This window comes from Amycolatopsis sp. NPDC101161 (genome assembly GCF_044768185.1).
GTDB lineage: Bacteria > Actinomycetota > Actinomycetes > Mycobacteriales > Pseudonocardiaceae > Amycolatopsis.
Window position 1 is genome coordinate 1 of record NZ_JBIWPI010000003.1, and the last position, 56,770, is coordinate 56,770.

The 56,770-nt window shown below is 71.9% G+C and carries 49 protein-coding genes, 1 rRNA gene and 1 pseudogene (1 of these 51 cut by a window edge); 33 read left to right on the forward strand and 18 right to left on the reverse strand.

The genetic code is table 11. From position 1 onward, the window contains the following. The 7 genes from rrf to recN all read left to right on the forward strand — a co-directional run. A 5S ribosomal RNA gene (rrf, locus tag ACIRSS_RS21795) occupies positions 1–91 on the forward strand; the annotation flags it as partial. 96 nt (positions 92–187) lie between these two features. Next, positions 188–2,161, forward strand: coding sequence for a hypothetical protein (locus ACIRSS_RS21800; protein ID WP_400897641.1), 1,974 nt, complete (start codon positions 188–190; stop codon positions 2,159–2,161). Then, on the forward strand, positions 2,154–3,119 hold the full coding sequence (locus ACIRSS_RS21805) for an HAD-IIA family hydrolase (RefSeq protein ID WP_400897643.1): 966 nt from the start codon (positions 2,154–2,156) through the stop codon (positions 3,117–3,119). The genes ACIRSS_RS21800 and ACIRSS_RS21805 overlap by 8 nt, the downstream gene beginning before the upstream one ends. Positions 3,120–3,135: 16 nt before the next feature. Continuing rightward, entirely contained in the window at positions 3,136–3,333 is a 198-nt protein-coding gene (locus tag ACIRSS_RS21810) for a hypothetical protein (RefSeq protein ID WP_043774930.1), read from the forward strand. A 5-nt stretch (positions 3,334–3,338) separates the two neighbouring features. After that, complete coding sequence (locus tag ACIRSS_RS21815; RefSeq protein WP_400897645.1) at positions 3,339–4,166, forward strand: TlyA family RNA methyltransferase; 828 nt, start codon at positions 3,339–3,341, stop codon at positions 4,164–4,166. Beyond that, positions 4,163–5,089: an NAD kinase gene (locus ACIRSS_RS21820; RefSeq protein WP_086683107.1), complete on the forward strand. Its 927-nt coding sequence runs from the start codon at positions 4,163–4,165 to the stop codon at positions 5,087–5,089. The genes ACIRSS_RS21815 and ACIRSS_RS21820 overlap by 4 nt, the downstream gene beginning before the upstream one ends. Before the next feature lie 137 nt (positions 5,090–5,226). Further along, positions 5,227–7,008 (forward strand): DNA repair protein RecN, encoded by a 1,782-nt coding sequence (recN, locus tag ACIRSS_RS21825; protein WP_400897648.1) that lies wholly within the window; start codon positions 5,227–5,229, stop codon positions 7,006–7,008. A gap of 228 nt (positions 7,009–7,236) precedes the next feature. On the opposite strand, the gene ACIRSS_RS21830 is transcribed toward recN, so the two are convergent. Further along, positions 7,237–7,683 (reverse strand): MarR family winged helix-turn-helix transcriptional regulator, encoded by a 447-nt coding sequence (locus ACIRSS_RS21830; RefSeq protein WP_400897650.1) that lies wholly within the window; start codon positions 7,681–7,683, stop codon positions 7,237–7,239. A gap of 66 nt (positions 7,684–7,749) precedes the next feature. Here ACIRSS_RS21830 and ACIRSS_RS21835 point away from each other — a divergent pair, with 66 nt between their 5' ends. The 4 genes from ACIRSS_RS21835 to ACIRSS_RS21850 all read left to right on the forward strand — a co-directional run bounded on the left by ACIRSS_RS21835 (position 7,750) and on the right by ACIRSS_RS21850 (position 12,128). Further along, a complete protein-coding gene (locus tag ACIRSS_RS21835) occupies positions 7,750–8,736 on the forward strand; it encodes a zinc-binding alcohol dehydrogenase family protein (RefSeq protein WP_400897652.1) in 987 nt (328 codons plus the stop codon). Further along, a complete protein-coding gene (locus tag ACIRSS_RS21840; protein WP_400897654.1) occupies positions 8,733–9,908 on the forward strand; it encodes a DUF1266 domain-containing protein in 1,176 nt (391 codons plus the stop codon). The genes ACIRSS_RS21835 and ACIRSS_RS21840 overlap by 4 nt, the downstream gene beginning before the upstream one ends. Positions 9,909–9,996: 88 nt before the next feature. Then, complete coding sequence (gene steA, locus ACIRSS_RS21845) at positions 9,997–11,181, forward strand: putative cytokinetic ring protein SteA (RefSeq protein WP_400897656.1); 1,185 nt, start codon at positions 9,997–9,999, stop codon at positions 11,179–11,181. Then, on the forward strand, positions 11,178–12,128 hold the full coding sequence (locus ACIRSS_RS21850) for a copper transporter (protein WP_400897658.1): 951 nt from the start codon (positions 11,178–11,180) through the stop codon (positions 12,126–12,128). Before steA ends, ACIRSS_RS21850 begins: the two co-directional genes overlap by 4 nt. A 3-nt stretch (positions 12,129–12,131) precedes the next feature. On the opposite strand, the gene ACIRSS_RS21855 is transcribed toward ACIRSS_RS21850, so the two are convergent. The 4 genes from ACIRSS_RS21855 to ACIRSS_RS21870 all read right to left on the reverse strand — a co-directional run bounded on the left by ACIRSS_RS21855 (position 12,132) and on the right by ACIRSS_RS21870 (position 17,502). Continuing rightward, positions 12,132–13,826 carry a glycosyl hydrolase family 18 protein gene (locus tag ACIRSS_RS21855; RefSeq protein ID WP_400897660.1) on the reverse strand — a complete coding sequence of 565 codons (1,695 nt, stop codon included), beginning with the start codon at positions 13,824–13,826 and terminating at the stop codon, positions 12,132–12,134. Positions 13,827–14,019: 193 nt separating this feature from the next. Further along, entirely contained in the window at positions 14,020–15,285 is a 1,266-nt protein-coding gene (locus ACIRSS_RS21860) for an alginate lyase family protein (RefSeq protein WP_400897661.1), read from the reverse strand. A 91-nt stretch (positions 15,286–15,376) separates the two neighbouring features. Continuing rightward, positions 15,377–16,084 carry an aspartate/glutamate racemase family protein gene (locus ACIRSS_RS21865; RefSeq protein WP_400897663.1) on the reverse strand — a complete coding sequence of 236 codons (708 nt, stop codon included), beginning with the start codon at positions 16,082–16,084 and terminating at the stop codon, positions 15,377–15,379. Then, a complete protein-coding gene (locus ACIRSS_RS21870; RefSeq protein WP_400897665.1) occupies positions 16,081–17,502 on the reverse strand; it encodes an NCS1 family nucleobase:cation symporter-1 in 1,422 nt (473 codons plus the stop codon). The genes ACIRSS_RS21865 and ACIRSS_RS21870 overlap by 4 nt, the downstream gene beginning before the upstream one ends. Before the next feature lie 149 nt (positions 17,503–17,651). Between ACIRSS_RS21870 and ACIRSS_RS21875 the strand changes: the two genes are divergently transcribed. After that, the gene (locus tag ACIRSS_RS21875) at positions 17,652–18,335 is read left to right on the forward strand and encodes a GntR family transcriptional regulator (protein ID WP_400897667.1); all 684 of its coding nucleotides are present in this window, start codon (positions 17,652–17,654) and stop codon (positions 18,333–18,335) included. Here the strand turns inward: ACIRSS_RS21875 and ACIRSS_RS21880 are convergent. After that, a complete protein-coding gene (locus ACIRSS_RS21880) occupies positions 18,305–18,925 on the reverse strand; it encodes a DJ-1/PfpI family protein (RefSeq protein WP_400897669.1) in 621 nt (206 codons plus the stop codon). The genes ACIRSS_RS21875 and ACIRSS_RS21880 overlap by 31 nt on opposite strands. Before the next feature lie 62 nt (positions 18,926–18,987). Here ACIRSS_RS21880 and ACIRSS_RS21885 point away from each other — a divergent pair, with 62 nt between their 5' ends. The 4 genes from ACIRSS_RS21885 to ACIRSS_RS21900 all read left to right on the forward strand — a co-directional run bounded on the left by ACIRSS_RS21885 (position 18,988) and on the right by ACIRSS_RS21900 (position 24,112). Further along, positions 18,988–20,319: a PLP-dependent aminotransferase family protein gene (locus tag ACIRSS_RS21885; protein WP_400897671.1), complete on the forward strand. Its 1,332-nt coding sequence runs from the start codon at positions 18,988–18,990 to the stop codon at positions 20,317–20,319. Between the two features lie 216 nt (positions 20,320–20,535). Continuing rightward, the gene (locus tag ACIRSS_RS21890; RefSeq protein WP_400897673.1) at positions 20,536–21,696 is read left to right on the forward strand and encodes an acyltransferase; all 1,161 of its coding nucleotides are present in this window, start codon (positions 20,536–20,538) and stop codon (positions 21,694–21,696) included. 89 nt (positions 21,697–21,785) lie between these two features. Next, positions 21,786–23,486 (forward strand): CTP synthase, encoded by a 1,701-nt coding sequence (locus ACIRSS_RS21895; RefSeq protein ID WP_400897675.1) that lies wholly within the window; start codon positions 21,786–21,788, stop codon positions 23,484–23,486. Continuing rightward, the gene (locus ACIRSS_RS21900; protein ID WP_400897677.1) at positions 23,483–24,112 is read left to right on the forward strand and encodes an NUDIX domain-containing protein; all 630 of its coding nucleotides are present in this window, start codon (positions 23,483–23,485) and stop codon (positions 24,110–24,112) included. Before ACIRSS_RS21895 ends, ACIRSS_RS21900 begins: the two co-directional genes overlap by 4 nt. 21 nt (positions 24,113–24,133) lie before the next feature. On the opposite strand, the gene ACIRSS_RS21905 is transcribed toward ACIRSS_RS21900, so the two are convergent. Then, on the reverse strand, positions 24,134–24,643 hold the full coding sequence (locus tag ACIRSS_RS21905) for a DUF1707 domain-containing protein (protein ID WP_400897679.1): 510 nt from the start codon (positions 24,641–24,643) through the stop codon (positions 24,134–24,136). 109 nt (positions 24,644–24,752) lie between these two features. Here ACIRSS_RS21905 and xerD point away from each other — a divergent pair, with 109 nt between their 5' ends. The 6 genes from xerD to ACIRSS_RS21935 all read left to right on the forward strand — a co-directional run bounded on the left by xerD (position 24,753) and on the right by ACIRSS_RS21935 (position 29,717). Further along, positions 24,753–25,655 carry a site-specific tyrosine recombinase XerD gene (gene xerD / locus ACIRSS_RS21910; protein ID WP_400899749.1) on the forward strand — a complete coding sequence of 301 codons (903 nt, stop codon included), beginning with the start codon at positions 24,753–24,755 and terminating at the stop codon, positions 25,653–25,655. 146 nt (positions 25,656–25,801) lie between these two features. Then, positions 25,802–26,773 carry a ParA family protein gene (locus ACIRSS_RS21915; protein WP_400897681.1) on the forward strand — a complete coding sequence of 324 codons (972 nt, stop codon included), beginning with the start codon at positions 25,802–25,804 and terminating at the stop codon, positions 26,771–26,773. Then, positions 26,770–27,177, forward strand: coding sequence for a cobyrinic acid a,c-diamide synthase (locus ACIRSS_RS21920; RefSeq protein ID WP_400897683.1), 408 nt, complete (start codon positions 26,770–26,772; stop codon positions 27,175–27,177). Before ACIRSS_RS21915 ends, ACIRSS_RS21920 begins: the two co-directional genes overlap by 4 nt. Continuing rightward, positions 27,177–28,091 carry a segregation and condensation protein A gene (locus ACIRSS_RS21925; protein ID WP_400897685.1) on the forward strand — a complete coding sequence of 305 codons (915 nt, stop codon included), beginning with the start codon at positions 27,177–27,179 and terminating at the stop codon, positions 28,089–28,091. Before ACIRSS_RS21920 ends, ACIRSS_RS21925 begins: the two co-directional genes overlap by 1 nt. Continuing rightward, positions 28,088–28,978, forward strand: a complete 891-nt coding sequence (gene scpB / locus ACIRSS_RS21930; RefSeq protein WP_400897687.1) for an SMC-Scp complex subunit ScpB — start codon at positions 28,088–28,090, stop codon at positions 28,976–28,978. The genes ACIRSS_RS21925 and scpB overlap by 4 nt, the downstream gene beginning before the upstream one ends. Continuing rightward, positions 28,965–29,717, forward strand: a complete 753-nt coding sequence (locus ACIRSS_RS21935) for a pseudouridine synthase (RefSeq protein ID WP_400897689.1) — start codon at positions 28,965–28,967, stop codon at positions 29,715–29,717. The genes scpB and ACIRSS_RS21935 overlap by 14 nt, the downstream gene beginning before the upstream one ends. Here the strand turns inward: ACIRSS_RS21935 and ACIRSS_RS21940 are convergent. Then, on the reverse strand, positions 29,696–30,517 hold the full coding sequence (locus tag ACIRSS_RS21940; protein ID WP_400897691.1) for an SAM-dependent methyltransferase: 822 nt from the start codon (positions 30,515–30,517) through the stop codon (positions 29,696–29,698). The two genes, ACIRSS_RS21935 and ACIRSS_RS21940, sit on opposite strands and share 22 nt — an antisense overlap. Positions 30,518–30,583: 66 nt before the next feature. Here ACIRSS_RS21940 and ACIRSS_RS21945 point away from each other — a divergent pair, with 66 nt between their 5' ends. Next, positions 30,584–32,425: a Xaa-Pro dipeptidyl-peptidase gene (locus tag ACIRSS_RS21945; RefSeq protein WP_400897692.1), complete on the forward strand. Its 1,842-nt coding sequence runs from the start codon at positions 30,584–30,586 to the stop codon at positions 32,423–32,425. On the opposite strand, the gene ACIRSS_RS21950 is transcribed toward ACIRSS_RS21945, so the two are convergent. From ACIRSS_RS21950 to ACIRSS_RS21965, 4 genes are read right to left on the reverse strand one after another with little or no spacing between them, the layout of a single operon-like run. Continuing rightward, on the reverse strand, positions 32,422–32,778 hold the full coding sequence (locus tag ACIRSS_RS21950; RefSeq protein ID WP_400897694.1) for a DUF4440 domain-containing protein: 357 nt from the start codon (positions 32,776–32,778) through the stop codon (positions 32,422–32,424). The two genes, ACIRSS_RS21945 and ACIRSS_RS21950, sit on opposite strands and share 4 nt — an antisense overlap. Positions 32,779–32,827: 49 nt before the next feature. After that, complete coding sequence (locus ACIRSS_RS21955; RefSeq protein ID WP_400897696.1) at positions 32,828–34,021, reverse strand: cation:proton antiporter; 1,194 nt, start codon at positions 34,019–34,021, stop codon at positions 32,828–32,830. Between the two features lie 7 nt (positions 34,022–34,028). After that, positions 34,029–34,511 carry a cation:proton antiporter regulatory subunit gene (locus ACIRSS_RS21960; RefSeq protein ID WP_400897698.1) on the reverse strand — a complete coding sequence of 161 codons (483 nt, stop codon included), beginning with the start codon at positions 34,509–34,511 and terminating at the stop codon, positions 34,029–34,031. A 36-nt stretch (positions 34,512–34,547) separates the two neighbouring features. Further along, positions 34,548–34,916: a DUF4267 domain-containing protein gene (locus ACIRSS_RS21965; protein WP_400899751.1), complete on the reverse strand. Its 369-nt coding sequence runs from the start codon at positions 34,914–34,916 to the stop codon at positions 34,548–34,550. A 90-nt stretch (positions 34,917–35,006) separates the two neighbouring features. On the opposite strand from ACIRSS_RS21965, the gene ACIRSS_RS21970 reads away from it, so the two are divergent. The 6 genes from ACIRSS_RS21970 (at position 35,007) to ACIRSS_RS21995 (ending at position 44,199) form a co-directional block, all read left to right on the forward strand. Continuing rightward, on the forward strand, positions 35,007–35,573 hold the full coding sequence (locus ACIRSS_RS21970; protein WP_400897700.1) for a TetR/AcrR family transcriptional regulator: 567 nt from the start codon (positions 35,007–35,009) through the stop codon (positions 35,571–35,573). 92 nt (positions 35,574–35,665) lie between these two features. Continuing rightward, positions 35,666–36,370: a (d)CMP kinase gene (gene cmk / locus ACIRSS_RS21975; protein WP_400899753.1), complete on the forward strand. Its 705-nt coding sequence runs from the start codon at positions 35,666–35,668 to the stop codon at positions 36,368–36,370. Further along, positions 36,367–37,026, forward strand: a complete 660-nt coding sequence (locus tag ACIRSS_RS21980; protein WP_400897702.1) for a lysophospholipid acyltransferase family protein — start codon at positions 36,367–36,369, stop codon at positions 37,024–37,026. Before cmk ends, ACIRSS_RS21980 begins: the two co-directional genes overlap by 4 nt. A 16-nt stretch (positions 37,027–37,042) precedes the next feature. Beyond that, positions 37,043–38,542 carry a ribosome biogenesis GTPase Der gene (der, locus tag ACIRSS_RS21985; protein WP_400897704.1) on the forward strand — a complete coding sequence of 500 codons (1,500 nt, stop codon included), beginning with the start codon at positions 37,043–37,045 and terminating at the stop codon, positions 38,540–38,542. A gap of 254 nt (positions 38,543–38,796) precedes the next feature. Continuing rightward, a complete protein-coding gene (locus ACIRSS_RS21990) occupies positions 38,797–42,693 on the forward strand; it encodes a Pls/PosA family non-ribosomal peptide synthetase (protein WP_400897706.1) in 3,897 nt (1,298 codons plus the stop codon). Between the two features lie 90 nt (positions 42,694–42,783). Next, on the forward strand, positions 42,784–44,199 hold the full coding sequence (locus ACIRSS_RS21995) for a M1 family metallopeptidase (RefSeq protein ID WP_400897708.1): 1,416 nt from the start codon (positions 42,784–42,786) through the stop codon (positions 44,197–44,199). Between the two features lie 72 nt (positions 44,200–44,271). Here ACIRSS_RS21995 and ACIRSS_RS22000 read toward each other — a convergent pair. Next, positions 44,272–44,625 (reverse strand): annotated as a pseudogene (locus tag ACIRSS_RS22000) (class I SAM-dependent methyltransferase); the annotation flags it as partial. Here ACIRSS_RS22000 and ACIRSS_RS22005 point away from each other — a divergent pair. The 4 genes from ACIRSS_RS22005 to ACIRSS_RS22020 all read left to right on the forward strand — a co-directional run bounded on the left by ACIRSS_RS22005 (position 44,597) and on the right by ACIRSS_RS22020 (position 50,821). Then, entirely contained in the window at positions 44,597–45,085 is a 489-nt protein-coding gene (locus tag ACIRSS_RS22005) for a helix-turn-helix domain-containing protein (protein ID WP_400897710.1), read from the forward strand. The pseudogene ACIRSS_RS22000 and the gene ACIRSS_RS22005 overlap by 29 nt on opposite strands. A 143-nt stretch (positions 45,086–45,228) precedes the next feature. Continuing rightward, positions 45,229–47,523, forward strand: coding sequence for a glycosyl hydrolase family 95 catalytic domain-containing protein (locus ACIRSS_RS22010; RefSeq protein ID WP_400897712.1), 2,295 nt, complete (start codon positions 45,229–45,231; stop codon positions 47,521–47,523). 25 nt (positions 47,524–47,548) lie between these two features. Continuing rightward, positions 47,549–49,825 carry a glycosyl hydrolase family 95 catalytic domain-containing protein gene (locus ACIRSS_RS22015; protein ID WP_400897714.1) on the forward strand — a complete coding sequence of 759 codons (2,277 nt, stop codon included), beginning with the start codon at positions 47,549–47,551 and terminating at the stop codon, positions 49,823–49,825. A gap of 84 nt (positions 49,826–49,909) precedes the next feature. Further along, entirely contained in the window at positions 49,910–50,821 is a 912-nt protein-coding gene (locus ACIRSS_RS22020) for a peptidylprolyl isomerase (RefSeq protein WP_400897716.1), read from the forward strand. On the opposite strand, the gene ACIRSS_RS22025 is transcribed toward ACIRSS_RS22020, so the two are convergent. From ACIRSS_RS22025 to ACIRSS_RS22045, 5 genes are all read right to left on the reverse strand, one after another. Then, positions 50,822–52,564 (reverse strand): FAD-dependent monooxygenase, encoded by a 1,743-nt coding sequence (locus ACIRSS_RS22025; protein WP_400897718.1) that lies wholly within the window; start codon positions 52,562–52,564, stop codon positions 50,822–50,824. Beyond that, positions 52,561–54,336 carry a maleylacetate reductase and hydroxyquinol 1,2-dioxygenase domain-containing protein gene (locus tag ACIRSS_RS22030; RefSeq protein WP_400897720.1) on the reverse strand — a complete coding sequence of 592 codons (1,776 nt, stop codon included), beginning with the start codon at positions 54,334–54,336 and terminating at the stop codon, positions 52,561–52,563. Before ACIRSS_RS22030 ends, ACIRSS_RS22025 begins: the two co-directional genes overlap by 4 nt. A gap of 98 nt (positions 54,337–54,434) precedes the next feature. After that, the gene (locus ACIRSS_RS22035; RefSeq protein WP_400897722.1) at positions 54,435–55,310 is read right to left on the reverse strand and encodes a helix-turn-helix domain-containing protein; all 876 of its coding nucleotides are present in this window, start codon (positions 55,308–55,310) and stop codon (positions 54,435–54,437) included. A 110-nt stretch (positions 55,311–55,420) separates the two neighbouring features. Then, positions 55,421–56,302 (reverse strand): PDR/VanB family oxidoreductase, encoded by an 882-nt coding sequence (locus ACIRSS_RS22040; RefSeq protein ID WP_400897724.1) that lies wholly within the window; start codon positions 56,300–56,302, stop codon positions 55,421–55,423. A 1-nt stretch (position 56,303) separates the two neighbouring features. After that, positions 56,304–56,770: the 3' portion of an MSMEG_1061 family FMN-dependent PPOX-type flavoprotein gene (locus ACIRSS_RS22045; protein WP_400897726.1), read on the reverse strand. It continues 172 nt past the right edge of the window; the window shows 467 of its 639 coding nt (coding positions 173–639); its start codon lies off the right edge, out of view — the gene reads right to left on this strand; the stop codon is at positions 56,304–56,306.

Below are 56,770 nucleotides of genomic sequence, written 5' to 3' on the forward strand. Positions count from 1 at the left end.
GCCCGGTCCCATTCCGAACCCGGAAGCTAAGCCTGACAGCGCCGATGGTACTGCAACCGAAGGGTTGTGGGAGAGTAGGACACCGCCGAACTTACCTTACGTACGGCCCGTTAGGATAGCCAGTTGGCTGCCCTAGCGGGCCGTACGCGTATGTCCGGAACAAGATTTTTTCATGGCAGGAGGCCAGGTGTCCGAGTTCGGTCGACGAGACTCAGCGGATGATGGGTCCGGCCGGTCGGCACGCCGGGACGAAGGCTCCCGGGGCCGATCGGACGAACCCCGGGGAAACCAGCGCGGTGGCGCGAAGCAGGACCGCGGCGGCCGCGACAGCGGTCACCAGGGCCGGCCGCGCCGCGACGACCGCGGGGTCCGCGGCGGCGGCAAGCCGTTCCGCGGCAGCGACGGTCCCCGCGACCAGCGCGGAGGATACGCAGGTCAGGGGCGTGGTACGAGCGACCGCGACGACCGTCGCGGCAGCTTCCGCGACGGTGGCCGCGACTCCGGCGGCCGGCCGGGCGGCAGCAGCCGGTATTCGGGCGGCCCGAGCCGTTCCGGCGGTGGCCGGTACGAGGACCGCGACAGCAACCGCTCCGGCGGGCGCTACGAGAACCCGAGCCGAGGTCAGGACGACCGCGGCGGCCGCCCCCAGGGCAAGTCCTCGTACGGCGACCGCAAGCCGCGCTGGGAGGACCGCAGCAGCCGCCCCGGCTCGGACTCCCGCGGCGGCGGCTACCAGCGCCGCGACGACGACCGGAGCCGTGGCAGTTCGGACTCCCGCGGCAGCTACCAGCGCCGCGACGACGACCGCGGCCGCAGTAGCTCGGACTCGCGCGGCAGTTACCAGCGCCGCGATGATGACCGCGGGCGTAGTAGCTCGGACTCCCGTGGCAGTTACCAGCGGCGCGACGACGACCGTGGCCGTAGTAGCTCGGACTCGCGCGGTAGCTACCAGCGGCGCGACGACGATCGCGGCCGTAGTAGCTCGGACTCGCGCGGTGGTTACCAGCGCCGGGACGACGACCGGAGCCGTGGCAGTTCGGACTCCCGCGGCAGCTACCAGCGCCGCGACGATGACCGTGGCAGCCGGACCGGTGGCTTCAAGCGCGAGGACCGCGGCGGCTACCAGCGGCGCGATGACGACCGCGGTGCCCGCACCGGCGGTTTCAAGCGGGATGACCGCGGTGGTTCCGACCGTCGCGACGATCGCGGTGGCCAGACCAGCGGCTTCAAGCGTGAAGACCGTGGCAGCTACCAGCGCCGCGATGACCGCGGCGCCCAGACCGGCGGCTTCAAGCGTGAAGACCGCGGCGGCTACCAGCGCCGCGACGACGACCGCGGCCCCCGCGCCGGCGGCTTCAAGCGCGACGACAGCCGGCGCGACGACACCCGGCGTGACCGGCCCCGTCGCGACCCGCAGCCGCGCGTCGGCGGTCCTCTCGACGACGAGGCCCTCGCCAGGGAACTCCTCGAAGCCCCGGAACTCCCCGAGGACATCGAGTTCTCCGACCTCGACGAGGAGGCCCGCCGCGAGCTGCGGACCCTGCCCAAGGGCCTGGCCGAGACCGTCGGGAAGCACCTCGTCGCCGCGGGCGGCCTGATCGACTCCGATCCGGAAGCCGCGCTCGAGCACGCCAAGTACGCCAAGGCCAAGGCCTCGCGCGTGCCGATCGTGCGGGAAGCGCTCGGCCTCGTCGCCTACCACGCCGGCAACTGGTCGGAAGCCCTCTCCGAGCTGCGGGCCGTCCGGCGGATGACGCGCAGCGACGACCACATCGCCATCATCGCCGATGCCGAGCGCGCACTCGGCCGGCCCGAACGCGCCCTCGACCTCGCGAAGGAAGCCGACACCACGAAGCTGGCGAAGGCCGTCCAGGTCGAGCTCGCCATCGTCGCGGCCGGGGCTCGGCGGGACCTCGGGCAGCTCGACGCCGCCGTCGTCTCGCTGCAGGGTGACGACCTCAAGGCCGAGAAGCGCGACCCGTGGAGCGCTCGCCTCTTCTACGCCTACGCCGACAACCTCGTCGCCGCCGGGCGCAAGGACGAGGCCGTCCAGTGGTTCCTCAACTCCGCCGAGGCCGACGCCGAGGACGAGACCGACGCCGCCGAACGCGCGGCGGAACTGGCGAACGAGAAGAAGGACACCGAAGACTCGGATGAGTGACGCCCTGCTCGCGGCCTACGACGCGGTCCTGTTCGACCTCGACGGCACCGTCTACCACGGCACCCGGGTGATCCCGGGCGCCCCGGAGACGGTGCGGGCCGCGCGTGAACACGGCACACCGGTCCGGTTCGTCACGAACAACGCGTCCAAGGCCCCGGCCGAGGTCGTCGACCACCTCACCGGCCTCGGCATGCCCGCCGACGCCGGTGAGGTGCACACCAGCGCCCAAGCCGGTGTGCAGCTGCTGAAGGAACGGCTCGAGGCCGGCGCCGAGGTCCTCGTCGTTGGCACCGAGTCCCTCGCCGCCGAAGTCACCGGAGCCGGCCTCGAAGCCGTCCGCGAGAACGCCCCGAGCGTCCAAGCCGTCGTCCAGGGCCACTCGCCCGACAACACCTGGGCCGCGCTGGCCGAAGCCTGCCTGGCCATCCGCGCCGGCGCGCTCTGGGTGGCCTGCAACGTCGACGCCACCCTGCCCAGCGAGCGCGGGCTGCTGCCCGGCAACGGCTCGATGGTCGCCGCGCTGCGCACCGCCACCGACGTCGAGCCGCTCGTCGCCGGGAAGCCGGAGCCGCTGCTGTTCGAGACCGCCGCGCGGTCGGCGGGCGCGGAGCGACCCCTCGTTGTCGGCGACCGGCTGGACACCGACATCGCCGGCGCGGTCGCCGCGGGCATGGACTCGCTGGTCGTCCTCTCCGGCGTCGCGACGCCGGAACAGCTGATCGAGGCCGTCCCGGCCGAGCGCGCCACCTACCTCGCGAAGGACCTCACCGCGCTCACCGAGTCGGCCGACGACCTGAAGATCGGCCCTCGTCCGGGCTGGACCGTGACCGTCGAGCACGGCACCCTGACGGCGAAGGGCGACGGCGACGACCTGGACCTGCTCCGCGCGCTGTGCCACGTGGCCTGGGAGACCGGCGTCACCGAACTCGGCGAGGACACGAAGGCCCGGCTGCGCTGACTGCTACCGTCGTAACGTGCAGGATCATCCCTACCCCGTCCCGGGCCCGCCGCCCGGTTCGTTCTCGCAGCAGACCGACCCGCGGGCCGGCATCGACGAAGCCGTCGCCGGGCTGGACGACCTCGACGCGCTGCCGCTCGCGGAGCACGTCGAGCGGTTCGACGCCGTGCACACCGAGCTGACGGTCGCCCTCTCCAGCATCGACAAGGTCTGACCGCGGTGCCCAAGCGGGCGCGCCTCGACGCGGAGCTGGTCCGGCGCGGCCTCGCACGGTCGCGCGAGCAGGCCTCGGCCCTGATCACCGGCGGCAAGGTCACCGTGCGCGGCATGGTGGCCAGCAAACCCGCCACCGGCGTGGAATCCGACGCGCCCATCGTCGTCAAGGACGAGGACGACCCCGGCTGGGCCTCCCGCGGCGCGCACAAGCTGCTCGGCGCCCTGGAAGCGTTCACGGACTTGAGTGTCGAGGGCAAGCGCTGCCTCGACGCCGGCGCGTCCACCGGCGGCTTCACCGACGTCCTGCTCCGCAACGGCGCCGCGACCGTGATCGCCGCCGACGTGGGTCGCGGCCTGCTCGACTGGCGGATCCGCACCGACGAACGTGTAGTGGTCATGGACCGCACCAATGTTCGCAACCTCTCTCCCGAGGACCTCGGCGGCCAGGTCGACGTCGTCGTCGGGGACCTCTCGTTCATCTCGCTGAAGCTCGTGCTGCCCGCGCTCGCCGCCTGCGCGCGCGAAGGCGGCGACCTCGTGCCGATGGTGAAACCGCAGTTCGAAGTGGGCAAGGACCGGCTCGGCAGCGGTGGCGTCGTCCGCGACCCCGAACTGCGCGCCGAATCGGTGCTCACGGTCATCGACGAGGCCGCGAAGCTCGGGCTCGCGCTGCGCGGCGTCACCGCGAGCCCGCTGCCCGGGCCGTCCGGGAACGTCGAGTACTTCGTGTGGCTGAAGAAAGAACACGTGGCCGAGTCCACTGTGGACGCGGTAGACAGGTCTGAGGCCGAGCGGCTCGTCCGAACCGCCGTCGAGGAAGGGCCCGCATGACCACCGAACGTGAAGTGCTCCTCATGGTGCACCCCGATCGCGAAGCGACGGGCGAGGCCGCGCGCGAGGTTTCGGCGCGCTTCGCCAAGGCCGGTATCCGGATCCGGGTGATCGAGCACGACGTCTGCGCGCTGATCAACCCCGACGAGCACGGCGTCGGGGCGACCTGCACCGTCGTGGACCCGGACGACAACCCCGCCGAAGGGGTCGAGCTCGTCTTCGTCCTCGGCGGCGACGGCACGCTGCTGCGCGCGGCCGAGCTGGCCCGCCCGGCCGGCGTGCCGGTGCTCGGCGTCAACCTCGGCCGCGTCGGCTTCCTCGCCGAGGCCGACTCGGACGCGCTGGCCGACACCGTGCAGCGCGTGGTCGACGGCGACTACCAGGTCGAACCGCGGATGACCATCGACGTCACGGTCACCCACGACGGCGAAGAGCTCGCCCGCGAGTGGGCGCTCAACGAGGCCAGCGTCGAGAAGAGCACCCGCGAGCGGGTCCTGGACGCGCTGATCGAGGTCGACGGCCGCCCGGTGTCCGCGTTCGGCTGCGACGGTGTGCTGTGCGCCACACCGACCGGTTCGACGGCGTACGCGTTCTCGGCGGGCGGCCCGATCATCTGGCCGGACGTCCAGGCGCTGCTGGTGGTGCCGAGCAACGCTCACGCGATGTTTGCGCGGCCCCTCGTCGTCTCGCGGAACTCGGTGATCACCGTCGGGATCGACCCCGACGGCTCGCCCGCCGTCCTGACCTGCGACGGCGGCCGGCTCATCGAGCTGCCGCCGGGCGCCCGCGTGCGGGTGACGTGCGGCAAGACCCCGGTGCGGCTGGTCCGCCTGTGGGACGGCCCGTTCACCGATCGGCTCGTGCAGAAGTTCTCGCTGCCGGTGAAGAGCTGGCGGGAGCGGCACGCGCGCCCCTGCGAGTGACCCTCCGCCTTCCTCCCCACCACCACCCTCAACCGAGGCGCTCCGCGCCGCTGATTTGACTCGAATTCGAACATATCGGCGACTCGCCGGGTGCCCGCGCGCGCAGAGTGTCGGTGGGGGCCGCTACCGTAGGCGGCGTGCTGGCCGAGATGCGCATCCAGGGCCTCGGAGTCATCGAGGACGCCCTGCTGGAACTGCACGCGGGCTTCACCGTCGTCACCGGTGAGACGGGTGCGGGAAAGACCATGGTCGTCACCGGGCTGCATCTGCTGTCCGGGGGCCGAGCCGAGGTGTCCAAAGTCCGGACGGGGATGCTCAAGGCGTTCGTGGAAGGGCGGTTCACCTATTCCGGGGTCGAAGGCGCCGAGCGGATCGTCACCGAGTCGGGTGCCGACGTCGACGAGGACGGCAGCGTCATCGCGCTGCGGGCCGTCGCGGTGGATGGGCGCTCGCGCGCGCACCTCGGGGGCCGGTCGGTGCCGGTCGGCGTGCTCGCGGAGCTGTCCGAACAGCTGATCGCGGTGCACGGGCAGAACGACCAGCTGCGGCTGCTGCGCCCGAGCGAACAGCGCGATGTGATCGACCGGTTCGCCGGCGACGCGGTGGCGAAGCCGCTGACCGCGTACCGCGAGGTCCGGTCCGAGTGGCTGGCGGTGATCGCGGAGCTGACCGAGCGGTCGACGCGCTCGCGGGAGATGGCCCAGCAGGCCGACCTGCTCAAGCACGGGCTGACCGAGATCGACGCCGTCGCGCCGGAGCCGGGCGAGGACGTCGAGCTCACCGCGCAGATCAAGCGGCTCGCGGCGGCCGACGAGCTGCGCGCGGCCGCGACCGAGGCGCACCTGGCGCTGTCGGGCTCGCCGGACGGCGACCCGGACGCCCCGAGCGCGATGGGCATGGTTTCCGAGGCGCTGCGGCGGCTCGCGACGTCCGAAGACGCGGTGCTGCGCGAGCTGGCGCCGCGGCTGGAGGAGGCGTCGACGCTGCTGACCGACGTCGGGTCGGAGCTGGGCAGCTACGTCGAGACGCTGGACGCCGACCCGGCGCTGCTGGAGAAGGTCCTCGCCCGCCAGGCCGACCTCAAGCGGCTGACCCGCAAGTACGCGGCGGACGTCGACGGCGTGCTCGCCTGGGCCGACGACGCCCGGCGCCGGCTCGAGTCGATGGACACGTCGGAGGAGGCGCTCGCCGAACTCGCACTGCGGCGCGACCAGCTCGCGGTGCAGCTGGCCGGGCACGCGGTCGAGGTGTCGGCCGCGCGCGTCGAGGCCGCGGCCGCGCTGGCGGAGGAGATCACGCGGGAACTGTCCGGGCTGGCGATGGGCCAGGCGGCGATCGAGGTGACGGTCGAGCAGCGCCCGGCCGAGCACGGCGACACGCACGCGCTGCCCCTCGACGGCCGCGCGGTGCACGCGGGCCCGGACGGCGTCGACGACGTCGAGCTGCTGCTGCGCGCCCACGACGGCGCGCCGCCGCTGCCGGTGCACAAGGCCGCGTCGGGCGGTGAGCTGTCGCGGGTGATGCTGGCGATCGAGGTGGTGCTGGCGCACGCGGACACGGTCCAGACGCTGGTGTTCGACGAGGTCGACGCCGGGGTCGGTGGCCGCGCGGCGGTCGAGATCGGCCGGAGGCTGGCCCGGTTGGCCCGGACGCACCAGGTCCTGGTGGTGACGCACCTGCCGCAGGTGGCGGCGTTCGCGGACCAGCACCTGGTGGTGGACAAGGGCCACAGCGGCGGCGTGACGCGCAGCGGCGTGAAGAACCTCAGCCAGACCGAGCGGGTCAACGAGCTGGCCCGGATGCTCGCCGGCATGGACGACACCGAGACGGGCCGCGCGCACGCGGAGGAGCTCCTGGCGACGGCGGAGAAGGCCAAAGCCGAGCCGGCTCCGAAGCCCAAGCGGGGCAAGAAGAAGTAGGCGGCTCTCCGGGCGGAGACCCGGGCCGGGGCCGGCGGAATGGGCTGGACTGGGCCGCCGAGGGTTGGGGCGCCGCCCGGGTTGTGACTGGGCCATGGCTGGACTGGGCCGCCGGAGCTGGGGTGCCGCCGCGGGTTGGGGCCGCGCCGAGGGCCGAACTGGGCCGCTGGGGTTGGGGCGCCACCGGCGGATGGGGCCGCGCCGGGGCCGGACTGGGCTGCCCGGCTCTTAGCGGCTCTCGAGGTCAGCGTTGATGGCGCCGAACACCTGCGCCAGCGTTCGCGCCTGCTCACGGCTCACGTGGTCCGCGAAGTGCCGCTGTACCCCGCGCACGTGGGTTGGCCAGGCCCGTTCCAGCGCCGCCAAACCCTTGTCGGTCAGCACCACCAGCGTTGACCTGCGGTTCGCTGGGTCCACCTCGCGCCGCGCGTAGCCGTCGCGCTCCAAGCCGTCCACTACGCGCGTCAAGCCGCTGGGGCTGTGCACCAGCGCCTCCGCCAGCTCCTTCATGTGCAGCCGGCGGTCCGGGGCCTCCGACAGCTGGACCAGTGCGTCGTACGTCCGGTGCGGCATCCCGTGTTCGGCTCGCAGCTCGGCGTCCAGTACCCGCAGCAACAGCGCCGATGAGCGCAGGAACCCCCGCCAGGCCGCGTCGTGTTCGTGGGACAAGCTCACTCCGGGAATACTACTCGCGCGGACTGTTGTTGTGCGGACTGTTCGCTTGCGAAGAAAGGACCCAGGATGCGCGCGGTGGTACTCCGAGAACCCGGTCCCGTCGAGAACCTCGAACTGAAGGAACTTCCGCTGCCCGAGGTGAAACCCGGCTGGGTGCGGATCGCCGTCAAGGCGTTCGGGCTCAACCGGTCCGAGCTGCACACCCGCCTCGGCCTGGCCGACGGCGTCACGTTCCCGCGCGTTCCCGGGATCGAGGCCGTCGGGGTCGTCGACGCCGGTGGTCGTTTCGCACCCGGGCAGCAGGTCGCCACCATGATGGGCGGGATGGGCCGCACCTTCGACGGCGGCTACGCCGAATACACCCTCGTGCCGGAGAGCCAGGTCATCCCGTTCCGGAGCGACCTGCCGTGGGAAGTTCTCGGCCAGGTCCCCGAAACGCTGCAGACCGCGTACGGCTCGCTCACCACCGGGCTCGACCTCAAGGACGGCCAGACGCTGCTGATCCGCGGCGGCACGTCCGCGCTCGGGTTCGCCACCGCGGCCCTGGCGAAGGACCTCGGCGCCACCGTCTTCGCGACCACCCGCCAAGAAGAGCGGCTTCAGACCCTGCGCGACCATGGCGTCGACCACCCGCTCCTCGACGACGGCGACATCGCCACCCAGGTCCGGAAGATCGCGCCCGAGGGGGTCGACGCCGCCCTCGAACTCGTCGGGACGCCGACCCTGCCGGACACCCTGAACGCCACCCGCGTGCACGGCACCGTCTGCTTCACCGGCATGTTGTCCAACCAGTGGACGATCTCGAACTTCTATCCGATCGGATACCTTCCCGCCGGGGTGCGGTTGACCGCTTATGGTGGTGAGGCGGACGACCTGCCCGCCTCCGTCCTCCAGCGCCACCTCGACCGGATCGCCGCCGGCGAAACGAGCCTCGGCCCGGCCAAGGTGTACGCGATGACGGAGATCCAGCAGGCGCACGACGACTTGGAGCACAACCGGACGGCGGGCAAGCTCGTCGTGCTGACCGGCCGAGCGGAGGGAGCCGCCCCGTGATCCTGCCGCCGCCCGCCGACGTCGAAGCCCAGCTGGCCGCCGCCCGCCGCGACGGCGACCTGGACGGCTACCTCGGCCTGCTCGCCGGGGAAGAGCTCTTCGTCCCGATCCGGCGGGTGGACGCCCACAGCATCCTCGACGAGCGGGCGGAGACGTTCCCGAACGTCTACTTCGAGACCGGCGGCGACGAGTTCCTGCAGGTCTTCACCCGCGGCGCGCTGCCCGACCTCGGTCCGGACGTCGTCGCCATGAGCGGGGCGCTGGACTGGGCGGTCGACGGCGTCGGGCGGCACGAGCGGGTCGTGTTCAACCGCGGCACCCGCGGCGAGTGGCGGCTGGCCGGCGCGACCCTGCAGCCGTGGCTCGACGCGCACCACGACGACGTCGTCCCGCTGGAGGAGCAGGTCGAACGGCTGATCACCGCGCCGTACGGGCACCTCGAAGGACCGATCGCGCACGCGCTGGCGTGCGGCGCGCACCTGGCCGTGCTCAACGCGGCGCCGTGGAACGTCCTCGACGCGCGCCGCCACGACTACGTCGCCGAGGTGCGGGGCCTGCGGGACTGGTGGGGCGTGCCGGACCCGCCGGCCTGGCGCGCGACGATGGCCGACCTGATCGGCGACGGCTACGCGCTGACGCCGGGCAACCTCGTGCTCATGCTGCGCCTGCGGTTCGCCGCCGAGTACGGGCTGACCAGCGGCGAGTTCGACCCGCTCACCTGGGCGGACCTGGTCGACCGGTGGTGCGCGGAGAACGACGCGGCCGACCAGGCCGAGGAGCTGCGGCACACCGTCCGCCGGGTCTCGCGCTGCGAACAGCGCTTCCGGGCCGACGGCCTGGTCGACGCGGACGGCTTCGTCACGACGGCGCTTTCGTGGGACGTCGGCCGCGCGGTCAACATCGCGCGCTGGGGGCTCGCGGTCGGGTATTGCGACGCGCTGACCGCCGAGCTGATGGTGCTCGAAGCGGGGTCGCTGGCGCGCCGCTACCACCAGTCATGGGCCGACCTGTCGGCCGGGTACCTGATGGGCCGCGTCCTGCACGCCGAGGAGGACGAGTTCGGCGAGTGGTACCCGGCGGCTGTGCGGGTCCACCACCAGCTCCTTCAGGACCCGGGCAGCCCCTGGGTGAACCTCGATTTCGGGTCGCTCTCGGAGGAGTCCGACGCCTGACCCGTGCGGGGGAGGTCACCACAACGAGTTACCTGGGCTACGGCGTGGCGAGCATCGTCCCACGAGCAAATTTGTCACCATCGGCCACATGAAGCTCACCGGCTTGCTCACGCGGAACCAAGAACCCCTCCCGGGGATCACCGGCGTCGCCCGCGTGGACCGCCGGACCCGGGAGCTGCTGCGCCGGATCAGTCCCGGCGACATCGTCGTGCTCGACCAGCTGGACCTCGACCGCCAGACGGCCGACGCCCTGGTCGAGGCGGAGGTGGCCGGCGTGGTCAACGCGTCGCCGTCGATCTCCGGCCGGTTCCCGAACCTGGGGCCGGAAATCCTCATCGCCGCCGGCGTCCCGCTGGTCGACTCGGTCGGCGGCGAGCTGCTGCGCACGATCAAGGACGGCACCAAGCTGCGGCTGCACGAAGGCCTCGTGTACGTCGGCGAGCGCCAGGTCGCCTCCGGGATCGAGCAGACCGCCGACAGCGTCGCGGACCAGATGATCGAGGCCAAGGCCGGGATGTCGACGCAGCTGGAGGCGTTCTCGGCCAACACCATCGAGTTCCTGCGCCGCGAGCGCACGCTGATCCTCGACGGCGTCGGCGTGCCGGAGCTGAAGGTCGCCCTCCGCGACCGGCACGTGCTGGTCGTCGCGGGCGGCAACGGGCACGCCGAAGACCTCAAGAAGCTCAAGAAGTACGTCGCCGAGCACCGCCCGGTGCTGATCGGTGTGGACGCCGGCGCCGACACCCTGCGCGTGCAGGGGTACCGCCCGGACGTCATCGTCGGCGACCCCACCGGCATCGGCACCGCCACCCTGCGCGGGGGCGCCGAGGTCGTGGTGCCCGCCCAGCCGGACGGGCACGCCCCCGGTGTCGAGCGGATCCAGGACCTCGGCATCGGCGCGGTGACGTTCCCCGCGTCGGGCAACGCCGAAGACCTCGCGCTGCTGCTGGCCGACGCGCACGGCGCGAGCCTGGTCGTCACGGTCGGCTTCCAGGCGACGCTGCGCGAGTTCCTCGACCACGGCCGGTCCGGCTCGAACCCGTCGACGTTCCTGACCCGGCTGAAGCTCGGCACGAAGCTCGTCGACGGGAAGGCGGTGGCGACGCTGCACCGCAGCCGGGTGTCGATCGGCGCGGTCGTGCTGCTCGTGCTCGCCGCGGTCGTGGTGGTCGCCGCGGCCCTGCTGGTGTCCGACGTGGGCGCGGTCTACCTGGACTGGCTGAAGGACACCTGGAATTCGTTCGCCGCCTGGGTCAAGGGACTGTTCACGTGATTTCGCTGCGCTACCACGTCGTTTCCATCGCCGCCTGCTTCCTCGCGCTGGCGGTCGGGGTCGTGCTCGGCTCGACGGCACTGAACGGCACGCTGCTGTCGGGGCTCGCGGGGGAGAAGAAGGACCTCGGCAGTCAGGTCTCCGACCTCGAGGCGCAGCGCAACGCGCTCAACGCCCGGCTGGCCGACGCCGACGCGTTCGCCGGCTCGATGGGGCCGAAGGTCGTCGCGGGCGCGCTGGACAAGCGGTCGGTGGTGCTCGTGACCACCGAGGACGCGCGCCCGGCCGACCGGGACGCGCTCAAGCAGCTGGTCGGCCAGGCCGGCGCGTCGGTGACCGGCGAAGTGCAGCTGACGTCGGCGTTCGCCGACCCGGGGAAGGCCGACCAGCTGCGCGACGTCGTCACGCGGCTGCAGCCCGCCGGCTCGAAGTTCCCGACCGCGGGCGACTCCGGCACGCTCGCCGGCGCGCTGCTCGGTTCGGTGCTGCTGCTGGACAAGACCACGGCGAAGCCGCAGTCCTCGGGTGAGGAGCTGGCGGCCGCGATCGGCGGTCTCACCGACGGCGGGTTCGTCAAGGCGGGCGGGGACGTCAAGCCGGCGCAGCTGGCGATCGTGCTGACCGGGGCGCAGGCGACGGGCGACGGCGCGGGTGACCGCGCGGCGACGATCGCCCGGTTCGCCACGCAGCTCGACCGCTCCGGCGCCGGCACGGTCCTCGCCGGGGACGCCGGTTCCGCGGACGGCACCGGCGCGCTGGGCGTGGTCCGCGCCGACACCTCGGCGACGTCGATCCTGTCCACTGTGGACAACGTGGACAGCTCGGCCGGGCGGGTGAGCACGATCCTGGCGTTGAAGGAACAGCTCGACGGGGGCGCTGGACGCTACGGCATCGCCGGTAACGCCCAGGCCCCCGCGCCCGGGGTCAGCCACCCCGACGGGAACTGAGGCTCAGCTCGCGAGCCACAACGCCGGGACGTTCGGCGGTTCCCAGCCCGGCTGCGACGTGTGCGCTTGGCGGCACGTGTACGTGACGCCGTTGTAGGTCACCTTGGCGCCGACCGCATACGCGGTCCACGGTGCCCACGCGGCGATCGACGGCGGTGTGGTGGTCGTCGTCGGCGGCGTGGTGGGCGTGGTCGGGGTCGTGGGCGTGGTGGGTGTGGTCGGAGTAGTAGGGGTGGTGGGTGTCGTGGTCGGCGGGGCCGAGCAGTTCGGCGTCGAGGCCGCGAGACCGTCGACCACCGCGTGGAACAACGTCGACCCCGGGTCCAGGTCGTAGAGCGAGAACATCATCGCGCCACCGAGACCCGTGCAGTGGATGTAGTCCGTGCGCGCCCGGACCGACTGCGCCGACGAGCCGCCGTAGAAGTTCGTCCCGTCGTAGAACCACGCCGACTGCGTGACCGGGTCCCAGTACGTGTCCGCCGGGTTGTCGACGACGCCGGACAGTTCCTTGTACATCGCGACGCCGGGGACGTTGCCGCTCAACGCGTGCCCGGGTGACGGACCCGAGGCCGACTGGTACAGGCCGTGGTTCGACCCGGCGGGCACGCCGGTCCAGCCGCGGTAGTAGAACGGGATGCCGAGCGTCAGCTTGGCCGCCGGGAAGCCGCCCGCGATGCCGTACGCGCTGTTGCCGTGCAGGTAGTCCTTCACCACCGAATCGATCGTGTACTTCTCGGTGCCCGGCGGGATCGTGCCGGACGGGTCGTTCGGCGACGAGTACAGCGGGTCCTGGAAGTTCGTCGGCCCGGTCGCGTCCCACGCGCCGTGCATGTCGTAGGTCATCGCGTCGCCGAAGTCCAGGTACTGGCCGATCCGGTCGGTCTGGATCTTCGCGATCTTGTCCTGGCCGCCGGGCAGGGCGGCCGAGAGCGCGTAGTGCTTGCCGCCCAACGCGTCCAGCTCGCTGCGGAACTCCGCCATCAGCGCGGTGTAGTTCGCGGTGTCGGCGGCGGTGTAGTGGTTGCCGACGTGCCCGGTCGGCGAACCCGGGTACTCCCAGTCGATGTCGATGCCGTCGAAGATGCCGGCCGCGGTGCCCGGGCCGCCGTAGCCGCCCGACGCCGGGATGTTGCCCTTGATGAACATGTCCAGGCACGAGCCGACGAACTTCTTGCGGGACGCGTCGGTCGCGGCGGCGTCGGAGAAGTACTTCGAGTACGTCCAGCCGCCGATCGACAGCAGCACCTTGAGGTTCGGGTGCTTGGCCTTGAGCTCCTGCAGCTGGTGGAAGTTGCCGGCGACGGGCTGGTTCCAGGTGTCGGCGGTGCCGTCGACGCTGATGTCGGAGCCGAACGTCTTCTGGTAGTCGGCGAACTGGTCCTCGGCGCCGTCCCCGGCGTTGGGGTCGCTTTCCCCGCCGGGATCCGGCGTCGTCGCCTTGGTCGCTTCGAAGCACGTCAGGTTCGTGGGATCGATGTTCTCGAAGTCGTAGAGCAGGTAGTCGAGGTTGCCGGCGATGGCGTCGACGTTCTTCAGGTAGTAGGCGTTCTGGTAGATGCTCCACTGGTCGTAGTAGGCGATCCGGACCCCGCCGGAGGTCGCGGCGGCCGCGCCCGGCGCGGCCGGGCCGGCGACGGTCAGCCCGCCGATCACGACGGCGGCGGCCGCGGCGGCGACCAGGGCGAATCTTCGCTGCATGGGCGTCTCCTCGCGCAGGCGGACGGCCCTCTCCCGGCCGCGACGGCGCGGGAGAGGGCGTACGCGACGGTTCTTCACGAAGCGGGTCCGGCCCCGGTCATGAATGTGCGCGCGGAGACGACGAGGTGTCAATACTTTGGACTAGACCAATCTGCCGGACCGCGAGCTATGCGACGCGGTGTCCGGATTCTCCCTACTTCAGTGGTGGGTCGAGCGGGAAGCACGACACGCGCGCCGGCCACGTGTCGCCGCCGGCCGGCAGCGGCATCTGCTTCAGCGCGGCCGCCGCGTCGGAGTCGTGGGCCTCTTCGGCGGCGGCGTGGAAGATGTCGGCCGCGATCGACTGGTCGAACACGCCGATCTGCTGGTGCGGCCAGGCTTCCGCGCCGTGCAGCGCGCCCGGGATCAGCTGGTCGACGACCTTCCGCAGCGTCACGCCGTTCGGCGCCTGGTACTTCCAGACGTCGACGCCGAGGTTCTTCCCGACCTCCGCCATCCGGCCCCACGCGGTGAGGTTGAAGTTGGCGTAGTGCCACGACATCGTCCGCGACAGCTCGAGGGGCTGGCTGCCGTCGGCGGCGAACTGCACCGGGAACCGCTTCTGCTCCGCGTCGAGGACGATCTTCCGGGCGGCGTCGCGGTGACCCAGGTACGCCGAGATCGTCGCGTTCTGCATGTCGAGGAAGGTGCCGTGGTTGTTGGTGGCGGCCAGTTCCAGCTTCGCCTGCGGGCTGGTCTGCATCCAGGTCAGGTACTGGCCCAGCCACGCCTTGATGCCGGAGCGGTCCTTGCCCGTCCAGCCCGGCGCGCCGCCGTCGAGCAGCGCGAACGCGTCCATCAGCTGGCTGAACGACTGGGTCGAGTCGATGATCCCGGTGCCGCTGATCGTGGTCTTGCACGGGATGATCTGCGAGTACGTCATGTTCGGGTTCATCTTGGTGGCCGGGTCGAGGAACCACGTCCGGATGTCCAGTGCCGCCCGCTTCGCGTACTTCGCGTCGCCGGTGTAGTACCAGGCCAGCGAGAGGTAGTACATCGCGTCCCACGCCCACATCCGGTAGGTGTGGTCGGTGATCGCGTCGGCCTCGGGGTTGCGCTGGCCGTCCTTGCTGACGTACGGGCAGCCCTGCGGGTTCTCCGGCGTCTTCGGCTGGCTCGCCCACCAGTACGGCGCCTGGCTCGTGTAGTCGTGCTTGTCGCCGCTGGGCGGCGCGGACGGCTTGTCCATGACCGACCACGGGCCGGCGGTGAGCGCGGTGTCCGCCTTGGCCAGCACGGCTTTCAGCGCGTCACGCTGGGCCTTGGACGCTTGGCCGCCGCGGATCGCCTGCTTGGTGTTCGCGAGCTTGGCGCCGTCGGTGACGATCGTGTGCGGTGGCGCCGCGGCGGCCGCCGTCCCGCTGACCGGGACCAGGAGCATGCTCGCGGAAACCGCCAGCGCGCCTAGGGCTCTTCGCACGTCGACCGCCTTCCGGGGACGTCAAAATCCCCACGTCGTCACCGGGCGGCGGTACGGCTGCAGGGATTCTGACTTCCTCGGGCGGCAGGTGTCAATCGGGCCAGGTGCGGCGCTTGGCCAGCGGCCGCGCGTACGAACCCGCACGGCTGGTCTTCAACCCCAGGGCCACCAGCGACTCGGCGAGCCGGACCGCCGCCGCGACGCCGTCGATGACCGGGATGTCCAGCATCGTCGAGATCTTCCGGTCCAGGCCGGTCATCCCGGCGCAGCCGAGCACGAGCACCTCGGCGCCGGCGTCCCGGGCGCGGCGGCCGGCGGTGAGCAACGCCGATTCCGTGCGACGCTCGTCCGTCAGCTCCAGCACCCCGAGGCCGGCGCCGGTCACCGTGACGCAGTTCTGCGCGACCCCGGCGGCGTGCAGGCTGTCCTCGATCAGCCCGCACGTCCGGTCCAAAGTGGTCACGACGCCGTAGCGGCGGCCGAGCAGGCAGGCCAGGTGCGCGGCCGCCTCGGTGATGTCGACGACCGGGACGTCCAGCAGCTCGCGGGCGCCTTCGCGGCCGTGCTCGCCGAAGCCGGCGAGCACGACGGCGTCGAACGGTTCTTCCAGGCCCCGCAACAGATCCAGCACGGCCGCGGCGGACAGGAAGCTGTCCAGCCAGCCCTCGGCCGACTCCGGGCCCCAGCGCGGCGTCCGGGCGAGGATCTCGGTGCCGGGGCTCGCGGCCGCGCGGGCCCCGGCTTCGATCTCCTTGGTCATCGCCTCGGTGGTGTTGCAGTTGGTGACGACGATCCTCATCGGTGCTTCCTCGACACCGCGAAGTAGAGGGCGGCCGACGACGCCGTGCCGATGAACCACGAGTACGGCGCGGCCGGGGCGAAGAACGGCACCAGCGCGATCACCGCGGACAGCGCGGCCGTCGGGAAGAACGTCACCAGCGCCCGCGGGTTCACGCGCGGGTAGATCCCGTCGGCGACGAACAGCTGCGCGACGTCGACCTTGCCGCGCCGGATCAGGTAGTAGTCGACGATCATGATCCCGAACAGCGGCCCGAGGAACGCGCCGAGCCCGCCGAGGAAGTAGTTGACCACCGCCGGCGAGGAGTACAGCTTCCACGGCAGCACGCACAGCGCGGCGACCGCGCTGATCATCCCGCCGACGGTGAAGGTGATCCGCTTCGGCCAGATGTTGGCGAGGTCGTAGGCGGGGGAGACGAAGTTGGCGACGATGTTGACGCCCATGGTGGCGATGGCGAACGTCAGCGCGCCGACGATCAGCACCGGCGTGTTGTGCACCTTGGACAGCAGCTCGGCCGGGTCGGTGATGGCCTCGCCGAACACCTGCATGCTGCCCGCGGTGACGATCACCGACAGCAGCGCGAACGCCGTCGAGTTGATCGGCAGGCCCCAGAAGTTGCCGCGCTTGACCGTCTTCTGGTCCGGGGCGTTGCGGGAGAAGTCGCAGAAGTTCAGCATCAGCGTGCCGTAGGTGGCCAGGATCAGCCCGGCGGCGCCGAACCACTGGCGGATCTGCTCGCCCGTCGAGAGCTGCTTCGGGCTGCTGGTCAGCGAAATGTGCCAGTTGCCGGCGGCGAGGATCCACACGGCGAGGGCGATCATGACGACCCAGATCGCCGGGCCGCACCAGTCCTGGAACTTGCGGACCGACTCCATGCCGCGGGTGAGGATGAGCGCCTGGACCGCCCACAGCGCGATGAAGCAGATCCAGCCGAGCGCGTGCAGGCCGAGGAAACCGTGCTCGGTCAACGGTTTCAGGCCCGGGTCGATGGTGAGCACGAGCAGCGTGATGGCCACGCTCGCGAGGTAGGTCTGGATGCCGTACCAGAAGATCGCGATGATGGCGCGGATGAGCGCGGGCAGGTTGGCGCCGAACGTGCCGAAGCTGATCCGCGCGACGACCGGGAACGGCACGCCGGTGCGCTGGCCGATCCGGCCCATCAGGTTCATGCCGGCGTAGATGATCACGAAGCCGAACAGCAGGGCGGTGAACACCTGCCAGGCGGACAGGCCGAGCACGAACAGCCCGGCCGCGAAGGTGTAGTTGCCGAGGTTGTGCACGTCCGACATCCACAGCGCGAAGATGTCGTAGACCTTCCAGCGACGTTCCTTCGCCGGGGCGAGGTCCTCGTTCCAGAGCCGGGGATCCGGCGGTGGGCTCGTCTCTTGCTGGGAATCGGTGAGCGGGGCGGCGGTCATGCTGGCCTCCGGTCGACGTGCAGCGACGGCGATTTGGGATACCAAAATTTGGCATCCCAAATATCACCCCGATGTCCGCCCCCGTCAACCCTCCGGTCGTTAAACTCGGGTTACAGAAGGTTGCGTAGCCTTCTGTGGGAGGGGAGTCGGTGACGACGGCGAGCGAGCGGCAGCCCCTCGCGGCCACCCGGCAGCGGGTGCGCGATGAGCTGCGCGAACGGATCTTGACCGGCCGGCTGCGCCCGGGCGACCGGCTGGTCGAGCGCGAGCTGGCCGAGGACCTCGGTGTCTCCAGGGTGCCCGTCCGCGAGGCGATCCGCAGCCTCGAGGCCGAGGGGTTCCTCGTCGAGCAGTCGGCGCGGCGGATCGTCGTCCGGCAGCTCGCGCGGGTCGACGTCGAGGAGCTGTTCGACGTCCGGGAAGCCCTCGAAGGACTCGCGGCGGGACGCGCCGCCGAACGGGCGGGCGCGCCGGAGCTGAAGCGGCTCGAGCGGATGCTCGCCGACGCCGCCCGCGCGACCGCCCGCGGCGACGCGGCCCGGATCACCGTGCTCAACTCGCGGTTCCACGACGAGATCGTGGCCATCGCCGGCAACACGCTGCTGACCACGATGCTGCAGCCCCTGCAGGGCCGGCTGCGCTGGCTCACGAGCCAGAACGAGCACTGGGACGACCTGCTCGGCGAGCACCGCCGGCTCTACGAGGCGATCGCGTCGGGGGACGCGGAGCGCGCGCACGCCGAAGCCGTCGAGCACGTGCGGGTCAACCGCGAGGTGACGCTGAAGTCCCTCTTCGGCGACGATCAGGCGGAGATCGCGGCCGGCTCGAGGTAGGGCGTCACGTTCCGCAGGGCCCGCTCGACGTACTCGTCCTTCTCGCCGACCGGCGCGACGTAGTGCATGGCGTGCTCCGCGGCTTCGAGGCCGTGCAGCCGGGCGAGGACCCACGTCGCGAGGTACGCCGAGGCCAGGCAGCCGCCGGCGGTGGCGAGGGTGCCGCGGGCGAAGAAGGGCTGGTTCAGCACCTCGACGCCGGCCGCGAGGACCCACGGCTTCGTGGTCAGGTCGGTGCACGCGGGCACGTCGTCGAGCAGCCCCAGCTTGGCCAGGACGAGCGTGCCCGAGCACTGCGCGGCGAGCAGCTGCCGGGCGGGATCGAGGCGCGAGAGCGTGCTCATGATCGCCGGGTCCTCGACGACTTCGCGGGTCTTCGCGCCGCTGCCGACGATCACGGCGTCGGCGCTGCAAGCCTCTTCGAGGTCGATCATCGCGTCGATCGTGACGCCGTTCATCGACGTCACCCGCGGGGCCGGGCTCGCGATCGACACGCGCCAGCCGGGTTCTCTCACCCGGTTCAGGACGCCGAGCGCGATGAGCGAGTCGAGTTCGTTGTAGCCGTCGAAGGTCAGGATCGCGGTGTGCATGGCCGCACGTTAAGGCGGCCGATCCAGGACAGTCCATAAATTGTCCTGCCTACAATCCCGGGGTGCGAGTACCGAAGTACAAGACCGTCGTGGACGCCTTCGCGGCGAAGATCCGCGACGGCCACTGGCCGGCCGGCACGCGGCTGCCCACGCATCGGCGGCTCGCGGCCGACGAGGGCATCGCCGTGGTGACGGCGTCGCGGGTGTACGCCGAGCTGGAAGCGATGGGGCTGGTCAGCTGCGAGCAGGGGCGCGGCACGTTCGTCCGGGACCCGGGGGCGGGCGAGGGCGTCGACGAACGGTCGGTCGCGGCCGACGCCGTCGACCTCAGCTTCAACTCCCCGGCCGTGGCCGGCCAGGCCGGCCAGCTGCGCCGGGCGCTGCGGGACCTCGCCGCGGCGGGCGACCTCGACGCGCTGCTGCGCTACCAGCCGCACCGGGGCCGCGCCGGCGACCGGGCCGCGGTCGCGGTCCACCTCCGCTCGCGGGGGCTGGTGGCCGGCCGCGAGCGGGTGCTGATCGTCAGCGGCGCCCAGCACGGCCTGGCCGTGACGGCGATGGCGGTGCTCCGGCCCGGTGACGTCGTCGCGGTGGACGCCCTCACCTACCCGGGGTTCCGCGTGCTCGCGCGCACGCTCAGCCTCGACCCGGCGCCGCTGCCGGTGACCGCCGGCGGTCCCGACCTCGAAGCGCTCGACCGGCTCTGCCGCCGGCGCCGGGTCCGCGCGGTGTACGCGATGCCGACCCTGCACAACCCGCTCGGCTGGGTGCTCTCCGCCGGGCAGCGCACGCGGCTCGTCGAGATCGTCCGGCAGCACGGCGCGACGATCATCGAGGACGCGTCCTACGCCTACCTCGCCGAGGACGCCCCGCCGCCGCTGGCGATGCTCGCGCCGGAAGCCACGGTCTACGTCTCGGGGCTGTCGAAGAGCGTCGCGACGGGGTTGCGCGTCGGGTTCGTCGTCGCGCCGCCCGAGCTCGTCCCGGCCCTCGAGACCGCGATCCGCGCCACGACCTGGAACACGCCCGCGCTGACCACGGCCATCGCGCGGCGCTGGCTCGAAGACGGTACCGTCGCACGCTTGGAGGCCCGCAAGCGCGAAGACGCGCGAGGGCGCCAGGCACTCGCCTCGGCGGTGCTGGCGGGGCTTCCGTGGACCGGGCACCCGGCGTCGTACTTCCGGTGGCTGCCGCTCGCTCCCGACTCCCGGCCGGACCGCATCGTGGCGGCACTGGCCCGGCGGCGGGTGGCGGTCGCCACGGCCGAGCCGTTCGCGACGACGCCGACGGTGCCGCAGGCGCTCCGGCTGGCGCTGGGATCGGTGGGACACGCCGAACTGCGCGCCGGTCTCGAAGCGGTCCGCGACGAGGTCGAGCGGGACGTTTTCCGCTGATCACGGCCGGATGACGAAGGTCACGCTCGGTACCGGAGAGCTCACGTATTAACATGATCCGCGGGTCTTCGCTCCATGAGCGGACGTGGCATATCCAACAGCCCGCGGACCCGCTGCCAACAGGCGCTTCCCAGTGCCTTCATGGGAAATTCACAGAATGGGTGGCAAGTCTGACAACGTGAACCACGCCGACGACGGTGCCGGAACGGCGGCACGATGACGACTGCCCAGGCCACTCTCGAAGCACCCTCCCGGATCGCGAGACCGGGTGGGAAAGCGCCGTACCTGCACCAGATCGACCTGTTCCGGCTGGTCACGTTCGCCTGCGTGATCCTCATCCACGTGGTGGGCGCGACCAACTTCCCGCAGGACGTCGGCGCCAACGCCGTCGAGACACCGCTGCACTTCACGCGCGAGGCGTTCTTCGCGCTCACCGGGTTCGTGCTGGTGTTCCAGAACCGCGGCCGCGAGATCACCCCGGGCGACTTCTGGCGCAAGCGGCTGCCGCTGGTCGCGACGCCGTACCTGGCGTGGTCGATGTTCTTCTGGGCGTTCTCGCTGGTGACCGGCACGCAGCAGCCGTCCTCGCTCGAGGCGTCGATGCGCCTGCTGCTCAAGGACCTCGTCACCGGCGGCGCCTGGTACCACCTGTACTTCCTGCTCGTGACGATGCAGGTGTACCTGCTGTTCCCGTGGATCATGAAGCTGCTGCGGGCGACCGAGGGCAAGCACAAGTGGCTGCTGCTCGGCAGCGGCGGGCTGCAGGTCGGCGTCACGCTCTTCATGACGTACCAGCCGTTCGGCGTCAGCTACGAGACGATCACCCACCTGTACGCCACGGTCCTGCCGTACCAGTTCTACACACTGTTCGGCGCCGTCGTGGCCATGCACTTCGAGGCCGTGCACGCCTGGGTCGGCCGGCACCGGCTGCTGCTCGGCGGCGCCCTGATCGCGGTGCTGGCGGGCACCGAGTGGTACTACCTGCACACCGTCCACAGTGGAACGTTGCCGCAGGTGGCCAGCGACCCGTTCCAGCCGTACCTCATCCCGTGGTGCGTCACCGTCATCGCCGCGATCTACGCCTTCACCACCTGGTGGTCGGGTCGCCGCGTCGACGGCGGCCGCGGGGCGCGGCTGGTCTCCTGGGCGGCGAACCGGTCGTTCAGCATCTTCCTGGTCCACCCGCTCGCGCTGGCGTTCCTCGGCCCGCTGATCCCGCGGGTGGCCGACCGCTTCGGGGCGCCCTGGCTGAGTGTGATCATCTACGCGGCCACGATCGCGCTGACGATCGTCATGGTCGAGGCGCTGCGGCGCCTGCCGGGCAGCCGCGCGCTGACGGGACGGCCGCGCCTGCGCCTTGCCAAGGCCGCCGCCTGACTCACCCCGTCGGGTGGTCAACGGCACAAAAGAGAGTTCGGGCATGTCCCGGCGCGCGGATCCGCGGTCTTCGGATATGCTGGCGGCCCGTGGGACTTCAGTCACGGGCTACCAAGTACGTTTTTGTCACCGGAGGCGTCGCCTCCTCTCTGGGTAAAGGACTCACGGCTTCCAGCCTGGGACAGCTCCTTACCGCGCGCGGGCTTCGCGTCACGATGCAGAAGCTCGATCCGTACCTCAACGTCGACCCCGGGACGATGAACCCGTTCCAGCACGGTGAGGTGTTCGTCACCGACGACGGCGCCGAGACCGACCTCGACATCGGGCACTACGAGCGTTTCCTCGACCGCGACCTCGACGGCAAGGCCAACGTCACGACCGGTCAGGTCTACTCCGAGGTGATCGCCAAGGAGCGCCGCGGCGAGTACCTCGGCGACACCGTGCAGGTCATCCCGCACATCACCGACGAGATCAAGTCCCGGATCACCGCCGCGGCCGAGCCCGACGAGGCCGGGAACGCCCCGGACGTCGTGATCACCGAGGTCGGCGGCACGGTCGGCGACATCGAGTCCCTGCCGTTCCTGGAGGCCTGTCGCCAGGTCCGCCACGACGTCGGCCGCGACCACTGCTTCTTCCTGCACGTCTCGCTGGTGCCGTACCTGGCGCCCTCGGGCGAGCTCAAGACGAAGCCGACCCAGCACTCGGTCGCCGCGCTGCGCAACATCGGCATCCAGCCCGACGCGCTGGTCTGCCGGGCCGACCGCGAGATCCCCGAGGACCTCAAGCGCAAGATCGGCCTGATGTGCGACGTCGACACCGAGGCCGTCATCGCCTGCCCGGACGCGCGGTCGATCTACGACATCCCGAAGGTGCTGCACAGCGAGGCGCTCGACGCCTACGTCGTCCGTCGCCTCGGGCTGCCGTTCCGGGACGTCGACTGGACGGTGTGGGGCGACCTGCTCGACCGGGTGCACAACCCGAACGAGGTCGTGCGGATCGCGGTCGTCGGCAAGTACATCGACCTGCCCGACGCCTACCTGTCGGTCACCGAGGCCCTGCGCGCGGGCGGGTTCGCCCACCGCGCCAAGGTCGAGATCGTCTGGGTCGCCTCCGACGACGCGCAGACCGCGTCCGGCGCCGCGTCCGTGCTGTCCGATGTGGACGGTGTGCTGATCCCGGGCGGGTTCGGCATCCGCGGCATCGAGGGCAAGGTCGGCGCGATCGAGTACGCCCGCACCCGCGGCGTGCCGCTGCTCGGCCTGTGCCTCGGCCTGCAGTGCATGGTCATCGAGGCCGCGCGGCACCTGGCCGGGATCAAGGACGCCGGGTCGTCGGAGTTCGACGAGAACACCACGCACCCGGTGATCTCGACGATGGCCGACCAGCGCGACGTCGTCGCGGGGGAGCGGGACATGGGCGGCACCATGCGCCTGGGCGCCTACCCGGCGAAGCTCAAGGCGGGTTCGCAGGTCGCGAAGGCGTACGGCACCACCGAGGTGTCCGAGCGCCACCGCCACCGCTACGAGGTGAACAACGCCTACCGCAAGCAGCTCTCGGACGCGGGCCTGGTCTTCTCCGGCACGTCGCCGGACGACCGCCTGGTCGAGTTCGTCGAGCTGCCCGCCGACCAGCACCCGTTCTTCGTCGGCACCCAGGCGCACCCCGAGCTGAAGAGCCGCCCGACCCGGCCGCACCCGCTGTTCAGCGCGTTCGTCAAGGCCGTCGTCGACCGCAAGGTCGCCGAGCGGCTGCCGGTCGAGCTGCCCGAGGCGCCGGTGGCGGCCCGATGACCGCCCCGGGCGAGCACGAGTTCAGCGTCGCGTCGAGCCGGGACGTCCACATCGGACGCGTCGTCGGCCTGCGGATCGACGACGTCGTGATGCCGGGCGGTGACACCGCGGTCCGCGAGGTGATCGAGCACCTCGGCGCGGTCGCGATCGTCGCGCTGGACGACGAGCAGCAGGTCACGCTCATCCACCAGTACCGGCACCCGATCGGGCACCGGCTGTGGGAGCTGCCGGCGGGCCTGATCGACCACCTCGGCGAGGACCCGGTCGGCACGGCCGAGCGCGAGCTGGTCGAAGAGGTCGGCCTGGCCGCTTCGGACTGGGTGACGCTGGTCGACGTCGCGGCGTCGCCCGGCTTCACCGACGAGGTCGTGCGGGTCTTCCTGGCCCGCGGACTGTCCGATGTGGACCGTGAGGTGCTCGGCGAGGAGGAGGCGGACCTGGTCATCCGCAAGTTCCCGCTCGCCGAGGCCGTGCGGATGGCCCTGGCGGGCGAGCTGATCAACGGCGCCACGGTGTCCGGGGTACTGGCCGCGCACGCGGTGGTCACCGGAGTGGCCCCGGCGCGTCCGGCCGACGCCCCGTGGGACGACCGCCCGACGGCGTTCGCCAAGCGCAAGCAGTCCTGAGGGGGTCCGCTGCGTCCCGCTTCAGGGGCGCAGCGGACGGCCCTGGGCGTCGAGGCCGCCGTCCTTCAGCAGCATGATGCCGTCGATCATCGGCCACAGGAAGCCGATGCCGGTCACCAGCACCACGAAGAGCTGGAGCAGCCCCAGCCCGACCTGGCCGGTGTAGAACCGCCCGACGCCGAACGGCAGGACGATCTGGAGCACGCCGGCGACGGTCTTGGACCGGTAGGAGTAGGGGACCGGCGCGTACGGCATCGGGGCCGGCGGCGGCGCGTACGGGTCCGGCGCGTACATCGGCAGTTGCATCGTCGCCTGCGCGTACGCCGGCGGCGGCCCGAAGAAGCCCGGGTGCGGGGGCGGCAGGTCGCGGAACAGCGGCCGCAGGTCGCCGAGGGTCGTCGCCGCGTAGGCGTCCGTCACCCGCGTCTCGTACTCGTCCGGCGTGATGCGGCCCATGCCGAAGTGGTCGGCGAGCAGCCGCGCCGCTTCCTCCCGCTCGGCCGTGCCGATGCGGAGTTCGTCAGACTCCATGAAATCCAAGGTAACCGCGCGAACCTGAGAACGGGGTTTCTGCCGGGTCACGAGCCCCGGGCGGCCTAAGGTGTGCCGCGTGGCCTCCAGCCCGCACAGCACGGACGGCGTGATCGCCGCGTACCTCGACCACCTGGCCGTCGAACGCGGGACCGCGCGCAACACCCTGGACAGCTACGCCCGTGACCTGCGCCGGTACGCCGCGCACCTCGACGGCGCCGGCGTCGCCAAGATCGCCGACGCCACGTCCGCGCACGTCACGTCGTTCGGCGCCGCGCTGCGCGAAGGCGACGGCGAACACCGGCCCCTGGCGGCGTCTTCGGCCGCGCGGGCGCTCGTCGCCGTGCGCGGCCTGCACAAGTTCGCCCACGCCGAAGGCCTCACCGAGCACAACCCGGCCCGCGAGGTCCGCCCGCCGACGCCGGCGAAGCGGCTGCCCAAGGCGTTGCCGGTCGACGACGTCCTGCGGCTGCTCGAGACCCCGCCGCCGGACGGCGAGCGCCCGCTGCGCGACCGGGCGCTGCTGGAACTGCTCTACTCGACCGGCGCCCGGATCTCCGAAGCCGTCGGGCTGGACATCGACGACGTGGACGACGCCGAACGCACGGTCCTGCTGGACGGCAAGGGCGGCAAGCAGCGGCTCGTCCCGATCGGGCGGCCCGCGCTCGCCGCGGTGCACGCCTACACCGTCCGCGCGCGCCCGGCGCTCGCCGCGCACGGCCGCGGCACCGCGGCGCTGTTCCTCAACGCCCGCGGCAGCCGGCTTTCGCGGCAGAGCGCGTGGCAGGTCCTCAAGGACACCGCCGAACGGGCGGGGATCGCCGCCGTCGTGTCGCCGCACACGCTCCGCCACTCCTTCGCCACGCACCTGCTCGAAGGCGGGGCGGACGTCCGGGTCGTGCAGGAACTGCTCGGCCACGCGTCGGTGACGACGACGCAGGTGTACACGCTGGTCACGGTCAACACCCTGCGCGAGGTGTACGCGACGGCGCACCCGCGGGCGTTGGGCTAGATGGCCCCATGGAGGGCGAAGGGCCTTCGTACGCTGCACCGACGGTCGAGTGACATTGCCCCGTCGAGTCCGGCGCGTTGCTTTGCCGGGGCTCCGGCTCCGCGCATAGGCTGCGTCGGACGCGACGAACAAGGAGTCTTCTCGCCATGTCGACACCGAACCAGCCGGCCCACGCGGCCGAGTCCGCCGGGTCGGCGGCGGCGAACCTCAACGACGTCAAGATCGCGACGCCGGAGATCCACGACGGCGACGAGCCGCAGGAGCGCAACGGCAAGAAGGTGAAGCTCGAGGGGATCGGGCCGACCGGCCGGCCCATCCGCGAGCACCCCGACCCGGCCCCGCTGGAGAAGCACGGCCCGGCCAAGATCATGGCGATGTGCAACCAGAAGGGCGGCGTCGGCAAGACGACGTCGACCATCAACCTGGGTGCCGCCCTCGCCGAGTACGGCCGCAAGGTGCTGCTCGTCGACTTCGACCCGCAGGGCGCCCTCGCCGTCGGTCTCGGCATCCAGCCGCACGAACTGGACCACACGGTCTACAACGCCATCATGGAGCGGTCGGTCAGCGCCACCGACGTGCTGATGAAAACCCGCGTCGACGGCGTTGACCTGCTGCCGAGCAACATCGACCTGTCCGCGGCGGAGGTCCAGCTCGTCGCCGAGGTAGGGCGCGAGCACACGTTGTTACGGGTCCTTCGTCCGGTCATGAACGACTACGACTATGTTCTTGTCGACTGCCAGCCCTCACTCGGCTTGCTCACGGTGAACGCGCTGACCGCCGCGGACGGCGTGATCATCCCGCTCGAGTGCGAGTTCTTCAGTCTCCGAGGCGTCGCGCTCCTGATCGACACGATCGAGAAGGTGCAGGAACGCCTCAACCCCAAACTGGACATAGTCGGGATTCTCGCCACCATGTACGACCCGAGAACCCTGCACTCGAAGGAGGTCATGGCTCGCGTGGTGGAGGCATTCGGCGAGACCGTGTTCGACACGGTCATCAACCGCACCGTGCGGTTCCCCGAGACGACGGTCGCGGGTGAGCCGATCACGACCTGGGCGCCCAAGTCGGCCGGCGCGGCGGCGTACCGCCAGCTGGCCCGTGAGGTGATCGCTCGGTGAGCAGGCGCGCCTCCCTGCCCGGAGCGTCGGAACTCTTCAGGATCACCTCCAGTCCCGCCCTCGATCTCCCTCCCCAGGCACCACCCGCCGAGCCCGTCGAGAAGGCCAGGCCTTCGGACAACGGCCGGACGGAACAGCTGGCCCGCAGCGCGGCCCCGCACGGGTCCGGCCGGACCAAGCACGACGCGAAGATCACCGTGTACGTCTCCGGCGACGAGCTCGTCGCCATGGAGCAGGCCCGGCTGACGCTGCGCGCGAAGCACGACCTGGTCGTCGACCGCGGCCGGCTGGTCCGCGAGGCGGTCGCCGTGCTGCTGGCCGACTTCGACGCCAACGGCGAGGAGTCGGTGCTGGTGCAGCGGCTGCGGGTGGTCGGCTCAGACGGCGGCGAAACCGAGGGCTGATGGACGAGCCGGCACCGGTCCCGGCATCGGCTCCGGAGGAACAGGTTCCCGAAGAGCACCAGACGGTGCACGGCGGGATGATCCCCGAAGGCGTCAACACCGAGGAACTGAGCACGTCGAAGTTCAAGGTGCGGCTGGCGAACTTCGAGGGACCGTTCGACCTGCTGCTGCAGCTGATCTCGCAGCACCAGCTCGACGTCACCGAGGTGGCGCTGCACCGGGTCACCGACGACTTCATCGCCTACACCCGGGCGCTGGGCACCGACTGGAACCTCGACGAGACGACGGAGTTCCTGGTCATCGCGGCGACGCTGCTGGACCTGAAGGCGGCGCGCCTGCTGCCGTCGGCCGAAGTGGAGAGCGAGGACGACCTCGCCCTGCTCGAGGCCCGCGACCTGCTGTTCGCGCGGATCCTGCAGTACCGGGCGTACAAGCAGGTGGCGGCGCTGTTCGGCGAGCTGGAGCAGGGCGCGCTGCGGCGCTACCCGCGTTCGGTGGCGCTGGAGGAGCGGTTCATCGGGCTGCTGCCCGAGGTGATGCTGGGCGTGACGCCGCAGAAGTTCGCGGAGATCGCGGTGGCGGTGTTCCGGCCGAAGCCGCCGCCGACGGTGTCGATCGCCCACATCCACATGGGCCGCGTGTCGGTCCGCGAGCACGCGGCGCTGCTGCGGGTCAAACTGGCCGCGGCGGGGCAGGCGACGTTCGGCGAGCTGGTCGACGACTGCGAGCACACGGTCGAGATCGTGGCGCGCTTCCTGGCGCTGCTGGAGCTCTACCGCGAGGCGACGGTCCAGTTCGAGCAGAGCGAGGCGCTGGCGGAGCTGCACGTCCGCTGGACGGGCGGCTCGATGGCGGAAGCCTCCGCGGCGGCCGAGCTGGACCGGTCCGCCGGAGACGAAGAGGAGTACGGGTGAGCCCCGAAGACAAGACGCCGGAGCCGGGGTCGGAGCAGGTCGAGGCGGCCGCGGCGGAGCTGGCGCTGGACGAGGCGCTGTCCGGCGAGCCGGTCACCGAGGACGGCGAGCCGGAGGAGCCGCTGGAGCCGCTGGTCGCGGAAGCTCCGGCCGAGGAGGCTGCGGCGGAAGAGCCGGCCGAGGAGAGTGCCGTCGAGCCCGAGCCCGAGCCCGATGCGGAGCTTTCACCCGAAAGCTCCGCGCCTGCCGAGCCTGAGCCCGAAGCTGCCGAGCCCGCTCTCGATCCCGACGATCCCGAGTCGGACCTCGTCGCCGCCGGGGACGTCAGCCTGCTGCCCGACGTCACCTCCGATGAGGCCCTCGAAGCCGCCCTCGAGTCGCTTCTGCTGGTCGTCGACTCGCCGGCCAGCGAGGAGCTGCTCGCCGAAACCCTCGAACAGCCCAAGGCGCGGATCGTCGTCGCCCTGCGGACCATGGCGCAGAAGTTCACCGACCGGACCTCCGGGATCGACCTGCGCCGCGTCGGGGAAGGGTGGCGGTTCTACACTAGGGACGTCTACGCCCCGTTCGTGGAGAAGCTCCTGCTGGACGGCCAGCGGTCGAAGCTGACCCGGGCCGCGCTGGAGAGCCTCGCCGTGATCGCGTACCGGCAGCCGGTGACCCGGGCCAGGGTCGCCGCGGTGCGCGGCGTGAACGTGGACGGCGTGATCCGGACGCTGCTCGCGCGCGGCCTCATCGAAGAGATGGGGACCGACCCCGAGACGACCGGCACGCTGTACGTGACGACCGAGCTGTTCCTGGAGCGACTGGGGCTGTCGTCACTGAACGACCTGCCCGCCATCGCTCCGTTGCTACCCGAAGTGGACACCATCGATGACATCCAGTGAGCACCCCGACGGCATCCGCCTGCAGAAGGTGCTGTCGCAGGCCGGGGTCGCCTCCCGGCGGGCGGCGGAAGACCTGATCGCGGCCGGCCGGGTCGAGGTGGACGGCCAGGTCGTCACCGAGCTGGGCCGCCGGGTGCACCCGGACGAGGCGATCATCCACGTCGACGGCACCCGCGTGAACCTGCGCGACGACCTGATCTACCTCGCCCTGAACAAGCCCAAGGGCGTGCACTCGACGATGTCGGACGACCGCGGCCGCCCGTGCGTCGGCGACTACCTCGCCGGCCGCTACGAGGAGACGCCCGGCGTGGTGCACGTCGGCCGGCTCGACGAGAACACCGAAGGCCTGCTGCTGCTCACCAACGACGGCGACCTCGGGCACCGGCTGATGCACCCGTCCTACCGGGTGCTCAAGACCTACCTCGCCGAGGTCGACGGCCTCGTCCCGCGCGGGCTCGGCAAGGAGCTGCGCAACGGCTGGGAGCTGCCGGACGGCATCGTCAAGGTCGACCAGTTCCGGGTCAAGGACATGCACTCGGGCAAGTCGCTGGTCGAGCTGGTCATCCACGAGGGCAAGAAGCACATCGTGCGCCGCCTGCTCAAGGACACCGGCCACCCGGTGCTCAAGCTGGTCCGCACGGCGGTCGGCGATGTCCAGCTCGGCAACCAGCGCGTCGGCTCGATCCGGCGGCTGACGAAGGGCGAGGTCGGGGCGCTTTACCGCAACGTCGAGCTCTGACACACCGCTGTCACGAAGCCGCCGGGGGTCGCGTCGTCCGGGCGGCCGTAGTCCGCGGCCAGCTGGGCGCCGGTGACCGTGGCCGGCTCCCAGCCGTGCTCGCGCAGCCACTCCGGTGCCCGGTCGCCGAGGCCGCCCTTCCACAGGCCGGTGATGTGCTCGCTGCCCGGCGCCGCCTTGGCGCGGGCCAGCAGGCTGTCCGGTGTCCCGTCCGCCCGGTGCTCGAACGACACGGTGCTGCCGGGCGCGGAGAGCCCGGTCACCGTGGTGAGCATCCGGTCGGCTTCGTCGTGGGACAGGTAGACGAGCAGGCCCTCGGCCAGCCACGCGGTCGGGACGTCCGGGACGAACCCGGCGGCGCGGAGTGCGCTCGCCCAGTCTTCGCGCAGGTCGACCGGGACGGCGATCCGCTCGCAGGACGGCTCGGCGCCCTGTTCGGCGAGTACGTCGTCCTTGAACGCCAAGACCTCGGGCAGGTCCAGCTCGAACAGCCGGGTGCCGGCCGGCCAGGGCAGGCGGAACCCGCGCGCGTCGAGCCCGGCGGCGAGCAGCACGACCTGGGCGCACCCGGAACCCAGCAGGTACTCGTCGTAGAACCGGGTGCGGATCACGACCTGCGAGGCGAAGAACGCGCCCAGGCGGCCGGCCGGGCGGTTCTCGGGCAGGACCGACCGGCCCGCGGTGAAGAACGCGGCCGCGTGCGGATCGTCGAAGAGCCGGTCGGGGCGGCGGCTTTCGCGGGCCCGCAGGCCGGCGACGCCGACCGCGGTCCGGCCCACGGCGGGCAGGGACTCCGTCATGATCCCCAACCTACGCCCGACTTTCCGCCGTGGTGAACGCGATCACGGCTCGCTAGCGTGACGGGCATGCGACTCGGGGTGGTGTGCGGGGTCCTCGCGGTGCTCCTGTCCGGTGCGGTGGCCCCGGCGGCCGCGGCGCCCGCGGCGAGCGAACCGGTCTACGACTACGCGAAAGCGATCCGCGAAACCGTCTGGGTCGACATCGGCCACGACGGGGACGGCGACGGCAAGCCCGACCGCGTCGCCGCCGACATCATCCGGCCGAGCGAAGCGACTTCGCGGGTGCCGGTGATCATGGACGCCAGCCCGTACTACTCGTGCTGCGGGCGCGGCAACGAGAGCGAGCTGAAGTCCTACGACAGCGCCGGGAAGCCGGTGAAGTTCCCGCTGTTCTACGACAACTACTTCGTGCCGCGCGGGTACGCCGTGGTGCTCGTCGACCTGGCCGGGACGAACCGCTCGGCCGGCTGCGCGGACGTCGGCGGCACCTCCGACGTCGACTCGGCGCGCAAGGTCGTCGACTGGCTCAATGGCCGCGCGGCCGGCTACACCGCCAAGACCGGCGGCAGCGCGGTGCCGGCGAGCTGGAGCACCGGGAACGTCGGGATGATCGGCAAGTCCTACGACGGCACCATCGCCAACGGCGTCGCGGCGACCGGTGTCGCCGGGCTGAAGACGATCGTGCCGATCTCGGCGATCAGCTCCTGGTACGACTACTACCGCTCCGACGGCGCGACGTTCGGCTTCAACCCGGCGGGGCTCGCGCAGACGGTCGAGGCGCGCAACAGCGGCCAGAACTGCTCGGCGCAGAACCAGGTCCTCACCGACGGCGCCACCGCGAACGGCGACTACGGGCCGCTGTGGGCGGACCGGGACTACGTCACCCACGCGGGCAACGTGCGGGCCAGCGTGCTGCTTTCCCACGGCGTCAACGACCTGAACGTCAAGACCATCCACTTCGGACAGTGGTGGGCCGGGCTGAACGTCGAGAAGAAGATCTGGCTGTCGCAGACCGGGCACGTCGACCCGTTCGACTACCGGCGCGCGGACTGGGTGGACCTGCTGCACCGGTGGTTCGACCACTACCTGCTCGGCATCGACAACGGCGTCCAGAACGGGCCGCAGGCGAGTGTCGAGCGGCAGCCGGACCAGTGGGCGGACCAGAGCGCGTACCCGGCGGCGGGTGCGGTGGCGACGACGTTGCGGCCGGGTGCGGCCGGCAAGCTGGGCACCTCGCCGGCGTCCGGGACGGCGTACTTCACCGACAACCCCAGCCTGGGCGAGGACACGTGGGTGACGAACCCGGGCAGCGCGGCGTTGACGTACTCGACCGGTGCTCTGGCCTCGGACCTGCAGGTTTCCGGGACGTCGTCGGTGACCGTGACGGCGATGCCGAGCACGTCGTCGGCCCGGGTGTCGGCGCTGCTGGTCGACCTCGGTGCGGCGACGATCCGCAACTTCGCCGGCAGCGGCGAGGGGATCAAGACGGGGACGGCGGAGAACTGCTGGGGCTCCTCGACGTCGGGTGACGACGCTTGCTACCGGATCACGTCGGCCGACGTGAAGAAGGTGAACTACACGATCCTCAGCCGGGGCTGGGCGGACTTGGCGAACTACGCATCGCTTTCGCAGGAAAGGGTGTTGACGCCGGGGACGGCGTACACGATGACGTTCCGGCTGGCGTCGACCGACCACGTCGTGCCGCGCGGCCACGCCCTGGCGTTGATCATCGGGGGGACGGACGGCAGCTTCATCCGCGGTCCGGCCCAGCCGGGCCGGGTGACGCTGGACTTGGCGCGGACGTCGGCGTCGGTGCCGTTGGCGGGCGTGGTCCCCGCGGCGACGACGCATCCGGCCGCGGGCGGTGGCGAGCACGTGCCGTCGGCGGGCCGGGCGGACCTGCGCTAGCCCGCGGCCGGCGTGCCCTGGTGGTGGAAGATCTGCCAGTGCCCGCCGGCGACGCGGCGCCACAGGGACGTGCGGTGCGCGCGCCGTCCGGCGTGCTCGGAGGTGTACTTCACCAGCACGACGCCGTCGGCGACGAGCGATCCCCGCAGGTTCTCCACGGTGATCGGCGCGCCGTCCGAAGCCGCCACGAGCCGGAGTGCCTCCTCGTAGCCGAACTCGCTGCCGGACTTGCCGAATTCGTGGAAGTCCGGGGCGAGCAGCCGCGCGAACCGGGCCGCGTCGGCGCGGCACCCGGGCCGGAGGGACTCCCGTTCCGCGGCGAGAGCTTCCGCGATCTGGTCTTCGTCGTCCATGGCCCGACTGTGCCGGTCCGGCCTCGCCGCGCGCGACCGGTTATCGGCTTCAGCTCGCCTCGGCCGCAGCCGTCCGCGTCGCCGACTTCCGTTGCAGCGCCCGGGCGATCGGCTCCACGACCCGCGCCGCCGTCGGGCCGAGGATCGCCATCAGCAGCACGTACGCGGTGGCCAGTGCCGCCAGCTCGCCGTCCACCGCGCCCGCCGTCACCGCGAGCCCCGCGATCACGATCGAGAACTCGCCCCGCGCGACCAACGCCGCTCCCGCGCGGGCCCGGCCCATCTTCCCGATGCCCTGCCGGCGCGCCGCCCACCAGCCGGTGCCGACCTTGGTCAGCGTCGTCACCACCGCCAGCACGATCGCCCAGCCGAGCACCGGCGGGATCGACGCCGGGTTCGTGTTGAGCCCGAACACCACGAAGAACACCGCCGCGAACAAGTCGCGCAACGGCTCCAGCAGGTGCGTCGCGTTCTCCGCCGTCGAACCGGAGATCGCGATGCCGAGCAGGAACGCGCCGACGGCCGCCGACACCTGCATCGCCGACGCCACGCCGGCCACCAGCAGCGCCGCGCCGAGGACCTTGAGCAGGAACACCTCGCGGTCGGGGCTGTCGACCGCCGCCGAGACGTACCGGCCGAACTTCAGCGCGATCACCAGCACCACGGTGATCACCAGCAGCGAGATCCCGACGGCCTCCATGCCGCCGAGCAGCGACACCCCGCCCAGCACCGCCGTGAGGATCGGCAGGTAGAGCGCCATCACGAGGTCCTCGAAGACGAGGATCGACAGCACCACCGGTGTCTCGCGGTTGCCGAGCCGGCCGAGGTCGCCGAGGACCTTCGCGACGATCCCGGACGACGAGATGTACGTGACGCCCGCCATCACCATCGCGCCGACCGGGCCCCAGCCCAGCAGCAGCGCGACCGCCGCGCCGGGGGCGGCGTTGAGGACGATGTCGAGCAGGCCCGCCGTCCACGACCGGCGCAGCCCGGTGAACAGCTCGGCCGCGGAGTACTCGAGCCCCAGCAGCAGGAGCAGCAGCACGACGCCGATTTCGCTGGCCAGGTGGGTGAAGCCGCCGATGTCGGTGAGCGGGATCAGCCCGCCGGAGCCGAAGCAGAGGCCGCCGAGCAGGTAGAGCGGGATGGGGGAGAGGCCGATCTTGCCGGCCAGGCGCCCGAGCGCGCCCAGCACGAAGAAGACCGCCCCCAGTTCGATCAGGGACAGCGCGGTGTGGTCCATCGTGCGCTCAGCCGTACTTCAGGATCTTGGCGGCGGCTTCGAGGCCCTCGCCGGTGCCGACCGCGACGAGCAGGTCGCCGCCGGTGAGCGTGAAGTCGGGCGTCGGCGAGGGGTGCACCTGCCCCGCCCGCGCCACCGCGACCACCGAAACCCCGGTGCGGGTGCGCATCGCCGTGTCGCCGAGCGTCCGGCCGTCGAAGGGGCCGGCCGGCTTGACCGGCAGCTGCCGCGTGCTGATCCCCGGCAGGTCCCGGTGCTCCTCCGTGAGCTGGGCGACCAGCTGCGGCGCGCCGAGCAGGTTGGCCAGCGTGCCCGCCTCGTCCGCGGTCAGCGGGATCGAGGCGGCACAGGCGTCCGGGTCGTCCGACTTGGACACGATGAGATCGGTGTGGCCGTCCCGCTGGGTCACGACGCCGATGCGGCGGCCGGTCCGGGTGCTGAAGTCCTTGCGGACCCCGATGCCGGGCAGGGGAGTTACTTCGACGTTCACCCAACCACCGTAACCCACGTGTCCGATTCGCGGTGTTCAGCCGAGCAGCAGGAGCGCCGCCGCGACGACCATCACGGCCGCGGTCCCGCCGTGGACTCCGAAGGCGATGGCCTTCTTCCCCCGGTGGCGCAAGACGATCAGCATGTCGAAGACGGGCCAGAGGGCCGCGGTGAGGAAAGCCCAGCCCAGTGCGTGCGGGTCGCCGTAGATCATCAGGGCCAGCGGGATCAGGCCGGCTCCGACGTCGCGGCCGCCCTTGACGTTGAGGAAGCTTTCGGCGTTCTCGGGGACCTCGGTGAAGCCGAAGCCGACGGCGATCTTCGCCGGCGCGAAGAGGTAGTTGAGGCCGACGTAGATGATGCCGAGCGAGACGATCGCGACGAGGATGTAGCCGGTGACGATCATGGTGTTCCCTTCGGTTTCTAGCATCGCTAGGATTGCTAGCAACGCTAATCTAGCGACGCTATTTTGTCTAGCAGTGCTAGGGTGTGACCTATGACCCAGCGACAACGGCGTGTGCGCGACCGGACCGAGCGGGGGCAGCGGATCGTCACCGCGGCCCGGGAGCTGGCCGAGGCGGAGGGCTGGGACGCGGTCACGACCCGCCGGCTCGCGGCGCTGATCGAATACAGCCAGCCGGTGCTCTACAGCCACTTCCCGGGCGGCAAGGACGCCATCATGGCGGCGGCCGCCCTGGAGGGCTTCGGCGAGCTGGCCGCGACGCTGGCCGCCGCCCGCGCCGCCGGCCTGGCCGGGGTCGCGCGGGCGTACGTCGAGTTCGCCGAGGCGAAGCCGGCCCTCTACGACGCGATGTTCACCCTGGCCTCGGAGCTGCGGTTCGCCGAGGACGACACCCCGGAGGTGATGAAGGCGAGTTTCGCGGAGCTCCTCGCGGTCGTCGAGCCGGTGGCGGGCACCCGGAACGCGGGTGTCCTGACCGAGGTGTTCTGGAGCACGCTGCACGGCTTGATCACCCTCGACCGGGGGCACCGGCTGTCCCGGGAGCACCGTGACGAGCGCCTCTCGCTGGTGGTCGCCCGCTTCGGCGTGCGGGGCGACTGATCTCCTCCGCGGCCCGACCGGCAGAATGGACACCGGCGGAGAACGTTGACGAGAACGCTAGGAGAGTGCCGGTGACGGGAGCCCTACGTGGTGTGGTCGCGCTGGACGGCCCGTCGGGGACCGGGAAGACCACCGTCGCGCGCAAGCTCGCCCAGCGGCTCGGGGCCGGCTACCTCGACACCGGCGCCATGTACCGGATGGTCACCCTCGCCGTCCTGCGTGCGGGCGTCGACCCGGCCGACGCGGACGCCGTCGCCCGCCTGGCCGACGCCACCGACTTCGCCATCGGCACCAGCCCCGACCGGCCCGAGATCCGGCTGGCCGGCGCGGACGTCGCCGCCGACATCCGCGGGCCCGAGGTCACCAAGGCCGTCTCGCCCGTCTCCGCCGTCCCGCACGTGCGGGAGCTGCTGGTGGCCCGGCAGCGGCAGATCATCGAGGACGTCGTGGGCCACCGCGGCGGGATCGTCGTCGAGGGCCGGGACATCGGCACCGTCGTCGCGCCGGACTCGCCGCTGAAGGTCTTCCTGACCGCGTCCGCCGACGTCCGCGCGTCGCGCCGCAGCACCCAGGACACCGCGGCCGGCCGGAAGTCGTCGGTCGCCGACGCCCTCGCGAGCGTCGAACGCCGCGACCACCTCGACTCGACCCGCGCCGCCTCGCCGCTGCGCGCGGCCGACGACGCCGTGCACGTCGACACCTCGGAGCTGTCGATCGACCAGGTGATCGTCGCCCTCAGCGAACTGGCCAGCCACCGCGGCCTGCTGGCGGGGTGCAACGCCGAGGTCGCCCGATGAAAGCTGACGGGTTGCCGGAAGGCTCCGTCGGCTGGCTCCACGACGCCGGGCGGGTCTTCGCCCGGTATCATCTGCGGTCGGCCTTCCGCATCCGCGTGCACGGCCGTGAGCGCATGCCCGCCACCGGGCCCGTGCTCGTGATCGCCAACCACAGCTCGATGATCGAACCGCAGCTGATCTTCGGAATGCTGCCGCGCCGCTCGGCGTTCCTGGTCAAGGCCGAGATGTTCGGCGGGATCGTGGGGAAGTTCTTCCTGGCGATCGGGCAGATCCCGCTCAAGCGCGGCGAGATCGACCGCAAACCGCTGATGACCGCGGTCGGCGTGCTGAAGGACGGCGGCGTCGTGGGCATCTTCCCCGAGGGAACCCGCGGGGCCGGCGACGTCGGCGCGGCCGAACGCGGCGCGGCCTGGCTCGTCCGGGCCTCCGGCGCGACCGTGCTCCCGGTCGCGACGCGGGGCACGCGCAAGCCGGCCGACGGCAAGAGGCGCTGGCGCCCGCGCGTGGACATCCTCGTGGGGGAGCCGTTCACGCCGAAGGTCGGCCCCGGCAAGACCGGGCTCGACCAGGGCACCGAGGAGCTGCGCGGCGAGCTCGCGGCGCTCGTGAAGACTTTGGACGATTGGCGTACCGAAAACGGATTCGTTACGCCATAAGGGAAATTGGGTAGTGATGGCAGTGTTTGATTCCGCCTCCGCGGGAGAAAGTACGTCGGCGGCGCTGGACAGCGTCGGCGAAGTCGACGGCACCTGGTCCGACGAGACCGAGTTCGCCGCGCTCGACGCGCAGATCGAGGCGGCCGAGCTGGCCGAGGAGGCCGCCCTCGGGCAGCCGGTGCTCGCCGTCGTCGGCCGCCCCAACGTGGGCAAGTCGACGCTGGTCAACCGCATCCTCGGCCGCCGCGAAGCCGTCGTGCAGGACGTGCCGGGCGTGACCCGCGACCGCGTCGCCTACGACGCCTACTGGGGCGGGCGGAAGTTCACCCTGGTCGACACGGGCGGCTGGGAGCCGGACGCGACCGGGCTGCAGGCCTCCGTCGCCGCGCAGGCCGAGCTCGCCATGCAGACCGCGGACGCCGTGCTGCTGGTGATCGACGCGACCGTCGGCGCCACCGCCACCGACGAGGCCGTCTCGAAGGTCCTGCGCCGCTCCAAGAAGCCGGTGCTGCTGGCCGCGAACAAGGTCGACGACGACCGGCTGCTCGCGGACACCGCGTCGCTGTGGTCGCTCGGCCTCGGCGAGCCGCACCCGGTCAGCGCGCTGCACGGCCGCAGCTCCGGCGACCTGCTCGACGCCATCCTCAAGGCCCTGCCCGAGGCGCCCCGCGAAGGCGGCGCCGCCTCGACCGGCCCGCGGCGCGTCGCGCTGGTCGGCAAGCCGAACGTCGGCAAGTCGAGCCTGCTGAACAAGCTGTCCGGCGAGGAGCGCTCGGTCGTCGACTCGGTCGCGGGCACCACCGTCGACCCGGTCGACTCGCTGGTCGAGCTGGACGGCGAGACCTGGCGGTTCGTCGACACGGCCGGCCTGCGCAAGCGCGTGAACTTCGCCGCCGGCGCCGAGTACTACGCCTCGCTGCGCACCAAGACCGCGATCGACGCGGCCGAGGTCGCGATCGTGCTGCTGGACGCGGCCGAGCCGATCTCGGAGCAGGACCTGCGGGTGCTGACCATGGTCGTCGAGGCCGGGCGCGCCTGCGTGCTCGCGTTCAACAAGTGGGACCTGGTCGACGAGGACCGCCGGCACGCGATGGTCCGCGAGCTGGAGCGCGGCCTGGTCCGCGTGCCGTGGGCGGAGAAGGTCAACATCTCGGCGCTGACCGGCCGTTCGGTGCGCAAGATCGCCCCGGCGCTGCGGACGGCGCTGGCGTCGTGGGACCAGCGGGTGCCGACCGGCCAGCTCAACGCGTGGCTCTCCGACCTGATCGCGGCGACCCCGCCGCCGGTCCGCGGCGGCAAGCAGCCGAAGGTGCTGTTCGCGACGCAGGCCGGCATCCGGCCGCCGACGCTGGTGCTGTTCACCACCGGCTTCCTCGAGGCGGGCTACCGCCGGTTCATCGAGCGCAAGTTCCGCGAACAGTTCGGTTTCGCGGGCAGCCCCGTTCGGGTGAATGTGCGGGTTCGCGAAAAGAAGGCGAAACCGAAGGTCGGCGGAAAAGCCGCGCGCACGCGGTGATTTCCTGACGCCCCGGCCGGCGTGGTCCGTCGATTGCGACCTGGATCACGCTGGTCAGGGCCGTGATCGTGAGGTCCGACACTCCGTCGTGACCGGGAAGATATATTTCCTTCACCAGCGAGTATGGTGGAGGGTCGTTGCGGGCGCCTCATTCAGGAGAGCAAGCCCGGTGAGGCTCGCGGAAGGTGAGTGATGGGCTTGCGCGCCCATAGTCCGTCCCTGCACGTCTTCGTTCCGGTCGAGGTGAACGCCCGATGACCGTCACGATCGAACCCGCCGAAACGGCCCCGGTGCTCGCCACGCCCGTGGCCGCCCCCGTCGCCGACCGGGCGCTGTTCTGGTCCGGCCTCGGCGCCGGCGAGCGCACCCTGCTCGACATCCTCGCGGAGACCGCCGAGCGGTACCCGGCCGCCGCCGCCATCGACGACGGCACGACCACCCTGACCTACCGCCGGCTGCTCGAGGAGATCGACGCCTACGGCCGCCGCCTGCGCTCGTACGGCGTCGGCCTGGGCGACCGCGTCGGCATCCGGATCTCCTCCGGTACCGCCGAGCTCTACGTCGCGATCCTCGCCACCCTGTCCGTCGGCGCCGCCTACGTGCCGGTCGACGCGGACGACCCGGACGAGCGCGCCGAGCTGGTCTTCGAGGAGGCCCAGGTCGCGGCCGTCGCCACCGACGGCAAGATCGAGGTCCACAGCACGCCGGGCGGGCGTGACGGCGTCCCCGGCCCCGCGGACGACGCGTGGATCATCTTCACCTCCGGGTCCACCGGCAAGCCCAAGGGCGTCGCGGTCACGCACGCGTCCGCCGCCGCCTTCGTCGACGCCGAGGCCGAGCTCTTCCTCACCGAGGAGCCGATCGGCCCGCACGACCGCGTGCTGGCCGGGCTGAGCGTCGCCTTCGACGCCTCCTGCGAAGAGATGTGGCTGGCCTGGCGGCACGGCGCCTGCCTGGTCCCGGCGCCGCGCGCGCTGGTCCGCACCGGGGTCGACCTCGGCCCGTGGCTGGTCGCGCAGGGCATCACCGTCGTCTCGACCGTGCCGACGCTGGCCGCGCTGTGGCCCGCCGACGCCCTCGAAGACGTCCGCCTGCTCATCTTCGGCGGCGAAGCCTGCCCGCCGGAGCTGGCCGAGCGCGTCGCCGTCGAAGGCCGCGAAGTCTGGAACACCTACGGCCCGACCGAGGCCACCGTCGTCGCCTGCGCCGCGCAGCTGACCGGCGAGGGCCCGGTCCGGATCGGCCTGCCGCTGGCGGGCTGGCAGCTCGCCGTCGTCAACGACGAGGGCGAGCCGGTCGCCATGGGCGAGACCGGCGAGCTGGTCATCGGTGGCGTCGGCCTGGCCCGCTACCTCGACGCCGAGAAGGACGCCGAGAAGTTCGCGCCGCTGCCGTCGCTGGGCTGGCAGCGCGCCTACCGCTCCGGGGACATGGTCCGCGCCGAAGAGGAGGGCCTGCTGTTCCTGGGCCGCCTCGACGAGCAGGTCAAGCTCGGCGGCCGCCGCATCGAGCTGGGCGAGGTCGACGCCGCGCTGCAGGCCCTGCCGGGCGTGCAGGGCGCGGCCGCCGCGATCCGCCGAACCAAGGCCGGCAACCAGGTCCTCGTCGGGTACGTCGTCCCGGCCGCCGGTGTCCCGTTCGACCAGGACGAGTCCGCGACCCGGCTGCGCGAGCACCTGCCCGCCGCGCTGGTGCCGCTGCTCGCCGTCGTCGACGACCTGCCGACCCGCACGTCCGGCAAGGTCGACCGCAACGCGCTCCCGTGGCCGCTGTCCACTGTGGACGCCGCCGGGCTGTCGCCGACCGAGACGTGGCTCGCCGAAGGCTGGGCCGAGATCCTCGGCGTGTCGGTCGACGACCCGAAGGCCGACTTCTTCACCCACGGCGGCGGGAGTCTCACGGCCGCCCAGGTCGTCGCGCGCATCCGCACCCGCCACCCGCAGGTGTCGGTCGCCGACGTCTACGCCTACCCGAAGCTCGGCGCGCTGGCCGCGATGCTGGACGCGCTGAGCGGCCAGGCCACCGAGCGCCGCGACATCGCGCCGACGCCCCGGCGCGCCGGGGTCGTCCAGACGCTGCTGATGGTCCCGCTGATGGGCCTGGTCGGGCTGCGCTGGGCGACGCTCGCCGCCGCGCTGTCGAACGTCCTGTCGTTGCTCGGGTTCGCCTGGGCGCCGACGATGGGCTGGGCGTGGATCGGCCTGGCCTGGCTGGTGCTGTTCAGCCCGGCCGGCCGCATCGCGATCGCCGCAGGCGGCGCGCGCGTGCTGCTCTCCGGCGTCCGCCCGGGCACGTACCCGCGCGGCGGCAGTGTCCACTTGCGACTGTGGACGGCCGAGAAGCTCGCCGAGTTCTCCGGCGCGGACAGCGTCGCCGGCGCGTCGTGGATGACGACGTACGCCAAGGCGCTCGGCGCGCGGATCGGCAAGGACGTCGACCTGCACTCGCCGCCGCCGGTCACCGGCTTCCTCAAGCTGGGCCGCGGCGCCGCGATCGAGCCCGAGGTCGACCTGACCGGCCACTGGGTCGACGGCGACGTCGTGCACATCGGCAAGGTCCGCGTCGGCGCGGAGGCCCGCATCGGCGCGCGCAGCACGCTCTTCCCGGGTGTCCGGATCGGCAAGGGCGCGGAGATCGCGGCCGGGTCGACCGTCCGCGGCGCCGTCCCGGCCGGGCAGCGCTGGGCCGGTTCGCCGGCGGCGCGCGTGGCCAAGGACGAGCGCGACGCGCTGAAGTGGCCGTCGAGCCGCCCGCCGCGGTCGCACTTCTGGGCCGCCGTCTACGGCGCGACCTCCCTGGCGCTCGGCTTCCTGCCCGGCGTGGCCGCGCTCGCGGGTGTCGGCGTGCTCGGCTACGCGATCGCCGGTGCGCCGACGCTGCTGGACGCGTTCACCCGCGCGCTGGTCTTCGTCCCGGCCGCGACCGCCGCGTACTTCCTGGCGTACATGCTGCTCGTGCTGGTCGGGGTCCGGTGCTTGAGCATCGGCATGGTCGAGGGCTACCACCCGGTGCACGGCCGCGTCGCGTGGCAGGTCTGGGCCACCGAGCGGCTGATGAACATGGCCCGCGAAGGCCTGTTCCCGTTGTACGCCAGCCTGTTCACGCCGGTGTGGCTGCGGCTGCTCGGCGCGAAGGTCGGCCGCAACGTCGAGGCGTCGACGGTCCTGGCGCTGCCGAAGATGACCAAGGTCGACAGCGGCGCGTTCCTGGCCGACGACACCATGGTCGCCACCTACGAGCTCGGCCACGGCTGGCTGCACGTCGCCCCGGCCCGGATCGGCAAGCAGGCGTTCCTCGGCAACTCGGGGATGACCGCGCCCGGCCGGTCGGTGCCGAAGCGCGGCCTGGTCGGCGTCCTGTCCTCGACGCCGTTGAAGGCGAAGAAGGGCTCGTCGTACCTCGGGATGCCGCCGCTGCCGGTCCGCCGCGCGATCGGGGAGGCCGACACCAGCCGCACCTACACCCCGGCGCTGCACTTCAAGGCGGCGCGGGCGCTGGTCGAGCTGTGCCGGATCATCCCGGTGATGTGCGGGGTCGCGCTGACCGTCTCGGTCGCCTTCGGGCTGCTGTGGGCGGCGACGGCGTTCGGCTTCGGCGTCGCCCTGCTGCTGGCCGGGCCCGCCCTGCTGGCCGCCGGGATCGTGGCGGCGCTGACCGCGACCGCGATGAAGTGGCTGCTGGTCGGCAAGTTCCGCGAGATCGACCACCCGCTGTGGAGCTCCTTCGTCTGGCGCAACGAGCTGGCCGACACCTTCGTCGAGGCGCTCGCGGTACCGTGGCTGATCGGCTCGGTCGGCGGCACCCCGCTGCTGACCGCGTGGCTGCGCACGATGGGCGTCAAGATCGGCCGCGGTGTCTGGCTCGAGACGTACTGGCTGCCCGAGGCGGACCTGGTGTCGCTGGGCGACGGCGCGACGATCAACCGCGGCTGCGTCGTGCAGACGCACCTGTTCCACGACCGGATCATGAGCATGTCGCGCGTGGCGCTCGGCGAAGGCGCGACGCTCGGCCCGCACGGGATCGTGCTGCCGGGCGCCGGCATCGGCGCGCGCACGACGGTGGGCCCGGGCTCGCTGGTGACCCGCGGCGACGAGGTGCCGGCCGACACGCGCTGGCTCGGCAACCCGATCTCCGCGTGGACGGGTAAGTAGAAGGTCACGAAGTACCCGCCTGGCTCGCCGGACTCACCCGTCCGTGCGAGCCTGGTTTGGTACGGCCGCTCGACGAAAGGTGCGCAACGGGTGATTTCGAAGGCTCCGGCACCGGCCCCCGGCGCGGACACCTCGGGTGACCCCTACCTCCCCGCGCACGGCAACGGCGGCTACCGGGTCCGGCACTACGACCTGAACCTCGACTACAAGGTCGGGCCGAACCGGCTCTCGGCGTCCGCGGTGCTCACGGCCGAGGCGACGCAGGCGCTTTCCCGCGTCAGCCTGGACTTCGGCGAGTTCCGGATCAACCGCGTGCTCGTCGACGGCAAGCCCGCGAAGTACCTGAAGCGCGGCGCGAAGCTGCACGTCCGGCCGGCGAAGTCGATCGCGCCGGGTGCCGCGTTCACGATCGAGGTGCACTACGTCGGCAACCCGCGTCCGGTGCGCAGCCGCTGGGGCGACGTCGGCTGGGACGAGCTGACCGACGGCGCGCTCGTGGCGAGCCAGCCGGTCGGGGCGCCGTCGTGGTTCCCGTGCAACGACCACCCGTCGGACAAGGCCGCCTACCGCGTGACCCTGACGACGGCGTCGCCGTACCTGGTCGCCGTCACCGGCAACCTGGTCGAACGCTCCATCGGGGGCAGCACGACGCGGTGGGTGTTCGAGCGGCCCGAGCCGACGGCGACGTACCTGATGAGCGTCCAGCTCGGTCGGTACGACGAGCTGGAGCTGACGGGCCGCGGCTGGTTCCCGCACGCGGGGGTCGGCGCGCGCCGGTTCACGCTCGGCTTCGGCCGCGGTCACGTCGATTCCGTCCTGCAGACGGTGCCGCAGCGGGCCGCCGTACCCCCGCGGCTGCGGCGCGCGTTCGAGCGCGACTTCGGCCGGCAGGGCCGGATGATCGAGATGCTGCAGCGGCTGTTCGGGCCGTACCCGTTCGACGAGTACGTCATCGTCGTCACCGACGACGACCTCGACGACCCGATCGAGGCGCAGGGCATGGCGATCTTCGGCGCCAACCACGTCGACGGCCGCCGCACGTACGAGCGGCTGGTGGTGCACGAGCTGGCCCACCAGTGGTTCGGCAACAGCTTGACGGTGGCGGATTGGCGGCACATCTGGCTGAACGAGGGCTTCGCGACGTACGCGGAGTGGCTGTGGTCGGAGGAGTCCGGCGGCCAGTCGGCCCAGGCGCTGGCCCGCAGCTGGCACACGCGCATCAAGGCCAAACCGGCCGACGTCCGGATCGCGGACCCGGGCGTGTCCCGGATGTTCGACGAGCGCGTGTACAAGCGCGGCGGGTTGACGTTGCACGCGCTGCGAGCGGAGATCGGCGACCCACCGTTCTTCGCGTTGCTGAAGGCGTGGACGGGGGACCACCGGCACGGGCTGGTGACCACGGAGCAGTTCGTCGCGATGGCCGAGGCTTACGCGGCCCGCTCGCTGGACGCGTTCTTCACGCGGTGGCTGTTCACCCCGGCGCTGCCCCCACTGCCGGGCGCCTAGGCAGCCCGGGTCGCGTCCACCAGCCAGACCGCGCCGGATGTTGGTGAATGCGGCCACCGGGTCGTCGAAGAACATCACTCCGCCCCGGCTGAGCGCTACGTCGAATCCGCTGTCGGGGAACGGGTGGACCTGGGCGTCGCCCTGCTCGAACCTGACGTTGGTGATGTCCTGCGCCAGCGCGTCGGCGCGGGCGCGCTCCAGCATCGGGGCCGAGTGGTCGATCCCGATGACGTGTCCGCGGGAGGCGCGCCGCGCGGCCAGCAGGGTGACGTGGCCGGTGCCGCAGCCGACGTCGAGGACGTCGTCGTTGAACGCGCGGACGATCGCGTTGTAGCGGGCGCGGTTGCGGGCCCAGTGGACACCCTCCCAGCCGTTCCAGGCTTCGGCTTGCCGGGCGTTGACAACGGCGGCGCGCGAGCTGTTCATCCGCGACGGCTACGGCGCGACGACCCTCAAGGAGATCGCCGACCGGGCCGGCGTCGCCGTGCAGACGATCTACTTCACCTTCGGCAACAAGCGCGTGCTGCTCGCGATCGCGGGTGACCTGGAGCCGGTCGCGACGATGGACCGGCCGTGGTTCCGGGACGCCGTCGCCGCCCCGGCCGCCGAGGTCCACGTGCGGCTGCACGTCCGCGGGACGCGCGGGATCCTGGAGCGCGTCGCCCCGATCGTCGAGATGCTGCGCGCGGCCGCCTCGGCCGACCCGGCGATCGCCGGGCAATGGGACGCCGATGCCGACCCCCGGTTCGCCGTCCACCTCGAAGCCGCCCGGTCCCTGGTGGCCAAGCCGGGGGTGCGGGCCTGTGCCCGGAGCTCTACCAGGTGTTCGTCCAGGACCGCGGCTGGTCGCCCGAGCGGTGGGAGAGCTGGGCGGCCGACACCTTGATCGCCCAGATCTGAGCCATACATCGGATGTCTCTGCCGCTTTCCGGGTGAACCCTCCTGGCGTTTCGGGACACCCTCTGCAAGTATGGCCGCACGCCGCCTGCTGATCTCGCCGAAACGTAGTATGAATTCGGAGGACACTTCATGGATGCAGTGTCGCGGCGTGCGGTGCTTCGCTCGGCATCGGTCGCGGTGGGGGCCGCCGCGTTCGGGGGACTCTGGGCTCGGGCCGCGTCGCCCGCCGCCGCGAGTGCGGGGAACCCGCACCGGGACGTCGCCGCCGATGCGCGGATGGTCTGGAAGCGGCTTCCCGGGAACTGGCAGGAAGGTCCCTTCCTCGCCAACGGCTACCTCGGCGCCCAGGTCTACGCCGGCAAGACACCCGACACCCTCAAGGTCATGCTGAGCCACACCCAGGTGCAGGACCAGCGGATCCAGTGGGAAGCCGGCATCGGCCTGTCCCGCCTGCCGATCGGCTACCTCACCCTCACCTTCGCCGGCGCGATCACCGCCGTCGACTGGACGCTCGACCTCTACAACGCCGAACTCGGCGGCACCATCACCACCACCCGCGGCTCGGTCGCATTCTCCGCCGTCGTGCACAACGACCTCGGCGTGCTGCTCGTCTCGCTGACCCCGGGCGACGGCGAAAAGAGCGCCGCCTGGGCCTTCCAGCCGCTGGAGTCGGCGACGACCCGGACCGTGCGCAAGCCGCCCGAGTACGTCGCCAACCCCGCCCCCGAGGTCGCCGCCGGCTACTGCGCGCAGCCGATGCTCGCCGGCGGCGGGTACACCACCGCGTGGCGGGAGCGGGCGATCGGCACGAGACGGCTGTTCGCCGCCACCGTCGCCTACAGCTTCCCGGGCACCACGCACACCGCGGACGCCCGCGGAAGCGTCGAGAAAGCGCTTGCCGCGAACCCGGACGCGCTGCTGGCCCGCCACCGCCGCTGGTGGAACGACTACCACCGCCGCAGCTTCGTTTCGGTGCCGGACAAGCAGGTCCAGCGGTTCTACTGGATCCAGCTGTACAAGATCGCCGCCGCCACCCGCGCGGACGGGCCGGTCGTGTCCGAGTGGGGACCGTGGTTCCCCGAGGTCGGCAACAGCTGGACCGCGGTGTGGTGGAACCTCAACGTCCAGGTCACCTACCCGATCGTGAACAGCAGCAACCACCCCGAACTCGACGCCGTCACCGAGACGTTCCGGCGCGACCACGCGAACCTCGAGACGTCCGTGCCGCCCGCCTACCGCGACGGCGACACCTACGCGCTCTCGCACCCGGGGGACTGGCGGCTGCGGCCCGGCGGCACGCGCTCGGTCGGCGTCCCCGGGACGACGTCCAAGACCGACCAGACCGGGAACCTGTTGTGGGGCCTGCACAACGTCTGGCTCGCCTACCGCCACCACCTCGACCGGCAGGTCCTGCGCGACGTCCTGTACCCGACGCTGGCCAAGGCGCTGAACTTCTACCGCCACTTCCTGTTCGCCGGCCCGGACGGGTCGCTCCACCTGCCGCTGACCCGCTCGCCGGAGTACGCCGACGCGCCCGACTGCACCTACGACCTGTCGCTGATCCGGTGGGCGGCCCGGACGCTCGTCGACACCGCGCGGATCCTGCGCCTCGACGAACCGCGCGTGCCGATCTGGCGGGAGATCGGCGCGAAACTCGTGCCGTACCACGAAGATCCGGCGAACGGCGTGCTGATCGGCGACGGCGTCCCACTGGCCGCGTCGCACCGGCACTTCTCCCACCTGCTGTGGCTCTACCCGCTGCGGGAGAAGGTCTGGGACCGGCCGGCGGACCGCGACGTCATGACCCGGACCTTCGACCACTGGGCCGCCGACCAGTCCGCTTGGCACGGCTACAGCTACGCGGCCGCGTCTTCGATGAAGTCCGTGATGGACGCGCCCCAGGAAGCCCTGCGCTACCTGAAGTTCTTCCTCGACCGCAACGTCGTCGCCGACACCGAGCTGACGGCGAACACGATGTACCGCGAGGGTTCCAACTTCGCGATCGAAAGCCCGATCACCGCCGCACAGTCCATAGTGGACATGCTGATGCAGGGCTCCGGTGGCGTACTCAAGATCTTCCCGTCGGTCTCGGCGACCTGGCGGGACGCCTCGATCGCCGGGCTGCGCGCGGAAGGAGCGTTCCTCGTGGACGCCTCCCGCCGCGACGGCCGCACGGAGTTCGTCCGCGTGCACAGCGAAGCCGGTGAGCCGCTGGTCCTCCAGCACGGCATCGCTGGCGACGTCGACGTCCGCGACGAGTATGGCCGCCGCCTGCCGTGCCGCCCGGCCGGGACCGGGCGGATCGCGGTCGGGCTGTGCCGCGGCGGCACCGCCGTCGTCACCCCGCGGGGCGGCCGGCCGGACTGCGCGCCGCGGGACGTCCCCGCGCTCGGCCCCGCGCCGCAATGGGGCCTGCCGAGCTGAAACCCGCTTTCGACGAGGAGGTCGAATGGACATCACCCGCAGGACCGTGCTCGGTGGCGCGCTCGCCGGGATCGCCGCCGGCGCGGCCGGGATCACGCCCGCCTTCGCCGCCGAACCCGGCGGCGACGACTTCGCCTGGGCCGGGTTCCTCGGCACCGCCGACCTGTACTGGCGGCGGCTGCCGAAGACCTGGTACGAGGGACCGTTCCTGGGCAACGGGTTCCTCGGGTCCGGCATCTACGCCGAGCCCGGGCAGAACGCGATCCGGTTCAACGTCCAGCACAGCCAGGTGCAGGACCACCGCCCCGAGTTCGGCTCGCTGTTCGGCCTGGCCCGGCTGCCGATCGGGTACTTCACCCTCGAACCGGTCGGCGCGATCACCGCGATCGACTGGCGGATGGACCTGTGGAACGCCGAGCTGACCGGCACGATCACCACCGCCGCGGGCAGCCTGAGCCTGCGCGCGATCGTCCACACCGGACAGTCGCTGCTCGCCGTCGAAATCCGGCCCTCGGAAGGGGAGCGCGGGTTCAAGTGGGTGTTCCACCCGGCGGTCGCGGTCAGCCCGCGCGCCGACCCGGTGTGGAACAAGCCGCCGCCGGACGGCTACACCGCGAACCCGCCGGTGCAGCTGAGCGGCAGCGGCGACGCGCGGCTGGCCGTGCAGCCGCTGCTGGCCGGCGGCGAGCACGTGACGGCGTGGCGCGAGGTCACCCGCGGCGGCGCGCGGACGCTGTACACGTCGGTGGCGTGGTCGCACCCGGCGAAGACGTCGGCGGCGCGGGCGCTTTCGACGGTGCGTCACGCGGAGCCGTTCGCCGCGCTCACCCAGGACCACCGCCGCTGGTGGCACGACTACTACCAGCGCAGCTTCGTGTCCATTCCGGACACCCGGCTGCAGAGCTTCTACTGGATCCAGCTGTACAAGGTCGCGTCGGCGGCCCGGCGCGAGGCGCCGGTGATGGCGACGTCGGGACCGTGGCTGGAGAACACGCCGTGGCCGGCGACGTGGTGGAACCTCAACGTGCAGCTCGAATACTGGCTGATCCACGGCTCGAACCACCTGGAGCTGGACGCCGTCAGCCACGCGCTCGACAAGTACCGGGCCAACCTGACCAGCCAGGTCGCGTCGCCGTACCAGGCCGACTCGGCGGGCATCCCGCGCACGACCGACATGACGCTGCTCAACGGCGTCTCGAACGCCACCAGCGGGTTCCCGGTCGGCATCCCCGGGCACGACACGCCGACGCCGGAGGTCGGCAACCTGACGTGGGCGCTGCACAACGTGTGGCTGTCCTACCGGCACACGATGGACCGGTCGCTGCTCCAGGGCACGCTCGTTCCGTTGCTGCGCAAGGCGATCAACTACTACCTGCACTTCCTCGCGCCGGGCCCGGACGGCAAGCTGCACCTGCCGCCGACGTTCTCACCCGAGTACGGCGTCAACGCGCCCGACTGCAACTACGACCTCTCGCTGATCCGCTGGGGCTGCAAGACGCTGCTGCAGAACGCGCCCGGCGACCCGCTCGCGCCGAAGTGGCGGGACGTGCTGGCGAACCTCGTCGACTACCCGGCCGACGCGAACGGGTACATGATCGGCGCCGGCGTGCCGTTCGCGAAGTCGCACCGCCACTACTCGCACCTGCTGCAGATCTACCCGCTCTACGACGTCACCTGGGAGCAGCCGGAGCACCGGCAGATCATCGAGACGTCGCTGAACCACTGGGTCGGCTTCGAAGGCGCGTTGCAGGGCTACACGTTCACCGGGGCGGCCTCGATCTCGGCGCAGATGCTGCGCGGCGAGCAGGCGGCGTTCTACCTCGGCGAACTGCAGCGCCGGTACATCCAGCCGAACACGATGTACAAGGAGTCCGGTCCGGTCATCGAGACACCGCTTTCGGCGGCGAAGTCCGTGCAGGACATGCTGGTCCAGAGCTGGGGCGGGGTGGTCCGGCTGTTCCCGGCGGTGCCCGCGGCCTGGGGCGACATCGCGCTGCGCGACTTCCGGACCGAAGGCGCGTTCCTGCTCAGCGCGTCCCTGGCGGCGGGGAAGACGCGCTGGCTGAAGGTGCGCAGCGAGGCGGGAGCCCCGTGCGTGCTGCGGCCGGGTATCGACGGCGAGCTGGCGGTGATGGACGCGCGGGGCCGGGCGCGGCGCTGGCGTCGGCTGGCCAATGGAGACATCCAGGTCGAGCTGGGACGGGGAGAGGACGCCTTCGTGTACCGGAAGGGCGATCGGCCGGACTTCGCGGTGCGGCCGGTGGCGCCCGGCGGGGCGAGCACGCCGTGGGGGCTGCCGTGAGGGGGTGATCGGGCCGGCTTTGCGCGTTCGCGCCCCGCGAGCCGGTCCGCGCGGCAGAATGGTGCTTCCGACGAGGGAGCGTGGATGAACGAGCCGGACGGCAGACCGGGGTACGGCCCACCGCCGTCCTCGTACCCGCAGTGGCAGCCGCCGCTGCCGCCGAAGAAGACCTCGCCGGCGGCCGTCGTGCTGATCACCGGGTCGGTCGTCGTCGTCATCCTGATGGCGCTCGCGCTCCTGGCCTGGGGTTATCCCGGGTTCCTGCGCGAGCCGGACGCCCGGAGCGCCATCGGGACCCGGCCCGCCGGCTCGGCGTCGGTCGTGTCGCCCACCTCGACGCCCACGAGCGTCCCGGTGGCGCCGCCCGCCGACGGCCGGGCCCCGCTGCCGAAACGGCCGAAGCCGCTGGCCGACCCGGTGACGTGCGCTTTCACCCCCGAATCGATCTCGCCCGCGCCGAAGAAGGTGGCGCCGCCGCCCGACGGGCCGGCGCGGTCGTCCGGCACCGTCCCCGTGCGGCTCGCGACGAGCGCCGGCCCCATCGGGCTCACGCTCGACCGCGCGCTCGCCCCGTGCACCGTGGTCAACTTCCTGAGCCTGGTGAAGCAGGGGTTCTACGACGGCACGTCGTGCCACCGGCTGTCCGTGGCGTCCGGGCTGCGCATGCTGCAGTGCGGCGACCCGGTCGGCGACGGTACCGGCGGCCCCGGCTACACGATCCGCGACGAGGTGTTCCCCGAGCTGACCTACGGCCGCGGCGTCCTCGCGATGGCGAAGACCGACCAGCCCGACTCCGGCGGCTCCCAGTTCTTCCTGGTCTTCGGCACGACGGAGATCCCGCCGGAGTACACCGTGTTCGGCAGCATCGACGACCCGGGCCTGGCCGTGCTGGACAAGGTCGCCCAGGGCGGCGTCGACGCGGCCAAGTCGGCCCTCGGCGACGGCAGCGGGCCCCCGAAGATCCCGGTGACCTTCACCCAGGTCACCACGCCGTGATCAGGGCCGGTCGAGCAGCTTCCGCAACGCCGTGAGCAGCGACTTCGCCGTTTCGGGCGACGCCGTGCGGTGGCGCCACGCGACGTAGCCGTCCGGACGGACCAGGAGACAGCCGTCCTCGTCGATGCCGCTGAGGCGCGCCCAGTCGCCGTACGCGTCACGGCCTTCCGGGTCGCCGACGCGGACCGCGCGCACGTCGAGTCCCAGCTCGGCGCCCACCTTGGCCGCCGCGTCGCGCCACGGCGTGCCGGTCAGCCCGGTCAGCACCGTCCAGCGGCCGCCGCCGACGAGGTCCAAAGTGGACACCCGGCGCCCGTGCGGGCCGACCAGCCAGGCGTGCGGCAGCTTCGCGCCCGGCTCGGTGCTCGGCCGGTGGAACAGTTCGGGGTCGCGGTCCGGCTCGGCGACGACCCCGTCGGGCAGCACCGCGCCCGAGGCGTACCGCTGGTCCATTTCGACTCCGTGGGCGTTGAACTCGTAGTGCTTGAGCTCGATCGCTTTCTCCAGCTCACGCCGTTTCCGCGCGCCCTCGGCCGTCGGCGCGAGACAGGTCTCGAGCCCGGCCGTGATGCCGTCGGCGTCGGTGTCGCCGGTGATGCCCAGCGCGGCGAAGATCGGCCCGAACTGGTCGCGGCTCAGGTTCGCGCGGTCGACGATCTGCTTGCCCACGGGAGCGCGTTCGGCGGTGTAGCTGTCGAGAAGCCCTTCGCCCGCTTCGCCGCGAAGCACCATCGCGAGCTTCCACGCGAGGTTGTAGGAGTCCTGGATCGAGGTGTTGGAGCCGAGCCCGTTGGACGGCGGGTGCCGGTGCACGGCGTCGCCGGCGCAGAACACCCGGCCGCTGCGGTACTCCGTCGCGTAGTTGTGGTTGACCGTCCACAGGGACGTCGAGGTGATCTCGACATCGAGGTCCGGGTCGCCGACGAGGTCGCGCACCAGCCGCGTCGCCTCTTCGACGTCGACCTCCGGTGGCGCCTGCTCGATGTCGTAGCCCCAGGTCAGCAGCCACTGGTTCCACGGCCGGACCATCCGGACCAGGCCCATCCCGATGCCGCCGAGGTGCGCGCCGGGCCGCATGACCCAGTAGAGGACGCTCGGCCGGTGCGCGACGTACGGGCCGAGGTCGGCGGTGAACGTGATGTTCATGCTGCCCGCCTTGCCGGTCTGCCCGGCGATCGGCAGGCCGGCCTGCTCGGCGACGCGGCTGCGGGCGCCGTCCGCGCCGATGAGGTGCTTGGCGCGCAGGGTGAACTCGTCGCCGCGGACGCGGTCGCGGAACCGGGCCGTGACGCCGGTTTCGTCCTGGGTGAAGTCGAGGAACTCGGTGTCCAGCCGCAGTTTCGCGCCGCGCGCGGCGGCTTCGCTGGCCAGGATCGGCTCGAGGTAGGTCTGCGGGAGGTCGATCATGTGGCACGGGCTCGCCGCGGCGTACTCGGCCGCCGACCGGTCGCCGGTGCCCCAGCTGGCGATGCGGCCGATCTCCGGACCGGTCAGCGACGTGCAGAGGACGGTGTCGCCCATCAGCTCCGGCGGCGTGCCCACGGCGAGGGCCTTGTCCTCGACGCCGAGGTCGCGCAGCACCTCCATGGTGCGCTGGTTGGTGATGTGCGCGCGGGGCGTGTTGGCCATCCAGCCGTACTTGGTGGCCAGCACGGTGGGCACGCCGTAGGTGGCGAGCAGCAGGGCCGCGGAGCCGCCGGCCGGGCCGCTGCCGACCACGATGACGTCGGTGTCGTAGGTCATGCGCTGCTCCCTGAGATGCGGAAGGTGAACTCGAGCCGGCGTCCGGTGCCGTCGGGCTGTTCGGCGAAGTCGACGATCAGGCCGTCCTTGACGCCGAAGACGGTGTCGGAGTCGAGGTACTCGCCGCCGGCGACGAACAGCTGGGTGATCAAGGTGCGGTAGCCGGGCTTGGCGATCATGAAGTGCACGTGCGGCGCCCGGTAAGGGTGCCGGCCGGCGACGTCGAGCATCTGCCCGACCGGGCCGTCGGCCGGGATCGGGTAGGCGCTGGGGACGATGGTGCGGAAGCGCAGCCGGCCGTTCTCGTCGGTGCGGAAGCGGGCGCGCAGGACCGGTCCGTCCACCTCGGGCAGCTGGACGTCGTAGAAACCGTCCTCATTGGACTGCCAGACGTCGACGATCGCTTCGGCGACAGGCTGGTCTTCGGTGTCCGTGACGCGGATGTCCGTCCACAAGGGAGTTCCCGGCAGTCCTTCGGCCAGGTTCGCGCCCTGCGGGGTCTCCGGTGGACCGTCCACGTAGAACGGGCCGAGCACGGCCGACGGGGTCGTGTCCGGCGTGCGCGAGTTGGTCAGGACGTCGACGACGCTCGACACGCCGAGGGTGTCCGACAGCAGGATGAACTCCTGCCGCGTGTCGGTGGTGATGTGCCCGGCGCGGGTGAGGAACCCGATCGCGTACTCCCACTCGTCCTGGGTGAGGTCGGTGCGGATGGCGTAGGCGTGCAGCGTCTCGACGAGGTCGGTGAGCAGGGTGCGGACGCGGTCGGGCGCGGCGGCGAAGCTGTCGACGACCTGTTTGGTGAGCGCCTTGAGGCTGGGCGGCGCGGCGGGGTGGGTGCCGGTGAGGGCCTGGCGGAGCAGGTCGGCCTCCGGTTCGTCGGCGATGTCCGCTTCGGTGAGACCCAGTTCGGCCAGCGAGTGCGGGATCGGGAGGCCGTCGGCAAGCGCGAAGACTTCGCCGGCGTCGTCGAGACCCTTGTGCGCCATGACGTACGGGAGGAGGACGGCGTGCGTTTCGGCGTGGGGCAGGCCGAACTTGCCGCCGAGGAGGTGGCAGAGCTTGTGGTGCAGGCCCATCCGCACGGCGTCCAGGCAGGTGCCGGCGAGGTAGGCGCCGCGGAGGGCGTCGGTGCGGGCGTCCACATCGGACGGATCGGCGGCGATGCGGGGGAGGGCGCTCGTGAGGAGTTTTGCGGCTTCGTTCGCGAGGAGGTCGGTCATCGGGTTGGCGTCGGGGGCGTAGCGGGCCTCGACGGCGTGGGCGAGGGCGTTGAGCCCGCTGGCGGCCGAGAGCGGGACGGGCAGGCCGAGGGTGAGGTCGACGTCGTAGAGGACGGTCTCCGGCCGGACTTTCGGGTTCTTCTGGGTGGTCTTGCGGCCGTCGGCGGTCTGGCCGAGGACGGCGGTGAGTTCGGAGCCGGCGTAGGTGGTCGGGACGATCAGCTGCGGCAGGTCGGTGTGCAGGGCGATGGCCTTGGAGAGCCCGGTGGCCGAGCCCCCGCCGACGGCGACGACGCCGTCGACATCGTGCTCGGCGACGACCTTGAGGGCGCGCTCGGTGACGTCGACGGGGGTGTGCATGGCGGGATCTTCGAACCGGGCGGCCAGGAGCGGACCGAGGTTTTCGGCGGCTCGGTCGGCGTGGCGAGGGGTGCCGACGAGCAGAACGCGGTTCATCCCGAGGCGGCGGGCCTCGTCCCCGAGGGCGCCGAGGGTGCCGCGGCCGAAGATCACCCGGACGGGGTTGGCGGCGTAGGTGAACGAGGTCATGCGGGGGAGTATCCGGGTGGGGAGGGGAGCGGTCCTGCACGTTCGTGCTGCGGCTCGGCACGAAACGCGCGAACCTCGGCAGACGCGATCGTGAAGCCTCAGCCCGTCCGGCGCAGGGCCGCCGGGGTCGTGCCCAGCTGGGCCCGCAGCACCCGCGTCAAATGCTCCTGGTGCGAAAACCCGCACCGAGCGGCGATCTCCGCGATCGGGTCGTCACCCGTACGCAGCAGCAACCCCGCCCGCTCGACCCGCAACCTCAGCAGATACCGGTGCGGCGGCACCCCCGTGCGCGCCTTGAACTGGCGCGAGAACTGGCTCACGCTCAACCCCGCGAGCGCCGCCAGCTCGGCCAGTGGCACCGCCTCGGCCAGGCGTTCGGCCATGAAGTCCCGGACCCTCGTGAACTGCCGGTCGGAGAGCCCCCGCGCCGTCGCCGGCTCCCGACCCGGCCCCGCGTGGTGGCGGCGGACCAGCTGCGCCGCGACCAGCGCGCCCAGCTGGTCCGCGTACGTTCGGGCGCTCGGTTCCCAGTCGCGGACCACGCCGTCCAAGCTGAGCACCAGCTGCTCCAGCAGGGGGTCCGTGCTGCCGAGCTCCTCCGCGAGCCGGATCGGCGCGTGGTCACCCGCGGCCTCCTGCACGGCGTCGTCCGCGACGTACACGTGCACCGTCTCGAGCTCCCCGCCCAGCTCGACCGACAAATCCGCGTGCGACGGCTGCAGGAACAGCCCGCCCACCGGCATCCGGCGGCTGCGCTCGCGCGGGGTCCCGACGCCGCGCCGGACCGTCACCGGGCCGTCGAGGTGCAGGATCAGCTGGTGGCTGGCGGCGGCCGCGAACTCGGCGCGGTACGGACGCTCCCGCTGCTTGGAGACGTAGACCCGGTCCCAGCCGAGCCCGGCGCTGGTGCGTTCGGGCCGCACCCAGGGCAGCGCGAGGATGCCGTTGGTGTCGCCCAGCCCGAGTTCGCTCACGCCTGCCTCCTCGACGTCGAGGCTGCTCGCGATGGTACGCGAACCCCGCACGCAGGCCGGGCGTCCGCGCGGACTTCGAGGGTGAGCCTGCGGCGCACCCTCGGGATCATTCAGACGTCCAGCACGAGCCGGGGCGACAGTGCGCGCGACACGCACGGGTACATCCGCCCGTCCGGTGCGCCGATGTCGTCGCGGTGCTCGGGGTCGCCGTCGAGGACGGACAGTTCGCAGCTCCCGCAGACACCCTCGCGGCAGCCGGACGGCACCGGCCTCCCGGCGTGGTTCAGCACGTCCAGCAGGGATTCGTCGGCCGGCACCCGGAGGACCTGCCCCGAGCGGGCGCACACGACCTCGAACGGCGTGTCCGGCTCGAAGACGCGCTGGGCGGGCTGGAAGCGCTCGGTGTGCACGCGGGGGAACAGCGCTTCGGCCGCGTCCACCATGGACGCCGGGCCGCAGCAGTAGACCTCCGCCGCGGGGAACTCCGCCGCCAGGGCCGCGAGGTCCGGGCGGCCGTGGTCGAACAGCCGCACGCGGTCGCCGTGCTCGGCCCGCAGCTCCGCCGCGAACGGCATGGCCGAAGGCGAGCGGCCCGTGTACACCAGCGTCGCCCCGGCGCCGGCGGCCCGCAGCATCGGCACGATCGGCGTGATCCCGATCCCGCCGGCCAGGAACAGGTACTCCGGCGCGGGCACGAGCGGGAAGTGGTTGCGCGGCACCGAAACTTCGAGCGTCCGGCCGGGACGCAGGTACAGGTGGATGTACTCCGACCCGCCCCGGCTCAACGGGTCGTGCCGGACGGCGATGCGGTAGGCGGAGAGGTCGGCGGGATCGCCGCACAGCGAGTACTGCCGGGTCAGCCAGTTCGGCAGCGCGAGGTCGATGTGCGCGCCGGGCTCCCAGGGCGCCAAAGGCCCTTCGTCGCCGCGCAGCACCAGGGAGACGACGTCGTCGGCGACGCGCTCGACGCGGTCCAGGATCGTCTTCTGCATGTCAGTACAGCTTCCGGTAGCTCTCTTCGAGGACCTGGTCGAACATCGCCGGGGGGACGGCGATGCCCAGCTGGTCGGCGGCGATCTCGCCGGCCGACGGCATCTCCGCGGCCAGCGCCTGGCTGGCGGGGTCCCACAGCCGCGACCGCAGCAGCGCCCGGCCGCAGTGCAGGTACGACTCGGCGACCTCGACGATGATGGCGAGCATCGGCGCCTTGGCTTCGGTGCGCATCCGGGCGAGCACGTCCTCGTCGTCGGTGACGTACGCGCTTCCGTTGACGCGCAGCACTTCCCGCATGCCGGGGATGAGGAACAACAGGCCGACGTGGCCGTTCTCGGCGATGTTGCCGAACGAGTCGGCGATCTTGTTGCCGGGCCGGTCGGGCAGGGCGAGCGTGTGCTCGTCGAGCACCTTGACGAAGCCGGGGTAGTCGCCGCGCGGCGAGCAGTCCCCGCGGCCCGCGGCGT

What these genes read in the sequence shown, in the direction of transcription:
- ACIRSS_RS22015 (WP_400897714.1), top strand. Translation starts at nt 47,549, where the DNA reads ATGGACATCACCCGCAGGACCGTGCTCGGTGGCGCGCTCGCCGGGATC.
- ACIRSS_RS21805 (WP_400897643.1), top strand. Translation starts at nt 2,154, where the DNA reads ATGAGTGACGCCCTGCTCGCGGCCTACGACGCGGTCCTGTTCGACCTC.
- ACIRSS_RS21870 (WP_400897665.1), bottom strand. Translation starts at nt 17,502, where the DNA reads ATGACCGCCGCCCCGCTCACCGATTCCCAGCAAGAGACGAGCCCACCG.
- ACIRSS_RS21990 (WP_400897706.1), top strand. Translation starts at nt 38,797, where the DNA reads ATGACCGTCACGATCGAACCCGCCGAAACGGCCCCGGTGCTCGCCACG.
- ACIRSS_RS21935 (WP_400897689.1), top strand. Translation starts at nt 28,965, where the DNA reads ATGACATCCAGTGAGCACCCCGACGGCATCCGCCTGCAGAAGGTGCTG.
- ACIRSS_RS21950 (WP_400897694.1), bottom strand. Translation starts at nt 32,778, where the DNA reads ATGGACGACGAAGACCAGATCGCGGAAGCTCTCGCCGCGGAACGGGAG.
- ACIRSS_RS22025 (WP_400897718.1), bottom strand. Translation starts at nt 52,564, where the DNA reads ATGACCTACGACACCGACGTCATCGTGGTCGGCAGCGGCCCGGCCGGC.
- ACIRSS_RS21980 (WP_400897702.1), top strand. Translation starts at nt 36,367, where the DNA reads ATGAAAGCTGACGGGTTGCCGGAAGGCTCCGTCGGCTGGCTCCACGAC.
- ACIRSS_RS21855 (WP_400897660.1), bottom strand. Translation starts at nt 13,826, where the DNA reads ATGCAGCGAAGATTCGCCCTGGTCGCCGCCGCGGCCGCCGCCGTCGTG.
- ACIRSS_RS22020 (WP_400897716.1), top strand. Translation starts at nt 49,910, where the DNA reads ATGAACGAGCCGGACGGCAGACCGGGGTACGGCCCACCGCCGTCCTCG.
- ACIRSS_RS22040 (WP_400897724.1), bottom strand. Translation starts at nt 56,302, where the DNA reads ATGCAGAAGACGATCCTGGACCGCGTCGAGCGCGTCGCCGACGACGTC.
- ACIRSS_RS21945 (WP_400897692.1), top strand. Translation starts at nt 30,584, where the DNA reads ATGCGACTCGGGGTGGTGTGCGGGGTCCTCGCGGTGCTCCTGTCCGGT.
- ACIRSS_RS21820 (WP_086683107.1), top strand. Translation starts at nt 4,163, where the DNA reads ATGACCACCGAACGTGAAGTGCTCCTCATGGTGCACCCCGATCGCGAA.
- ACIRSS_RS21925 (WP_400897685.1), top strand. Translation starts at nt 27,177, where the DNA reads ATGGACGAGCCGGCACCGGTCCCGGCATCGGCTCCGGAGGAACAGGTT.
- ACIRSS_RS21905 (WP_400897679.1), bottom strand. Translation starts at nt 24,643, where the DNA reads ATGGAGTCTGACGAACTCCGCATCGGCACGGCCGAGCGGGAGGAAGCG.
- ACIRSS_RS21865 (WP_400897663.1), bottom strand. Translation starts at nt 16,084, where the DNA reads ATGAGGATCGTCGTCACCAACTGCAACACCACCGAGGCGATGACCAAG.
- ACIRSS_RS21970 (WP_400897700.1), top strand. Translation starts at nt 35,007, where the DNA reads ATGACCCAGCGACAACGGCGTGTGCGCGACCGGACCGAGCGGGGGCAG.
- ACIRSS_RS21880 (WP_400897669.1), bottom strand. Translation starts at nt 18,925, where the DNA reads ATGCACACCGCGATCCTGACCTTCGACGGCTACAACGAACTCGACTCG.
- ACIRSS_RS21955 (WP_400897696.1), bottom strand. Translation starts at nt 34,021, where the DNA reads ATGGACCACACCGCGCTGTCCCTGATCGAACTGGGGGCGGTCTTCTTC.
- der (WP_400897704.1), top strand. Translation starts at nt 37,043, where the DNA reads ATGGCAGTGTTTGATTCCGCCTCCGCGGGAGAAAGTACGTCGGCGGCG.
- ACIRSS_RS21890 (WP_400897673.1), top strand. Translation starts at nt 20,536, where the DNA reads ATGACGACTGCCCAGGCCACTCTCGAAGCACCCTCCCGGATCGCGAGA.
- ACIRSS_RS21900 (WP_400897677.1), top strand. Translation starts at nt 23,483, where the DNA reads ATGACCGCCCCGGGCGAGCACGAGTTCAGCGTCGCGTCGAGCCGGGAC.
- ACIRSS_RS22030 (WP_400897720.1), bottom strand. Translation starts at nt 54,336, where the DNA reads ATGACCTCGTTCACCTACGCCGCCAACCCCGTCCGGGTGATCTTCGGC.
- ACIRSS_RS22010 (WP_400897712.1), top strand. Translation starts at nt 45,229, where the DNA reads ATGGATGCAGTGTCGCGGCGTGCGGTGCTTCGCTCGGCATCGGTCGCG.
- ACIRSS_RS21965 (WP_400899751.1), bottom strand. Translation starts at nt 34,916, where the DNA reads ATGATCGTCACCGGCTACATCCTCGTCGCGATCGTCTCGCTCGGCATC.
- ACIRSS_RS21940 (WP_400897691.1), bottom strand. Translation starts at nt 30,517, where the DNA reads ATGACGGAGTCCCTGCCCGCCGTGGGCCGGACCGCGGTCGGCGTCGCC.
- ACIRSS_RS21915 (WP_400897681.1), top strand. Translation starts at nt 25,802, where the DNA reads ATGTCGACACCGAACCAGCCGGCCCACGCGGCCGAGTCCGCCGGGTCG.
- steA (WP_400897656.1), top strand. Translation starts at nt 9,997, where the DNA reads ATGAAGCTCACCGGCTTGCTCACGCGGAACCAAGAACCCCTCCCGGGG.
- ACIRSS_RS21835 (WP_400897652.1), top strand. Translation starts at nt 7,750, where the DNA reads ATGCGCGCGGTGGTACTCCGAGAACCCGGTCCCGTCGAGAACCTCGAA.